Below are 47329 nucleotides of genomic sequence, written 5' to 3' on the forward strand. Positions count from 1 at the left end.
GTTACAAAAGACAAAAATGTTCCCGACATCTTCTTTACTGACCAGCAGAGATTTCAGCAGATACTTAAAAACCTGCTGTCTAATGCCTTTAAGTTTACTGAGAAAGGGACAGTGGAAGTCACAATCAAGCGGGCGGAAGAAGAGCTTGTTGCACAGTGGATCAATACACAAGGCGCTAGCTCATGGCTTGAAATTAATGTGACTGACACAGGAATCGGCATTTCTCCTGAAAAGCAAAAGATTATATTTGAAGCGTTCCAGCAGGGTGATGGAGCAACAATGCGGAAATACGGCGGCACGGGCCTCGGACTTTCGATTTGCCGCGAGTTTGCCAAGCTGCTTGGCGGCTGGATTGTCGTTGAAAGTGAAGAGGGCAAAGGAAGCAAATTTACTCTGTTCATTCCGAGCCTTCCTGAAGGCATGAAGGGAGCTGAGGATATCTCTATAGCCTCCAGCCAGGTTGCGGCTGCGGAAGCCCAGGAATTAGCTCCTTCTGTTGAAAAGGAGGAAATTGTGGAGCTTTCTTCTGGAGATATTCCAGATGAACCTGAAGGTGATCAGCTATTCAAAAATAAAACCGTTTTAATTGTCGATGATGATAATCGCAATATTTTTGCCCTTTCCAATGCCTTAAAACAGGAAGGTATGCAGGTCATAGCGGCAGAAAATGGACTGGAATGTTTGGAAGTGCTGCAAAACGGACATAGTATTGATGCTATATTAATGGATATTATGATGCCTGAAATGGACGGATATGAAACCATGCGCAGAATTCGCTTGAACAGCATGTATGATAATCTGCCAATTATTGCATTAACAGCGAAAGCAATGAAGGGCGACAAAGAAAAATGTCTTCAGGCTGGTGCTTCAGATTATATCAGCAAGCCGCTTAAATTGGATCAGCTGCTTTCAGTGATGAGGGTATGGCTAACTAATTAATTGCCAGGAAAGCAAGGAAGGAAATACTATGAAAGATACGATAACTGCCGAAGAACGGGAAGACTTTGAAATTGATTTGCTGCTCCAGGCCATTTACCGCGTAACTGGTTTTGATTTCAGCCAGTATATGCGCTCATCAATAAAAAGAAGAATTGAAAACAGACTGAGCCTGGATCGCATCCGGACAATCAGCAATATGATTGAAAAGGTGCTATACGAAAAAGGATTTGTTGAAAATCTTCTGAACGATTTCTCTATCAATGTGACCGAGATGTTCAGGGACCCAGGATTTTTTCTTGCTTTCCGGACAAAAGTCATTCCGCTTCTTAGGAAACTTCCGGAAATTCGGATCTGGCATGCCGGATGTTCTACTGGTGAAGAAGCATTCTCCATGGCTATATTGCTAAAAGAAGAAGGACTATATGAAAAGGCCAAGATATATGCGACTGATATGAATGAAAATGTTTTAGAGCAGGCTCGAAAGGGAATTCTCCCTCTTAACCGAATGCAGTCATATACGAAGAATTATCTTCAGGCAGGCGGGAAAAGGCATTTTCCGAATATTACTCTGCTGACTATCAGTACGCCTATTTAGATCCCTCCCTGCTTCGGAACATTGTGTTCTTTCAGCATAATTTAGTAACGGATGGATCCTTTAATGAATTTCATGTGATTATGTGCAGGAATGTTATGATTTACTTTAATAGTGACCTTCAAGGCAAGGTTAGCGATTTGTTTTATCATAGCCTATGCCGGGAAGGGTTCATGGCGATGGGCAACAAGGAAACAATACGCACACTGAGTTTCTCTGAGGAATTTGATGATTTGGATCTGAATGAGAAAATTTACCAGAAAAAATAAAAAGCAGGGAAGCCCAGCGGCTTTCCTGCTTTTTTATGTATTAATGCTTTATTGAGCCTGTATGAACACAACGCACATGTCATCTGGCTGATCGCGCTGTAGTTCACTTGGCAAAAGAAAATCAATAGGGGATGATGTGCGGCAGTCCAGCCACCCTTTCGAGACGGCACTTCGTATTTTATCCAATCCATTTACATCATCTTTCTCTAAGGCCTCCATTACGCCATCTGTGAATAAAAGGATTTGAATCCGGTCCTCAAAAGAGATAGTGTTTTTTTTCACATCCATTTCCGGGAAAAATCCGACCGGGCAGCACCCTGTTGAAAGAGCAAATACCTTATCTCCGTCTAGAAGTGCGTATCCTGGCGGGTGCCCTGCATTCACATATTCTACAGTTTTATTTTCTGTATCAATGATCATGGAGATGGCGGTGAAATAATAATGAACAGGACTTTCCGGTTTATTTAAAAGATTCATCCAGCGGTTCAGTTCGGTAATGACGCGAACGGGATCTGTATAGGTTCTCAGTGCGTCTCTTAGAACAGAAGAGATATACATACAGACAAGCGAAGCTGATATTCCATGCCCCATCATATCAAGCATGATAATTGCAGAGCGGTGTTCATCAATGCGATGCCAATAATACATATCTCCTGCTAATTTATTTGCAGGCAAATAGGAGGCTTTGATCAGCAGTTTTTCAGTTTCTACCGGCTCGCTCAGCAAGCTGCTTTGCACCTGCATGGAAAGGTCCAGCTCGTTGCGGATCTTCTCATCCTGCTTCCGGTGCCAGTCTTTTTCATATTTAAGCCGGAGTCCCACCCGTATCCTCGCTAAGAGGTCTACCTTATTAATCGGCTTCATTATATAATCAATTCCCCCGACATCAAGCGCTTCCGCCACTTTATTCGAGTCTTCAAGAGCAGTCACGAATATGACTGGAATATCCTTCAAATGAGGGATTTCCTGAAGGCGCCGGCATGCTTCAATCCCATCTATTTCAGGCATCATAATATCCAGCAGAATGATATCAACGGATGTTTCCTTAGGTGAAGGGGTATCAGCATCTAAGTAATTAAACATTTCCCTTGCTGAAGTCAGAGAAACAAAGTCATTATATCCAGCCCGTTTTAATATTTTTTCAATAACGAAAAGGTTAACCTTGTTATCATCTACGATTAAGATCGACATTCTCAATATCTCCTTTAGGTTACCTATATATTCTGTATCTATTTATTTATAATCAGATGATTGTTTTGCTGGATTTTTTTCAAGCTAAATTTTGCTGATTATATTTTATATTGTAAGGAATCTGCAAAAAAACAAAAAACCCCTAATAGATAATACCCCGATATTTTTGACCTTAAACATCTTATTTAATAGAAAATTAAAAAGCTGCATATTTTTTTCAGTCTTCTTTTAAATCGCACTAATACAATCTTGAGTCGATGGATCGTGTACCGTTATAAATTTTGTATCTTATGCAATAGGGATAAAGCTCTTTAGAAAAGGCTCTTTCCTTAAAGATTGTTGTTTTTTTAATTTGTTATGTGAGGCGTTCCCATTGTCAAGTCTGGTTGATTGGAGCGTAAGGTGCGAGACTCCTGCGGGATTAGCAGAACAGGTGAGACCCCGCAGGCGCAGCCGAGGAGGCTCACCGCCTGCCCCGCGGAAAGTGAGCATCCTGGAGCGGAAATCAACCACCTTGTTTTATAGCAACAAAGTTTACGAAAATAGCCTTAAAATAATCTATTTTATAAAAAATGAAGTAGGGTTTTTGCTTTTATTATCTCATTTTATTGAAATGATTTTTACACGATTTACACATAATAGTGTAAAATTACACTACGGATGAATTGTGATTAAAAAAGAGGTGAAAACATGAGAAAGTTAATAAATAGCATTCTGATAATCAGTTTTTATTGTTTTCCATTTGTCTATTTCGCAATGTACCAAGACTTTGCTAATTGGTCTATGCTTGGCTATTTAATCATGATTATAGTGACTTCGATTCTTGCCTTTTTCTGCAGAATTTTTAGCATCACAACTACTTTTATTATAGGCAATATAGGATCTGCGATCATTTCATTTTATTTCGTACACAAAATGGGAGTTTCGTTAGGGGATAGGTGGGATGGTTATTTTAAACCAGTTTCATCATATCAATTATTGCTATTGGTTAGTGCTTTAAATTTGATTCCTCAATTCCACATCATGAAGTTAGCAAATAGATGTAAAAAAAAGCAGGGTAAATTTATATGAAAATTACCCTGCTCTTACTATTTGGCTCTTTTCTTAAAGATTGTTGTTTCTAATGAGTTCTGTGAAGCAATCCCATTGTTAATGGGTTTGATTGGTGCATAAGATGCGTGCGGAACAGGTGAGACACCCGCAGGCGCAGCCGAGGAAGCTCACCGCCCGCCCCGCGGAAAGCGAGCATCCTGGAGCGGAAATCAACCACCTAGTTCTCCATAACGACAAAGTTTACGAAAACAGCCTTCTATTTTCACTGCCGCAACTCCTTTTCTGCGGTTCCGTGTTTTGTTAGCAGGGTTAATGGGAATGGAAGGTAATAAGTTCGAGTGATCGTGAACGTTCCTACAAAAGCACAGGGGAGGAACATATGTCTTCTGCAACTAATCATCTGAGGCGCAATCTTTGGTCGGTGATGAGGCGGTTTTTCATCAGCTCCTGCACTGGCATCACTTTTATGACAAGTCCACTCTTGCTGTGGGACTGGTTTCTGATGGCCTGTTTCACGCGTTAAGCTGGTTTGCCACGATTGCTTCATTGTTCATGGTGGCTGACCTTCGCAGGCGAGAGGCTTGGCTGCGGACAAGGTGGTGGGGAGGTGTGCTGCTCGGAGCAGGTTTGTTTCAATTTTATGATGGCACTGTCCAGCATAAACTCATGGGATTGCACCAGATTCGTTATGTGTCAAACTTGTTCTTTTATGACGTGGTCTGGAATATCTTCGCGGTCGCTATTATTGTGATTGGAGCAGTAATCACCAGCAGAAAAGAAAAAGCCTCAAGTCAAGAGGAGAATATCTCGTGAATCATCACATGGAACACGCGAGTGGAAGTTCCCTAGGAATCATCTTTCCAGTGTTTCTCATCGTTCTCTTCTCGTTTTTGTATGTGGGTGCGGCCTATGTCCCGAATCGCCACAAACGGTTGCGTCAATGGCCGCTGCGCCGCTGTATCTTTTGGATTCTTGGTGTTTTTTGTACCATTTTTGCTGTCAGTGGTCCTCTGGCAGAACGGGCACATACTGATTTTAACTGCCATATGACTGCCCATCTCCTGCTTGGGATGCTTGCGCCTCTGCTCATTGCTCTGTCAGCTCCTATGACTCTTCTGCTGCGCACAGTCAAGATTTCTTTTGCCCGAAGGCTTACACGGCTTATGAAGATTAAAATCGTACACCTGTTTTTTCATCCCGTTGTGGCTGCTGTCCTGAATATTGGCGGCCTCTGGCTGCTTTACATGACAAATTTATACTATGTAATGCACGAGAATATGATATGGTATGTTGTCATACATATGCACATCTTCATCGCCGGGTATCTTTTCACCGTTTCCATGATTTATATGGATTTGGTCAGCTGCCGATACCCATTTGCTTATCGCGCGATAGTATTGGTGCTGGCGTCCGGTGGACACGGGATTTTATCAAAGTACATCTATGCATATCCACCCGCTGGTGTAGGGGAAGCCCAGGCAAAAACAGGGGGGATGCTCATGTACTATGGCGGGGATGCAATTGATCTCATCATGATTTTTATTTTTTGCCTGCAATGGTTTAGAGGCGCACGCCCTAAAGCATTTGCATCAGTAAGGCAGGGAGACTCCTTTATATAATAAAAAAAGCAGCCCTCCGAAAAAAATGGAGGGCTGCTTTTTACACCTGTGCGCATATAGAAATTTTATTCTTTATCGTAATACGGAAGCTGCAGATTTTCTGCAGCTTCCTAGTGTATGGTTTAGTATTAATCCTTTAGTTTGCCAATACCTTCTTGGATTTCGCCTTTTAACTTATCTTTCTTGCCTTCGCCCTGCATTCTTTTATCATCGCTGGCATTGCCCATTTGGTCCTTGGCTTCACCTTTTACTTTATTTACAGTACCTTTGACTTTATCAGATAAACCACTCATCTTTATCTTCCTCCTTCATTGGTTTACTTGTTATTTACCCGCAGAGGAGTCTGTTAAACAAAATTATGATGCCATTTCTTTCTTGGAATGTTCTTCAATAAAGCGAAGCGTATTTTTGATAATGTGTTCCTTATCATAATCAAGGGAGGCCACATGGTAAGACTGCCTAAGAGCGATGAGTTCTTTTTCAGGCGAAGCGGCCTGATCATAAAGATAAAATGAACATTCTGCCGGAACCACATGGTCTTCAACCGAATAAAACAAGAGCAGGGGACAGGTTGTTTTTTTAACGTTTTCACTAGTCAGATCCATAAGCGACAGCAGCTGTTTAATTGAGTGGAGCGGCACTTCTGGATAGGTGATTTCTTTTGCCGATGGATCCTTGATATCTGGTGAGCCATCCGGGACGAAAAGGGGGGACTGGACTTTTCGGTATTGCTCATATTGCGGCACCTTTAAAGCAGCGTTAACTGTAATGACGCCATCACAGCTTGTCTTCGAAGCCAAATCAATGGCCAGAGCCCCGCCCATGGACTGCCCCAGGATATAAACCCTCCTGCAGGTTTGCTGAAGAACGCAGTAGGCGTCTTCCAGGTTTTGAATCCAATCCTGATAAGAACAGGCTTTCAGGTCGCTCGCAGCAGATCCGTGCCCTTTTAAACGGGGTGCATAAACGGTATATCCCTTCTCGGCAAACTGGCTCCCTAAATATTCAACACTCTGAGGAGTCCCGTTAAAACCGTGGCAAATTAAAATTCCTGTAGAATTGCCGGGATGGAAAAAGGATTCAGCACCAGGAATAACAGGGGAAAATGACATTGCGAAAAAACTCCTTTCTAATATAAAAAACTTTCCTTGCCCGGCTGCAAAGAAAGTTTTTTAAACAAATCTTATCAGCCAAAGCAAATATGCTTTGCTGGTAGGAGCACCTTTCATGAGGCTGCTGTGAAGTCATTGAGCCAGATCTCTCGTTCACTCGTGATAATGGTATATGAAGTTTATAATTTACTATTCTTATTAATTTACTTGGTTTTATAATAACACGATATGATTTTTTTCGTCAACCGTTCCCTCTTTTATCTGTAAAATCTTGTTCTGAATTCTTTTTGAATACATAACCTAGAATGACGAAACGGAAATTTTTTATTGGGAATTTTAAAAAAATATTGACTTATCCCATAAGTCCACATAATATTGTAGTTACAAATTAAAAAACAATTGAATAATATGCTATTACTTATCCAGAGAGGTGGAGGGACTGGCCCTGCGAAACCTCGGCAACGGGTTTGCTTCTTATTGCAAATACCGTGCTAATTCCTGCAAATCGGTACAATCGGTTTGAAAGATAAGAAGTAGATCGGCTTATACATATAAACCCTTCTTCTTATCTGTCATGGATAAAAGAAGGGTTTTTTCGTTTCCGGAAGATTGATGAAAGGGGCGGCTTATATGTATATAACTGATTAAACTTATGAGAATACTAGGTTAAAAGCGCCATAGGAGGAATTAGAATTGATTGAAATCAGAAATGTTTCAAAGGTTTATCAGGGAAAAACCCCTATTCATGCACTAAATAATATTTCTCTGACAATAGATAAGGGGAATATATTTGGAATCATAGGATTTTCAGGAGCAGGAAAAAGCACGTTAATAAGATGTCTTAATCGGTTAGAGGAACCGACAGAAGGAACAATCAGCATTGATGGATTGGACTTGATGTCATTGAATGAAAATGAACTTAGGAAAACACGCAGGGAAATTGGGATGATTTTTCAGCATTTTAATCTGCTTTCTGCTAAAACCGTTTTTGACAATATTGCAATGCCCCTATATCTCCAGGGGGAAAAGAAGCGGGATGTTCAAAAAAAGGTGATGAATCTCATTGAATTTGTAGGACTCAGCGGAAAGGAAAATGTTTATCCGGGCCATCTGTCTGGCGGACAAAAACAGCGTGTCGGAATCGCCAGGGCCCTTGTGACAGATCCCCAAATCCTGCTTTGTGATGAAGCAACATCCGCATTGGATCCAGAAACAACAAGAAATGTTCTTGAACTGTTAAGAAAGGTAAATAAAGCTTACAGTATTACCATTGTCCTGATTACACATGAAATGAGTGTGATTCGTGATTTATGCGATAAGGTGGCGGTGATTGACGACGGGGAAATCGTTGAAGAAGGGACAGTTTATGATGTGTTTACTAATCCTCAGAAAAGAATTACCCGTAATTTCGTTAATACCGTTCTGCAAAATGAAATACCGCCTCATTTATCAAAAAAAATAAGAAGCGGGACCTATTACCGTCTTGTTTTTCTGGGAGAAAAAGCGGCACGCCCTTTACTATCGGAAGTTTCCAAGCAGTTTGATATTCATCTGAACATCCTGTATGGATCTATTACAGAGCTGCAGGAAAAACCATACGGAAATCTTTTTATTGCGATTGACGGGGAAATTGAGGAAAGAAATAAGGCCGTTCAATTTATCTTGAATAGCGGAATCGACATAAAGGAGGCCGAAGCGCATGGAGCTTAATTGGGAATTTTTCTGGCCCCAGTTTTTCCAGGCTTGTGAAGAGACGTTTCTCACTGTGTTTGGATCATTCATTTTTGGAACAATCATAGGACTGCCATTAGGCATCATTCTTGTGATCACGAGACCCGGACATATCATGGAAAATAAGGCTGTTTTTCTAGCCCTGAATACCATTGTGAATATAGTCCGTTCTGTACCCTTTATTATTCTTCTGGTTGCTATTATTCCATTTACAAGGCTTGTGACGGGGACATCAATAGGTGTAGCTGCAGCGATTGTACCTTTGTCCATTTTTGTAGGCCCGTATCTTGCAAGGCTGATTGAAAATTCCATGCTCGAGGTGGATAAAGGAGTCCTGGAAACAGCTCACGCAATGGGAGCCACAAAAATGCAGATTATCACTAAATTCATTATTCCAGAAGCAGTGCCATCATTGATACTTTCGTTTACTACAGCAACGATCGGGCTGATCGGTTCGACAGCAGCGGCGGGCGCAGTAGGTGCAGGGGGTCTTGGGAACCTGGCTATTACTTATGGCTATCAGCGCTTTATCACGGTCGTTATTGTCATTACAGTCGTATTGCTTATTGTTAGCGTTCAGCTTATTCAAAGCTTTGGAAATACATGGTCAAGATATGTGAGGAGGAAAAGAGGATGAAAAGATTAAGTATTATTTTCGCGGCAGTGGCAAGTTTGATATTGGTTTTAGGAGCATGCTCATCAAATTCAGCTTCCAAGGATGGAGGCACACGCACAATAAAAATAGGGATAAATGGTGACGACAATGATCTTTGGAGTCTTGTCCAAAAACAGGTAAAAGACGATGGAATCAACCTGAAGATTGTATCTTTTTCAGATTATGTCCAGCCTAATACAGCCTTAAATGATGGCAGCATTGATTTAAATTCTTTCCAGACCATCACTTATATGAATCAATTTAAAAAAGATCATAACCTCGATATTTCGGCAATCGGCTCCACAGTGATAGCGCCAATGGGGATTTATTCTAAAAAATATAAAAAGATAGAAGACATACCGGACGGAGCAACCATCACAATACCCGATGATGTAACCAATGCCGGGCGGGCTCTCAAGCTTTTGGCATCAGCTAAGCTTATTACACTGGTGGATAATTTTGATCCGAGAGGCAGTGTGGACCAAATCAAAGACAATCCGAAGCACTTGAATATCAAACCGATTGCAGCCGGACAAACGGCAAGATCGCTTGAAGATGTGGGAGCGGCTGTCATTAACAATGGATTTGCCGTGCAAGCCGGCCTGAAGCCTTCCAAAGACCCTCTTTATAAGGAAGATCCGAATGACAAAGCGGCCCAGCCTTATATCAACGTAATTGCTGCTGCAACAAAAAATAAAAAGGATAAAGATTTCCTTAAAATCGTAAAAGCATATCAGTCGAAAGCAGTTCACGATTACATCATCAAACGCGATAAAGGTGCCACGGTGCCAGTAGTAACCTCGATAGATAAAATTAAAAACTTATAGGATGAAATCTTTTTTGCTGGCCAGCTCAAATATAAAGTTAAGAGAGAGGAGAGGTTTATATGACAGTAGTAGTTGAAACACAAAGAGATTTGATTGTGAGAAGCATTGAGGATGGCAGGGATAGATATATAGAAGCAAGCCATAACATCCACGAAAATCCTGAAATAGGAAACCAGGAATATTTTGCGTCTGATACATTAACTAATATCCTGGAGGAAGCTGGCTTTGAAGTGACAAGAAATGTCGCCGGGCATGAAACGGGCTTTATAGCAAGAAAATCCTCAGGAAAACCGGGCCCCTCCATTGCGTTTTTAGCAGAATATGATGCTTTGCCGGGACTTGGGCATGCCTGCGGCCACAATATTATTGGAACGACGAGTATTGCTGCTGGAATTGCTTTATCAAAAGTGGTTGAGGAAACCGGCGGAGAAGCAGTGGTTTTCGGTACCCCTGCAGAAGAAGGAGGCCCTAATGGAAGTGCAAAGGGGAGCTTCGTTAAACATGGCTTGCTTGAGGGCATAGACGCTGCGCTCATGATACACCCGAGCGGTAAAACAGGGCTGACAAGCCCATCTTTGGCAGTTGACCCTTTAGATTTTTTCTTTTACGGAAAAGCGGCACATGCTGCGGGATCACCGGAAGAAGGAATCAATGCCTTAGATGCAGTAATTGGTTTATTCAATGGAATCAATGCCCTTCGGCAGCAATTGCCTTCAGATGTAAGAATACACGGAATCATTACCCATGGAGGCGATGCACCTAATATTATTCCTGACTTTGCCTCTGCCCGTTTCTTTATTCGTGCCAGCACATGGAAACGTGCAGAGGAAGTGTCAGCTAAGGTCAGGAATGTTGCTCAAGGTGCCGCACTTGCTGCAGGAGCTACCGTAAAGATTGAGCGATTCCAAAATGAAGTGCATGATATTGTTATCAATACATCTTTGGATGAGGTTCTTCGGGAAGAACTGGAGAACCTAGGAGAAACTGTTGATAAGAGAAGCGGAGGAATTGGATCCACAGATGCAGGCAATGTAAGCCATGTGGTGCCGACAGCGCATCCTTATATAAAAATCGGCCATGACGAGCTGATTGCACACACAAATGAATTCCGCGAGGCAGCCGGCTCCAGGCAGGGAGAACACGCATTATTAACAGGAGCCAAAGCCCTTGCATTGACAGGCTACCGACTCCTGACAGACAAAGAATTGCTGCAAAAAGTTAAAACAGAATTCCGCCATGCGGAAAAATAAATAATACACAAAGATCATAAGACCCTGACTAGCGGTTTTATGATTTTTTTTAGGGGTCTGACCCCATTTTGTCGAAAAATATATGATTCAAATGTAGTTCTCCGCATTTATACTGTGTATAAACAGTGGTTAGGAGTGGTAATATATGGTCCCGCAGCGTGTAACACTTATAACAATAGGAGCAATCGATTTGGCGGAACTCCGCGCTTTTTATCAAAAGCTGGGCTGGAGCGAACCGGAAATGAGTTCAGATCAATATGCAGTGTTTAAAACAGCCGGTGTGCTGTTGTCTCTCTTTCCTTTGAAAGAACTGGAAACTGATTCAGGAGTGCAAATCCATAAAACAAAGGATACCTATCAAGCAGTTACTTTGGCTATTAACGTAAATACACCGGAAGAAGTTGATGCCGTTATTGACCATATCCGAAAAATAGGAGGGAAAATTCTCCGAGAACCAAGTGCTGCATTCTGGGGAGGGCGGACCGCGTATTTTGCAGATATTGAAAATAACATGTGGGAGGTAGCGTGGAATCCGGATTCTGTATTTGACGAAAAAGGAGCTATGCTTGCTTTTTAGTAATGACTCTTTATATCTTGCCTGTTGCCAAATTGTCGGTTAACGCCATTCATTACGGAATTCATGCAGTTATGGAAAGGATTCGACGCAAGCGCCATGGCGCCGCGTCACCCTGCATGACGCCTCCTCAGCCAAGCATAGCTGACGGAAGACGGGCCACAAACGCTGACCTAAGTATATAGCTTTAATGCATATATCACCTGAAGACCAGCAATATGGAACAAGCAAAATGCCCCTCACGGAATGTGAGGGGCATTTGACTAATATAGTACTATGCTTTCCTTCTTTTTTTCTTTTTGCCGAAGCTTGTGATGAATTCGTATACGACAGGGACGATGACAAGAGTTAACAGCGTGGAACTGATCAAGCCGCCAATTACGGTGACGCCCAGTCCTCTTGAAATTAATCCTCCGCCCTCAGTGCCGATTGCAAGCGGAATGAGTGCTCCCACTGTTGCGATGGCTGTCATAAGGATTGGACGTATCCTGGTTGCTCCAGCTTCTAGAAGGGCATCGCGTTTGCTGAGTCCTTCTTCTTCTTTCTTAATCACTCTGTCTATAAGGACAATGGCATTGGTCACGACGATTCCAATCAGCATCAGTGCGCCAATCAATGCAGATACACTGATCGTTTCACCTGCCAGGAATAATCCGGCCAATCCGCCGATAATAGTAAATGGCAGAGAGAAAAGGATGGCAATAGGTGCAAGCCCTCCGTGGAAGGTTATGACAAGAATCAAGTAAACAATCGCGATGGCAGCTAGCATGGCAAGTCCAAGCTGGCTGAATGAATCGCCTATTTGTTCGGAAACTCCGCCCAGGGAAACGCTCGCTCCTGCAGGCAAGTCCAGTTTATCTATCTTATCCTGAACCTCTTTGGTGACCTTGGAAACATCTTTGCCTTTAATTTTGGCGGTAACGTCAGCATACCTTTTTCCGTCGCGGCGGGTTACGGTATCCGGTGATTTTCCTTCTTTGATTTTGACAACCTCTTTTAGCGGAACTTCCATTCCAAGAGGGGATGTAATGGTTTTGCTAGCTAGGTCATTTTTATCCTGGAACTGTTTATTTTGTTTTTCAATATAGATATTTACATCTTTTCCGTCTTTTTTGATGGTTGTTAAAGTTTCTTTTTCACCTGTTGCAGAAAGTGCCATCGCGACCTGTGAAGCAGTCAAGCCAAGATCACTCAGTTTGCTTTGGTCAGCAACAAGCGTGTATTGCTGATAAGACGCAGAAAGAGTAGTGTCGGTATCTTTTAGGCTGCTGTTATCATTCAGCAGCTTGGTCACTTTTTTGACAATGGGCTCTATTTGGTTCAGATCTTTTCCGTAAACATGAAGTGTCAGCTCATTATTGGAGCCTGTGCCGCTGAAGTCCTGCGATTTCCATGTTCCGGCAGTGCTGAATCCGGTAAGATGTTTTAAGGATTTGTCTTTCTCAGCTTCAAAATCCTGTGTGTTATTTTTATAAGAGACGTACAGCATCGCTGAATTTCCGGAACCGGGCATCATCGGATTTTCCCCTCCGATTGTGTACTGCACAGAGGTTACCTGTTTTTTATCCATGAAGAACTTCTCAGCTTTGGCGGCTGCTTTTTCAACATCTGATTTCTTTTCTCCCGGAGCAGGTTTATACGTGACAATCATGGTTTTCTCTTCATCCGATGGAATGAAGCTGACGCCAATCTTTGGAACAAGCAATAAACTGCCTGCCAGCAATAAAATGGCGATGATAAATGTAATAAGTTTATGGTTCAAAGACCAGTTCAGTACTTTTCGGTAAGAATTCGATAATTTGCTTGGCTTGCTTTCGTGATTTTTCCCTTTTATGCCGTTTTTAAATAAAGAATGGGCCATAGAAGGAACAATGGTAATGGCAACAAGCAGGGAAGCCAGCAATGCAAAAACAATTGTTAAGGCAAATGGCAGGAACATTTCGCCTACAGGTCCTTTAACAAGGGCAAGCGGCAAAAAGACTGCAATCGTTACAATGGTAGATGAGAAAATTGGAATGAACATTTCTTTTGTTGCTGAACGGATGAGTTCGCCGCCCTTTAATTCTTCGTCTTTCAATGTCATTCTTCTAAATATATTTTCAATAACAACAATGGAGTCGTCGACTACGCGCCCGATTGCTACGGTCATTGCTCCTAAAGTCATGATGTTCAAGGTGATGTCGAATTGTTTTAAAACAAGAACAGCAATCAGCAATGAAAGCGGAATTGAGATGACTGAAATAAGTGTAGTACGGATATTCCTTAAGAAAATCAAAATGATCAGCACTGCAAAAATTCCGCCTACAATTGCTTTGTTAAGCATGGTTTTTACTGATTGCTCAATTGGTTTGCCCTGATCAAAGGTTGTGTGGATCTTTGATCCTGGCGTATCCTTTTCGAATTTTTTCAGCTCAGCTTTTACGTCGTTTACAACATTGACAGTATTCGCATCTGGAGATTTGGTTACTTGAATCCCGATGGAATCATGTCCGTTGGTTTTGGAAATCGTTTCAGCCTGGCCGGTAATTTTGATGTCGGCGATGTCAGAAAGCTTAACCTTTGCCAGCTTCGGCTGTGGCTGGGAGGCTGCAGATGGCTGGTTTTGGCCTTGAGCCGCTTGTCCGGCCATTCCTTGCGGGGACTGCTGCATCCCTTGAGTTCCTGCAGATTTAGGTGAAACAGGAATTTCAATGTTTTTTAAGTCTTTAAGAGTGCCGATGTTGCCATCGACAGCAATGGTTTTTTCTTTATCTTTAAAATTGAATAATCCAAGAGGCACTGAAACATTGGAACCCTGGATAATCTGTTTGACGGTTTGTTCGTCAAGACCGTATTGTGCAAGCTTTTCTTTTTTGAAGACTAATGACCCTTGCTGGACCTGCTGTCCTGAGGCAGTCACTTCTGAAACTCCGTCAATCCCCTCAAGTTTAGGGACGAGGTCCTCTTCTACCTGCTTTGTCAATTCAGTCAGGCCGGTCCCAGCATTTGTTGCGCTCAAGGCAATAACAGGGAAAGCGTTGAAGTCGATGCGCGAAACTTTTGCCTCCTGTGCCCCTTCTGGCAATTCCAGTCCTGAGATAGCTTCTTTGACTTCATCCACAGCTTTGTCCATATCTTTGTCATAGTTATATTCTATTTGTATGGAAGATGCGTTCGCCATGGATGATGAGCTGACAATATCTACTCCTGAGAGATTGCTGACTCTTTTCTCAATCGGTTCAGAAATTTTATTCGCTACTTCATCCGGGGCGGCGCCAGGGTAAACAGTGGATATGCTGATTACCGGTGTTGATATGCTCGGCAGTGTTTCGAGCTTCATATTCAAACCGGAATATATCCCAGCGGCAACGACGATGATTGTCAGCAGCCAAATAGCCAGTTTGTTTTTAAGAGAAAACTTAATAATCGAATTCAATCTGATTCCTCCGTGATCAAATTTATGACCAACTAGTCACTTCTAGAATATATAGGAATTAATGTTTCAATGCAATAATAAATACCCTCGACTGTAGGCTCTATTGAGATTTGTAAATATATCATATACAATGGGAGACATAGTGACTGAATGGTCATTTCATTTGAATGGATGTTAGGTGGATGTTCTATGAAAGAAAAAAGCAGGCTTATTATGGAAGCGGCCTTAGCGTTATTTGCTGAGGGAGGGTATCATGCCACCTCGATACAAGAAATCGTGGATAAGTGCGGGATGGCAAAGGGTTCCTTTTATAATTACTTTAAATCAAAGGACGAATTGCTGCTTTTTATATTTACTCATTTCTATGAATCAATCCAGGGTGAATTATCCTCTGTAGAAAGTGACGATTCCTTGGGTGAAAGAGCAAAATTTGCAAAGCAGCTTTCTGTTCAAATAAAACGGATGCTTGAGAATACTGGATTTATTAAGATGCTGATGAAAGAACATATGCACCATATTACTGAAGAACTGGATCAGTTTTTATTAATGATCCAAAAAGGGAATTTTTTATGGCTCCAAAAAAAGATGAAAAGCCTCTATCCTCAATTGAAGGAAGAATATATTCCTGATTGTGCCATAATGATCGATGGCGTTTTTAAATCCTACATGTCTTTGAGTTTAATGGATGAGAAAGCTGAATATGACAGTGGAAGGCTCCCTGAATTTCTCTTGAATCGCCTGGATTCCATAGTGGAAGGACTGAAGGATGAAAAGGGGTCGCTTCTTAAGGATATTGCTTTTCCGAATGCCGCAGATACGGAGGATACCTTGGCACTTCTTAGGGAAGCTGTAAATGAAGCGATTGAGTTGGTTATCTCCAGTGGGGATTCCCATAGCCCCAGCAAGAAAAAAGAACTAGAAACACTCCAGGCTATAAAAAACGAATTGGAGCAAACATCTCCCAATTCAATTATTTTAGAAAGCCTTCTTTTGATGGCTGAAAAAATAAATCTGAAAGATCCATCTCTCCTTACGCTGAAGAAGCGGCTTAAAGGGTACCTTTTTTAACCAGGCAGCATTAAGCTGTCTTTTTTTAGTTTGCCAGACATGCTGCTGAATATACAAAACCCTATTATTTAGGTCATTTGAATGCTTGGAATGGTTTGGGGTTTTTTTACAAAAAAAGTTTATAATAATAATAAAGCATTAGAGCAAGGTATTTTCTGAACAATAAATAATGTTTTAAATTCAAGGATTTTGGAAAGCGTTAGACATATACATTTTGAAAAGCAGAAAGTAGGCGGGACGATGAAGTGGAAAAAAGGATTGCTGGTTTATAATCAAAATGCCGGCGGCGGAAAGCTTGAAAAGAATTTGGGAGAATGCCTGCCGGTCCTTTCGTGCAATATTGAGGAGTTTCTGGTTATTCAAACCAAAGAGGCCGGTGATGCAGAAAGGATATGCAGGGAATTCGGGGAAGATATGGATGTAGTATTTGTCCTTGGAGGAGATGGGACGGTTCACGAATGTGTCAATGGTTTGTCTGTACTTAATAAGCGGCCTGCCTTAGGCATTTTACCTGGCGGTACCTGCAATGACTTTTCGAGGACGCTTAATTTGCCGCAAAAAATCGGAAAAGCAGCTGAAGAAATGATGGCGGGCAGGATAAAGGAAGTGGATGTCGGTAAAGCCGGAGATAGGTATTTCTTGAATTTTTGGGGAATCGGACTTATTACGGATACTTCGAGCAACATTGATGAACATGAGAAAAACCTTTTTGGGAAAATCGGCTATTTTTTAAGTGCCATTCGGACGCTTGGAGATAATGAACCATTTTCCTTCACAATGGAGTATGACGGAAAAACGATAGAGGATGAAGCAATCATGATTCTCGTCCTCAACGGAAAGTACATTGGGACAAACCTGCTTCCATTTCCCCTGATCGATAGCCAGGATGGAGTAATGGATATCGTCATTCTTAAGAAATCAAACATAGCAGTATTCAAAGAACTTCTAGCAATGAAAAGGCTGGCAGCGGAAAGCGCAGAACCTGACTCGGGTGTATGGTATCTTCAGGCAAGTGATATTAAAATTCAAACCTCTCAGGAAATGGAAGCAGACACAGATGGAGAGATTTATCTGAAAACACCTGCCAATATTCAAGTCCTGCAAAACCACCTCCCTATGCTGTGCGGACCAGAAGCTTAACCTGCGGATGTCTTCAGTGGCGGCGGTTACAATAAAATTAACATAAAGTTTACAGCATTCGTTTGTTCATTTTGTCCAGTTTTACGTTAAAATAAGAGATAACATTATTTTCAAGTTTACGGGGGAACATAAATGATCTATCAAATGCAATTTGTGAAAGGCCTGCTTCATCCGGCTTCAAGCAGGTATCAATTAAAAGAGGCGGAAGCCGTGACCCGGTTTGGCCCTTCCTTGTTCATGCTGTATGCTGTCAGCTTGCTGGTTTATGGAGTTGGAGCATATTTTGGATTAGGGGCAGAATCAATCTCCAAAGAGCTGACTAAGATGACACCAGGGGAGTATGAAGCAGCGAAAATGCTGTTTTTATATGGAAAGCTGGCAGCGGGAATCGTGTTTCCCTCTCTATTTTTCTTTGGTGCATCCTTGGTTTACTGGATGCTGCTGGATATTGCATACATAAAAATTGTGCTGGTCCAAATGATCGTATTCATTTTATATCTGCTGGAAAAGCTGCTGCTTGTACCGATTTCCATTTTCCTGAACGTAAATCAGGATGCAAACCCTTTTTCATTCGGGGTAATAAGCCAGCACTTTACTTCTAATGAGTATTTGATTCACTTTTTTGGAAGTATTACGCTGTTCCAGCTTACTATGATTGCGCTAACCTGTTACTATTTAAAATTTTTGTCAGAGAAAAGCAGATTAATAGTTTGGCTGTCGGTTGCATTGGTTTTTATCATCACTTGGACAGCAGGAGCATTCCTCGCTTATCTTGATGTTAGTGTGATTCTGTAAGGGGCTGTGGAGATTATGAAAACTAAGTACAAAGCTATCATTCTATTGGCGGCATTATTATTTATTTGTATCAATGTGTATTTAATTGTAAAAGAAAACAGCAAAGTGGAAAGAACGCTCTTTGTCAGCAAATGGTCGTCTGTCAAAAAAGAGAACCTGACAAAATCATTTCACACTTCTGGCGTAATAAAACCAAATAATGAGTATCCGGTTTACTTTAACGGCGGGAACGGCAAGGAATTTCAGAAGTTCCTTGTTGAAGAAGGCGATGACGTAAGTGCAGGTACCGCACTTTTTCAATATACTTCTCCAGAAGCAGACAGGATCAAAAAAAATCTTGAAGCAGAAAAATCCCAGGCTGCAGGCGACAAGGATGGAATTGATGCATACATCAGCAAGCTTGAGAGCTATAAGGAAACCATTACAGCAGATATGCCTGTTACAGATGAAAATGCAGATATAAATAAAAACCTCAATCTTGCATCTGATGCCTCTAATCAGGCAATCCTAAGCGCGATTGAACAGGAAATTTATAAACAAGAATTAGAAAAGACTAAGCTTGAATCACAAATGAAAAGATTTGACGAACAGCTCGCCTTCATGGATGAACAAAGCAATACCGCAGCCGCAGCAAGCCAGGCAGATGGAATTGTGGAAAAAATCAATAAAAATTTGAAAAATCCTATTCTTACAATTGCATCCAAGACACCTTCGGTAGAAGGTGTGCTATCAGAAAAAGAATTTAGAATGGCCAAAACGGGGATGATGATAACCATCAAATCACCGGAATTAAAAAGACCGCTTAAGGGAACGGTCGTGAAAATTAATGCCTACCCTGTTAAGGAGCCTTCCGTCAATTCCAAAAATTCCTACCGTTTTAAAGGGAGCATAAAAGAAACCCAAAGGGAGCTTCCTATTGGTTCCAATGTTTCTCTAACCGTCACAGCAAAAAATGCAAAAAGAGTATCAGCTATCGAAGAGGAAGCTGTGCATGTAAAAAAGCAGCCTCATGTTTATAAAATAAACCCAAAAGGGTATATAAATAACCAATATGTTGAATTAGGCCTTCGTTCTCAAGGGAAGCAGGAAATAAAAAGCGGTTTGACTGCTGGCGAATTTGCTGTAGTGTCACCATGTAAAACGCCTCAGGATCATAGTTTGTTTATTACTCCTATATTAGTCAGCGAAAATGGAGCCCCAACTTATAAAAAAATTGCCAAGCACTTAACAATCCGCTATCTATTGACTGGTTTATTGGAAAAATAGATCTTTAATATTGGTGTTTTGGGCATTTCCTCTTGCTGCATTTTAAGCATGAGGAGATTTTTTTATTGAGGGCAGCGATCAGATGATTTTTTGCTGCGGCAGGAAATCCTGTCTGTTATCCAGCATTTTCTGCGGGTAGTTATAATCAAAAAGGATTTACAGATTTGCTTTTATAGGATAATATTTTATTATAATTCAATTTCCGCTTAATCTTGTTATTGAGAACGGGGGAACCAACTTTGCGGTGTATTCCGCTTGGGGTGAATTCTGACTTCAGAAAGGGCTAATGTGTGTTTCCGGGCCCTAACCCGACAGCTAACCTCGTCAGCGTCTTAAAGGGAACAGTATGTGAATTTCGTTCGCATGAAAAGACACCCTACGTGTCTTTTTTTTGAACCAAAACATCTATTTGTTTCCCTTACCGAGACAAATTTCTTTTCCACAATAGAATTTTACAGAAGGTGAGGATGTAGATGAAACGAATTGGTTTAGCTTGGCAAATATTTATAGGTCTGGTGATTGGAATTATTGTAGGGGCCATTTTTTATGGAAACTCTGACATAGCTAAATATTTGCAGCCTATTGGAGACATTTTTCTCCGTTTAATTAAAATGATTGTTGTACCGATTGTTATTTCAAGTATTATCATTGCTGTTGCAGGTGTTGGGGACATCAAACAGCTTGGGAAAATTGGCGGTAAAACGATTTTGTATTTTGAAATTATTACGACTGTCGCTATCTTATTAGGATTATTGTCGGCAAATATCTTCAAGCCGGGTGCCGGTGTAGATATGGGACACTTAAGTAAAACAGACATTAGCTCATATGTTGACACAGCAAAAACTACTGAACAGCATTCGTTTGCTGATACAATCGTTAATATAGTTCCTGCGAACCCAATCTCGGCAATCGCCAATGGCGATATGCTGGCCATTATCTTTTTTGCCTTGATGTTTGGTTTTGCGATTTCGGCCATAGGCGAAAAAGGGAAACCGGTGATTCACTTCTTCCAGGGAACGGCAGATGCCATGTTTTATATGACAAACCAGATTATGAAAGTGGCGCCAGTTGGCGTATTTGCGCTTATCGGTGTAACAGTTTCCAAGTTTGGGCTTTCTTCACTTATACCATTAGGCAAGCTCATCATTACGGTTTATGGAACAATGTTTTTCTTTATAATAGTTGTGCTGGGGCTTGTTGCAAAAATAGCGGGATTCAGTATTTTCAAATTAATTAAATCATTGAAAGAAGAGCTAATATTAGCATTTTCTACCGCGAGTTCTGAATCAGTGCTTCCTAAGCTTATGGAAAAAACGGAGAAGCTCGGCTGTCCGAAGCATATTTCATCATTCGTTATTCCGACTGGCTACTCATTCAATCTGGACGGTTCTACACTTTACCAATCGCTTGCCGCCATTTTCATTGCCCAGATGTATGGGATTGATTTGAGCATCACCAAGCAGATTTCATTGGTTCTTGTCTTAATGGTTACTTCAAAAGGAATCGCTGGTGTTCCTGGAGTTTCATTCGTTGTTCTCCTGGCCACACTTGGTTCTGTAGGAATTCCAGTTGAAGGACTTGCGTTTATTGCAGGTATTGACCGCATCCTGGATATGGGCCGTACCGTTGTAAACGTAGTAGGAAATTCCTTGGCTGCGATTGTTATTTCGAAATGGGAAGGCAAATTCGATCCTAATAGAAATGTCCATGCGGCAGAGAAGGTTAACGGATAAATGTAAAAAAGCTCGTATCTCTTAATGCGGTTCATCTTAGGATGGCCTGCATTAAGAGATGCGGGCTTTTTTTGGTGTGCCAGGCATGGCAACTATCTAGGTGGTGAAAGTCCACTGTGGGGGTACACATCGACCAACCACTAAGGAAGCGCAAGGTACTTATCGTGAGGTAAGGGCTGGAGGAAGCGTGGAATAAAATCTTGACTCGACGAACAGAAACCTGATACTAAGGCTCTATAAAGGGACGAGACTCCCAAACAAGTTAAAGTCCAAAAGATGTGCGTAACTTTGTAGGGTAAATCAGGCGAGCAAAAGAGGAAAGATAGTTGTCTTACCCTGGGAGGTCTTGCGGATGTACAGAAGTACAGTCGAAAAAGGTTAGCCGCAAGAAGTCAGCAGAAGCCATAGTAGTGAAATAATTTCATGAAGGGCTGAACAATTTATAGTGTTTCAACACCACGAATGCGTGAGTGACGAAAACTCCGAATGTGTTAATGGTAAAAGTATGAGCGTATCTCAAAGGATAACCAAAAGGGAGCTATCACTTACTACGTGAGAGGGAAGGAGAAACGAGTGTGGAACTTTTAGAACAGATTCTAAGAAATCAAAATATGAATGAAGCCTACTTACGTGTTTATAAAAATAAAGGTACAAGTGGGATCGATGGAGTGACAGTCGACGAACTAAAGCAATATCTGAAAGAGAATAAGGATGAACTGCGTCAGCGCATCAGAACAAGAAAATACCAACCACAAGCTGCCTTAAGAGTGGAAATCCCAAAAGAAAACGGAAAGGTGCGCAAATTGGGAATACCAACAGTAGTGGACAGAGTCATTCAACAAGCCATTCATCAAGTCTCAGTCCGATATTTGAAGAACAGTTCAGCGAATTCAGTTACGGTTTCAGACCAAAAAGAAGTTGTGAAATGGCGATTATTAAAAGCCTGGAATTTTTGAATGATAGTCATGATTGGGTAGTCGACATTGACCTTGAAAGATTCTTCGATACCGTCCATCACGATAAACTCATGCGAATTATATCCAACACAATAAAAGACGGAGATGTCATCTCGTTAATCAGAAAATACTTAGTCAGTGGAGTCATGGTGAATGGAAAATATGAAGACACACCTGTCGGTACTCCGCAAGGAGGAAACCTCAGTCCACTATTGAGTAATATTATGTTAAATGAACTTGATAAGGAACTAGAGATAAGAGGACTAAGGTTCGTGAGGTACGCAGATGATGCCCTTATCTTTGTGAAAAGTGAAAAAGCAGCGAACCGAGTAATGAACTCAATCGTGAGATTTATAGAAGAGAAATTAGGTCTTATAGTCAACGTAGAGAAGAGTAGAATCTCACGTCCAAAAGAATTAAAATTCTTAGGATTTGGGTATTATTACGACATTAAAAACAAGAGATATCAAGTGGAACCTCATCCAAGTTCGGTACAGAAGTTTCAAAGGAAGCTTCGACGACTGACAAAACGGAGCTGGAGTGTTCCACTAGACTACCGAATATTGAAACTGAAACAAGTGATACTTGGATGGGTAAACTACTTCAGAGTGGCAAACATGAAAAAGGTGACTGAACGAATAGACCAAAAGCTTCGCTCTAGAATTAGGGTCATCATCTGGAAGCAATGGAAAGTAACGAAGAAACAAATCAAATCGCTTATTCAACTAGGGATTCCGGAGGAAGAAGCGAAAGGATTAACATACTGTCGAAAAGGTTACCGATTCATAGGATTATCAAAAGTCGTCCAAAGAGCAATCTCAAACAAAAGACTAAAGCAGAGGGGAGTCCCCTCTGCTTTAGAACATTATCTAAAAGTACACACTGTGATATAAATTGAAACGCCGTATACGCGAACCGTACGTACGGTGTTGTGAGAGGGGTGAAAATAAATGACTTATTTTCCCTCTACTCGATTTATGGCTGCCACGTTCAATCTGGTACCAGCGCCATATTTTTATGTGCTGTATGGGCCCATGAAACTGAGTCTGAACGCATAAGCAGGATGCGGAAATCTATCTTTGTGATGGGTGCCCGGCTGCTTGGCTTTTACTGATAGTAAAACTGAGACAGAAATTGGCGGAAGCGCATGCCCTCTTCATGCTGATACTTGGCAATGAAATAGCTGCGTGCAACTGGAAGGGAAAGTTCTTCTGTTAATACTTCCGAAAACCTGCCTTCAAGTAATTCCCTTCTGACGATAGAGGACGGCAAAAAGGAAATTCCGAGTCCTTCTTCAATGAATCGTTTCGTCACTTCAATCTGTGTCACTACCATTGTTTGGACATAAGAGTATTTCTTCTTGATTTGTTTCAGCAGATCTCCCCAATATTCTGGGTGGTTATGAGTTAAAATCTTATGCTGCCGCAACAATTCCTCCATATCGACCGGCGGGCTGCTTTCGCTATACCAGCCATCATGCGGGGCAATCATGATGACAGGATCCGCGTAAAGCGGTGAACAGGTTAACTCTGTGTGTACAATCAGCATTCTCGAGAGCCCGCAATCAGCTTGTCCTTCTAATACCGCAGCGGGGATATCCTTAGACTCCATAACCTGAATTTCCAAAGATATGTCAGGGTTTAGGACCATGTATTTTTTCAGGATTGAGGGCATGATGGAAGAAGCAATTAATGGTGATATGGCAAGAGTCAGCTTGCGGGAACGGCCTTGTTTGAAATCTTCCATATCCTCAATGCCTTCTTGATGTATGGCGAGGAGCTTTTTTGCGTACGGCAGGAAGCGTCTTCCTTCTGCTGTCAGCTGGACCCTTCTCCCGATCCTCTCAAAGAGCTCGCTTCCTATGTACTCTTCCATCAGTTTGATGTGGACCGTAACGGAAGGCTGGGAAATAAATAACTCTTCAGCAGTCTTTCGGAAATTTTCATATTTTGCCGCAACTGTGAAGGTCTGAAGCCATTTTAAGTCCATAAGGAACCTCCTGATTAAAAAAAGTAATCAACTTTAGCGTAAAAATTCAATATTTTCTATTAATTATACGGCTTATTATATAAGTAGAAAAGGAGGAGTTAAAATGAGTAAAGGGTTGAAGGGAATCATTGCTGCTGAAACATCTATAAGCATGATTGACGGGGAAAGGGGTCTGCTGATTTATCGTGGATTTGATGCTAAAGAATTGGCTCTGACAAGGTCATTTGAGGAAGCGGCCTACCTGATATGGCACGGGGAATTGCCTGATGGAAACCAGCTTGATGCGCTGAAGGTAATGCTTAAGGAAAAAAGAATGCTGCAGCCTGAAACAATAGCAATGCTTCAGGCCTTACCTGCGGATATGGAATTAATGGCGGCCATCCGCACAGTTATTTCGTCTATGGGAACCCGGAAATTTAATGAAAAACCAGTTATAGAGCAGGCGATTGAACTAATGGCTGTCATTCCTTCTGTCATTGCCTGGCGATATAGGGAAAATAAAGGGTTATTGCAGATTGAACCTGATGAATCGCTCAATCATGTGGAGAACTTTCTCTATATGCTAACAGGTGAAAGGAGGCTGGGGGCCAAAAGGGATGCTCTGGAGGCCTATATGATTTTGACGATGGAGCACGGAATGAATGCATCGTCATTTGCGGCAAGGGTGATAGCATCAACAGAATCCGATTTAGCATCAGCAGTTACAGGCGCAGCGGGTGCCATGAAAGGACCTTTGCACGGGGGAGCGCCGAGCGGGGTCATTGAATTATTAAATGAAATAGAGTCAGGAGGGATAGAAAGAATACTCCGTCTCAAGCTTAATAACGGAGAGAAACTGATGGGTTTCGGACATAGGGTTTATAAAACAGCTGATCCAAGGGCAATTGCTTTACGTGAAATTGCCCAAAGAGTAAGCGGAAATAATTCTTGGCTTGAATTGGCTGTAGAAGTGGAAGACTGTGCGGTTAGATTACTCAAGGAATATAAGCCTGGAAGAAACCTTTATGCGAATGTAGAATTTTATGCGGCTGCCGTTATGAAAGCAATAGGTATGGAAGATGAATTGTTTACTCCAGCGTTTACAGCGGCGAGAATAACAGGGTGGACTGCTCATGTGATGGAGCAATGGTCAGATAATGCTATTTACCGGCCGGATGCGAGATATATAGGAGTAATTAAGGAAAAAGGGATGAGAGCTGCGGCAGAGAAAAAAGGATAAATTATTATAGTGATATTGAACATGAGTAAAGAGTGTTTAGCGCATTGCATACGCCAGGGGGGTATGATAAGATTTTTGTAGAGGGAGGCTGTGCAATGAGTGAAAAAAACCCTAATGAACAAAGCGTGATGCCGATAGACGGGGCAGCAGATTGCTGCTCAGGAGAATCTTCCCGAAAGAGCCATCATTCTGACGCTGTTAAAAAAAACCTGATAACTCGCTTGAACAGAGTGGAGGGTCAAATAAGGGGCATTAAAGGACTAATAGAAAAAGATACCTATTGTGATGATGTGATCACCCAAATCGCTGCCACTCAATCTGCTCTGAATGGTGTAGGAAAGCTTTTGCTCGAAGGCCATATGAAGAGCTGTGTGGTTGAAAGGATTCAAGAAGGCGACATGGAGGTCCTTGATGAAGTGCTTGTGACTATCCAGCGGTTAATGAAGAAATAAGAAACCAATAGTCAGTGAGGACAAGGAATGGCTCTGTTTTAGAGGGGATTATAGAGACTGGACTTTCCCCTAAGTGGCCAGTGCTGATTACACTTATGAATTTTTTGAAAGCTTTCTGTCAGAGAAGGCTTTTTATTTTTAGCTCTGCTAAAAAGCTAATATAGAGTCTGACGTGAAGACGGGCAGGGGACTGTTTGGCGAAAGCGAACTGGCAAGATGCCTTGAACAATAGAATGCTGCTTTTCTCTTTCTGTGTTGATGGCTAACTGAGCCACATCTTCACTGAGTAATGGAGATTTAGGATTCGCCAGGAAAATTCCTATTCAAATTATACAAAGGGGAATTGTTTTTGGTAAAATAATCAATAATGGACTTTTTGGGCATTCTATTGAAAACAGGAAGGACAAATGCCAGTTCGGAGGGATAGTATGAAAAATGAAAGAAAAGACATTCTTTATATGCATGTGCAGGCTTCCGAACGATTTGTGATTTCCTATGGAATGAGCTTTCAGGAATTTGTTTATTCCCTGCAGCATCCTCTTTCCAATCTTCTGCTGCTGAAGCATCAGTTTGAAGATGGAGAATTCAATAGAAACACGCTTTTGGATTATGTTCCAAGTGACAGTGTGATGAATCTGCTTAAAGAGGATGTCAGCGAGTATGGAGATTTTTGCTGGGTAGACTTTGAAGAAGAAGCAGCTCTTGATGATATAGAAGATAAGGAACTTGCGGAGCTTCTGTTTTTGGGACACACCAAAAGCCACTTAAGGCAGCCTTTTTTCAGAAAGCTGAATAACCATTTTGCATATCTTTCCCATGATGATGGATGGTTTAATAAAACGTACTACAGATCGCTTGATACATATTATAAAATGCTTGGAAACTTGCTTTCCATTAAGCTTGAGTCCCTTCGTGTTGAGAGGACATGGCTAGGTATCCGAAAAAAAAGCGAATATCCCCAGGTGCCGCTGGAGGTTTTCGAAAGCCTGGAGCCTCTTATGGGAGAGGGAATCGCCATTTCGCTGATTGGCGTGCAGCAGTCAAGGAACCGCATTGAAATCCCTATCTGGACTGTGGGCGATTATTTAAATATGGATGATATGATCGAAGCCTATAATGAGGCGAAAAACGATAGCGCCCATGCACTTGTTGTGTTTAACCGCAAGACCAAAGAATGGTCCGTAGTCCTGAAAAAACAATGATTTTTTATCAGACGAAATAATGGTCTGTAATACCTGCTGGCAGAATTGGCGGCATTCGAAAAAATGTAAACAGGGCTGACTGCCCATGAAGCCCGGTCCTTATGTGACCGGGTTTTTTTGAGGTCATCCTCCGGCATGATGGTGAATGGCTGGCCAATGGAGGCAAGCATGTTTACGGAATTAATTTTAAAGGTAAACAGGTGTAGGCCGTGCCCCTTATTTCATAAAATAGTGGCAGGTCTTTATGCTGTTAAAAAATGGTGAAATTAGAAAAAAGGAATAATATAAATTTTATTTCTTTGCTTCAGAAAATGATACAATAGAAAAGTCAAATTTCCTCGCATGCATGACAGCTGCCCCTAATTTTGCTATATAGCAAGCGCTAGGCATTAGCAAATGCTTACGAAGGAATATATTGCCTGAAAATTAATTTTTGTCTTGAATAATGGAGGTTACTGGAATGAAAACAAAACTGGGTCTGCTTTATGGCGGAAAGTCTGCTGAACATAATGTTTCCCTGCAAACTGCGTATGCTGTCCTTAAAGCACTGGATTTAGAAAAGTTTGATATACATCCTATCTATATAACTGAAGAGGGACAATGGGTAAACGGCCCGCAGCTGACTGCCCCTGTAGAATCTGTGAAAGAATTGGCTTATGCTTCTGAACAAACTTTTTCGCCATTGGCGTTAAGTGCGGCGGCTGAGGCTGGAGAAAATCGGGAAGGCTATGATGTTATATTTCCGCTTCTTCATGGACCGAACGGAGAGGATGGAACTGTCCAGGGAATGCTTGAGCTGTTAAACATTCCTTATGTCGGTAATGGAGTTCTTGCCTCATCTGCTGGAATGGATAAAGTCATCATGAAAAATATCTTTGCTCAGGCTGGCCTCCCTCAAGTGAAGTACACCTGGTTTGTGCGCACTCAATGGGAAAAGGACACAGAAGGTGCATATCAGAAGGTTGAAGAGGAACTTGGTTATCCTTGCTTTGTTAAACCTGCCAATCTTGGATCCAGTGTCGGCATCAGCAAATGCACATCCAAGGAAGAATTGAAAGCTGCCTTTATTGAAGCCTTCCAATTTGACCGTAAAATCATCGTGGAAGAAGGAGTTACAGCCAGGGAAGTGGAAATTGGTGTATTAGGCAACGATGAGCCAAAATGCTCTGTTGCCGGAGAAATTATTCCTAAAAAAGCCTTCTACGATTATAAAGCCAAGTATGAAGATGGTGAAACAGCCATGGTTATTCCAGCGGACATTTCAGCAGAGGAATACAGCAGTCTCAAGGAAATGGCCATTGATGCATTCAAATCACTTGATTGCTCCGGCCTTGTCCGTGCCGATTTCTTTTTGACTAAAGAAGGGGAATTTTATATTAATGAAGTGAATACAATGCCTGGTTTTACACCATTCAGCATGTTTCCGCTTTTATGGAAGCATACAGGCGTTGACTATCCTCAATTGATAGAAAACCTGGTTGAACTGGCCCAGCAGCGCCATGTTGAAAAACAAAAAATAAAATATACTTTCTGACTTTGGATAATGAGATACTTCCGTCAGCGGGAATCTTTCTGCCCAATAATGCGGGATATGAAGAGTAAGCAAAAAAAAGCAGAAGCTGCGGTTATCCAACTGCTGGCTTCTGCTTGCTTTGTTTTCTGACAGCATCACAGGGTTAAAATTTTAAGGAGGCGCAAGAATGATTAGACGAAGCTTGAAACGTGTTCATGAAATGGCAGGAGGCCTGAATGTACTGGAAAATTTCCAGGATGCCGAGATTTGCGGCGTTTCAATTGATTCAAGGAATATTGAAAAAAATAATTTGTTTATTCCTCTGAACGGCGAGAATGTTAATGGCCACCAGTATGTTGAAGGAGCTATAAAAAATGGGGCAGCAGCTTCATTGTGGGAAAAGGGTGTACCGAATCCGCCTGTTGGGCTTCCTCTGATTATCGTTGAAGATGCTTTGGCTGCCCTGCAGCAGCTGGCAAAAGAGTACCGCAGCGAGCTTTCGCTTAAGGTGGTGGGTGTGACGGGCAGCAACGGCAAGACCACAACAAAGGATATGACTGCAAGCCTGCTTCAGACCCGATACAAAGTTCATAAAACAAGCGGCAATTTTAATAACCATATTGGTCTGCCGTTAACGATTTTATCCATGGGTGAAGATACAGAAGCAGCTGTGCTTGAAATGGGCATGAGCGCAAGGGGAGAAATCAAACTGCTTTCCGAAATAGCACGCCCGGATGTTGCTGTTATTACCAATATCGGCGAGTCTCACTTATTGGATCTGGGATCGAGAGAAGAAATCGCGAATGCCAAGCTTGAAATCCTTTCAGGCCTGTCAGAAGACGGGGTATTAATTTACCATGGAGATGAACCTTTACTAAGAGACCGGATTAAAGCTGAATTCCCGGGAGTTCGAGTTATTTCGTTCGGCCGTTCTGAGAATAATGACATGTTCCCTATTACGATTACTCAGGAAAAGGACAGCACATCATTCACTTTAAATAGTAATCCGGGTAAAGTCATGACCATCCCTGTGCTTGGAAACCATAATGTTCTGAATGCTATGGCATCGATGCTTGCAGCAAAAGAGGCTGGAGTTTCTGAAGCATCCATGCAATCAGGAATGGACGAAATTCGTTTAACAAACATGAGGATGGAAATGGTCGAAGGAGCTAGGGGAGAAAAAATTATCAATGATGCGTATAATGCCAGCCCGACATCAATGAAAGCTGCCATAGAGCTAATGGAAGGGATGTCTGGATTTAGGAAAAAAATCCTTGTGCTTGGTGACATGCTGGAATTAGGAGAGCAGGAAGGCGATTATCACCAGAAAATTGGTGAACAGATTTCAGCCGAGAAAATTGATCAAGTTTATACATTCGGTCCATTGGCCAAAAAAATCAGCGACGGGGCTTTGACTGTTTTTTCAAAAGAAAATGTTTTTGCCTTTCAGGATAAAACCGAGCTGATTGAGGAGCTTAAAAAGCACACGGATACTAACGACCTTATTTTGGTTAAGGCTTCAAGGGGAATGAAGCTGGAACAAGTGGTATCAGCCCTTCAATAAAAAGATAAGGTTAGAACCATCATGATAAGCAGCAAAACAACATCAGAGTAAAGATGAATCTGCCCCTGGCGATGTAAAACCGTCAGGGGTTTTTTCGCTGCAATAAATTAGGTAAACTGATTTTTAAAACGATGTTATTTTGGGCGGTTTTCCGGGCAATACTTAAGTAGGAACATTTTTATGGCGGGGGTTCGGAATAAGCAGCAAAAATCTTCCGGCTTGGCATGTTTTATTCACCGGTTGCTTCATGTCTAGTATAAATCTGCTGAATTTTCCTTTTTTCCGGGATTTCAGAGTAAATAATCGCTGATGTATGGAATAGAGTATAGTAGAAAGAAACCTGTAATGTAAATTTAATGCAATGTGAAGATATCCTTTATTGCATTAGGGCGCTTAAGGTGGTAACATACAGTATGTGATTGCGTGTCATTGAATCGATGATAACTGTATGTGTATAATTATCTTTGCAAAAGACACAAATCAATGAAAGAGAGTTTACTGTTCCTTTTGAAAGAATTTCCGTTAAGTTTCTTCATTGTTTGTGAAGAATTCTGTACTTTTAGATAAAATAGGCCGCGCGTCTTGAAACCATATAAAAGCTGCCAGTGTGGCGGCTTTAGTTGCTAATAGGAAAGTCCGGCGTGACTGAGAAGTACTTCTTGGCCAGGCTGCCTCACAAGCCGATTGCCCTTACCGGCAGGGAGTCATTCTAGGATGATGAACCGCCCGTATCCGCAGCGACAACTCTTGTGATTCTTTTCCACTTCCGCACCCCTCAACGCATAAGGGCCTGTTTTTTGTAAGAGCCTGGTTTCTTCCGGGTTTCCATGCAGCTTCGCAAGCTATGACTTCTGCTGAAAGAAGAAAGGTGCAGCAGCCCTCACCTAATAACCGGCTACCTGCCGCGTATTGCTACTTTGACATTTCCGTTTTTTTGAATTTGATTTTGGTTACATGTACTATTAAAAGGGCGATATTTATATTTGGAGCCAGCGTTTTATGATTTTTCCTGCGCTTGTTATGTTCAATATGCTTTTCTTTTTAATAAATCATCATTGAGTTCATTATTTTTTAATTGTAGTCATTCTTTTAGGTGGTAATGAGAAAACTTTTCTTAAGGGTAAATTAATTATGCACTTATAATGCAGATCGCATTGGTGCTGTTATTCAACTGTCATGGGCAAGAAAATGATTTGCTTATGATAAATTACATGAAAAAAAAGGAGTACGACAATTTTGACTTTGTTTAGTGAATTAGGTTTAGACAGAACATCTATGAAATCAATTGAAAAAATGGGATTTGAAGAAGCGAGCCCGATCCAGGCGCAGACTATTCCTTTGGCTCTTGAAGGAAAAGATCTAATTGGCCAGGCACAGACTGGTACAGGAAAAACAGCTGCATTCGGTATTCCTCTAATTGAAAAAATAGATATTAAAGATGATCATGTACAGGGAATCGTAATAGCGCCGACACGTGAACTGGCAATCCAGGTATCTGAAGAGCTTTATAAGCTTGGATACGGCAAGCGTGCACGTGTTATGGCTGTTTACGGAGGACAGGACATCGACCGTCAAATCCGTGCCCTAAAGAAGTACCCGCATATCATCGTTGGGACACCGGGACGCCTGCTTGACCACATCAAACGCAAAAACATCCGCCTTGGCGATGTTCATACAGTGGTACTTGATGAAGCGGACGAAATGCTGAACATGGGATTCATCGAAGATATCGAATCAATCCTTTCGAATGTTCCTGAAGAAAGACAAACACTTCTTTTCTCTGCTACAATGCCTGAACCAATCCGTAAAATTGCGGAAAGATTTATGAATGAGCCGACGGTTGTCCGTGTTAAAGCAAAAGAAATGACGGTTTCTAAAATTGAACAATTCTACGTGGAATTAAGAGAAAGCGAAAAATTCGACACTCTTGCACGTTTGCTTGATATCCAGACACCTGATCTTGCAATCGTATTCGGACGCACTAAGCGCCGTGTGGATGAACTTGCTTCTGCTTTGACAATCCGCGGTTACATGGCTGAAGGAATACATGGTGACTTGAGCCAGGCGAAACGACTTTCTGTTTTGAAAAAGTTCAAAGAAGGAAACATTGATGTGCTTGTGGCAACTGATGTAGCAGCCCGCGGACTTGATATTTCAGGCGTTACACATGTGTATAACTTCGATATTCCTCAAGATCCTGAAAGCTATGTCCACCGTATTGGACGTACAGGAAGAGCCGGAAAACACGGAGTTGCCATCACTTTTGTAACACCAAGAGAAAGAGGACAGCTTCATGCTGTTGAACATACAACAAAGAAACGCATGGAGAAATTAAAAACTCCTACGATAACAGAAGCACTAGAAGGACAGCAAAAAGCAGTTACTGAAAAAATCGTCAATGCAGTTGAAAATGAAGATTTATCCCTGTACCTGACTCACGCTGAAGAATTGCTTCAGAAGCATAGTGCAGTAGATTTGGTTGCTGCTGTGCTTAAGTCCATGACAAAAGAACCGGACAGCACTCCAGTTAAACTTACTGAAGAAGCGCCAATGCCGATGAAACGCGACCGCAACCGTTTCGGCAACAGCAACAACAGACAGCGCAACGGAAGAGGAACATCTGGCAAAAAAGAATACAGCAACAAGAGAACAAACAACCGCAAGCCAAGCGGCAGCTCTACTGGGAACCGCAGCACAGGGCAAAAAAGGGAACAATTTAATAAATAAGCTCCGTTAGCTTATTTATTTCAGGCAGCCAGCCTGAATGGTTCAGCTTGAGCTGGTGGAAGCATCACTTATGAACAAACTAAGGATCACTCATAAAGGACGACTCAGCAGGGATGTATATGGATTGATAATCTGTATGCATCTTATGAGCCTGTCTTGCTGGGGATCCTTTTTTTTATTTGGCTGTTTTCGTAACTTTGCTGCTATGAAAAAAGGTGGCTGATTTCTCTCAGGGTGTTCGCTTGCCGCGGGGCGGGCGGTGAGCCTGCAGGGTCTCACCTGTTCCGCTCATCTAAGCAGGAGTCTCGCACCTTACGCTCCAATCAACCTGACTTAACAATGGGATCGCCTTCAGAACATATTAAAAAAATAACAATCTTTAAGAAAAGAGAGGCAGTAATGCCATGCAAATGGGAGCTCTTATAATGCGGGATTGAAAAGCTTGCGACAGGATTGTATGAACTTGGTTTTTTTATCAATCAAGGTACTTACGCTTTTTTCAAAAAAAGAGCTGCCAAAAGAAAACCGCCCGCAAGCCCGCCTAAATGCCCAATGCCATTTACTTCAGGCTGAAGGAATGAAGCAATGACGGATACGATTATTAATATGTAAAATATGGAAGGGTGCCGCATGGGGATAATATCTCTTTTTGCAACGGCTGTATAAAGGTAAAATCCCAAAATGCCAAAAATGGCTCCGCTCGCACCGGCGTGTGTATAGGTGAGCGGCATGCATAAAAAAGTGGCTATGTTGGACATTATTCCTGATAACAGGAATAATAGCGTGAACTTTAAGCTGCCGAGAGTGCGCTCTGCCCTTGGTCCGAGGACGGCGAGGGAAAAACCGTTGAAAAGCAAATGGCTCAAAGAGGTGTGAAGGAATATCGGGGTCAGCAGTCTCCACAGCTGTCCATTGCCGATGAAAAGATTGACGCCGGCTAGCTTTTGAAAAATAAGCAAGCCAGGCGTTGCTGGTATCAGAATAACAATATAACATATTCCTGTCAGAGTGATTATGCCTGTGACAGCAGGGCTCATTCCGGAAGATTGCAGATTAAGAGCTGTTTTTTTATACAATTCAATCATTCCTTTAAAATAAATGTTTGTTTGAAATTTATATGCCAGGCACGTCCTGGTTAGAAGGGAACGTAGAACAGAATGATAAAAGGAATTGGAATGGATATCATTGAAATATCAAGGATTGCAAAGCTTCTTGAAGCGCATCCGAAGTTTCCGGAGCGGATTTTGGCGGGCGGCGAATTAAAAAGGTTTTCTGAATTAAAGAATAAAAGGAAAATGGAGTTTCTTGCAGGCCGGTTTTCTGCAAAAGAAGCATTTGCAAAGGCATATGGTACTGGCATCGGAAAGGAACTCTCATTTTTAGATATGGAAATTTCATATGATTCAATGGGAAAGCCCATCTTCATATCTCCTATTTCCAAGGGCGTACATCTTTCAATTACACATAGCTCTGAATATGCAGCGGCTCAGGTTGTTATTGAAGAATCAGAATAGGGAATACCGGTGAAAAAGCATAGGGTAATAAATGGCCAGGCCCCCTCATATACTTTTATTGCTATAGGGAGACAAGGCCCGGTATAAGGTACATTGCAGGAAAAGCGCTCTCGAAAAATGTGAATGCCTTCCGAAAAAAAGACATTCAAAACTGTGAAGACCCAATCATCCTGCCGAGAAAAACGTTGCCTCAATGTCTGGATCCTGCCTTTTCCTCTCCCTTTTTAAGTTCAATAAAAAAAGGGGTTGAAAAGATGAAGAAAGTGCTTGTGCTTTTCACTGGGCTATTGCTCGTGTTTGCTCTTTCTGGCTGCGGTCAAAAATCGCAGGAAGATGTAGTAAGTGCCTTGAACGAGAAGCTTACTGACATGAAGGGGTATAAAGCGAATGCAAAAATGACGCTTGAAATGGGAACAGAGCCACAGGTTTACAATGTTGTTATCTGGCATAAAGATCCTTCTTTTTACAGGGTGAATTTGAAGAACAACCAAAAGGAACAGAGCCAGATGATTCTGCGCAACAATGAAGGAGTGTATGTCCTGACTCCTGCATTGAACAAAAGCTTTAAATTTCAGAGCGAGTGGCCGGAAAACAGCAGCCAGGCATATCTTTACGAATCATTGGTGAAGGATATTATAGAGGACAAAAATGCTTCCTTCAAAACGGTAGATAATCATTATGTTTTTGAGACGAAAACGCGTTATCAGAATAACAAAATGCTACCGTATCAGGAAATTACCCTAAATAAAAAAGACCTGTCCCCGGTACAGGTAAAGGTCATGGATCCGGACCATAAGACACTGGTCACTGTGAAGTTTTCGAATGTAAAGTTTGGAACCACCTTTGACAAAGACGCTTTTGACATGAAGAAAAATATGACAAGCGCTCAATTAGAGGTTCCTGTAATGGGCAATGTCGGGGATGACAGTTTTTCTGTCAAATATCCAGCGGACCTAGCTGGATCAAGTTTAATAGAAGAAAAGAAAATTGAGGCAGAAAATGGAAAAAGGGTTGTTTTAACATACGAAGGCAATAAGAACTTTACGCTGGTACAGGAGAAAGCAGAAGTGATGGAAACGACAATTGTTCCGACTGATATGAATGGGGAGCCTGTTGATCTGGGCTATACAGTTGGGGCAATGTCTGCACACTCACTTGCCTGGACACATGATGGAGTGGATTATACGCTTGTTTCTGATGATCTCTCAAAACAAGAAATGGTCACAATCGCAGAATCTGTTGGCGGAAATTCTGTTAAGTAATTTAAAAGCCTATACGTGCGGACGATCTAGCCGGAATTCTACCGTCTGGAAATAGCATAAAATAATTTCTCCCGGCCCTTGTGCAGCGGAAAGGTATTTTTCTGTTTCCTGCTTACCAAGAGCCGGTTTTTGTTTAGATTTGATGCTGCCTCACTCACTCATTTCTGCATGCCCAATCGCCTCAAATTGGAGGACCCTTCTTTAAATCCCCGGTAATATTGCTATAATAAAGGAATCCTGAATAAATGGCATAAACAATGGGTGGATGATAGGGGTATTTCTGTCAGACACTAACAACGATTCATATGAAAATAAAATACGGGATGCAATATAAAGAAGGAAGGTTTGCAGGTTTGGAGACGCTAAAATTCCATAGAGATACGTGGGCAGAGATTAATTTGGATCATATCTATGACAATGTTGCTTCGATGAAAAAAAGGCTGCCGGAAAATGTGAAAATTTTCGCAGTTGTCAAGGCCAATGGCTATGGACATGGAGATGTGCAAACGGCAAAAACAGCTTTGGAAGCCGGTGCTGATTTTCTGGCAGTAGCTTTTATTGATGAAGCTCTGTCTTTAAGACAAAAGGGAATTTCCTCACCCATCCTTGTGCTTGGGGCGGCAAGACCTGAAAGTGCCGGTATTGCGGCTGAGAACCATATAACATTAACGGTGTTCCAGGAATCCTGGATCAGAGAAGCCGGCCAGTATATTCCTTGCGGCCAGACCCTGAAACTCCATTTAAAATGTGACAGCGGAATGGGGCGCATTGGCATTAAAACCAAGGGAGAATTGGAAAAAGTCGAAGAGAGCCTGGAGAAGGATCCAAGGTTTTATCTGGAGGGAATTTATACCCATTTCGCCACGGCTGATGAAATCAGCAAGTCATATTACCAGAAGCAGCTGAATACATTTAATGAGATGCTGTCTTGGCTGAAAAAGAAGCCTGAACTTATTCATGCCTCAAATAGCGCAGCATCTCTTCGCTTCTCTGATTCTGTCTATAATGCAGTGAGGATGGGTATATCCATGTACGGGTTAAGTCCTTCCCCGGAAATGAAGGAGCTATTGCCGTTCCCGCTGAAGCCTGCTCTCTCTCTTAAAACAAAAGTTGTGCATGTGAAAAAATTGCAAAAGGGAGAAAGTGTCAGCTATGGAGCGACTTATACAGCGAAAGAAGATGGTGAATGGATCGCTACGCTTCCTATCGGGTATGCAGATGGCTGGATCCGCAGACTGCAGGGCCAGGAAGTGAATGTATCAGGAGAAATGGCGCCAATTGTAGGGAGAATCTGCATGGATCAATGCATGGTGAAGCTGTCCCGGCAAGTTCCGCTGGGCACTGAGGTCATATTGATTGGAGAAAGTGAAGGGCTATGCATATCTGCTGATGACATTGCAAAACGTCTCGAAACGATTAATTATGAAGTTACATGTATGCTGGGAGCGCGCATTCCGAGGGTTTATGTAAGAAATGGAAAGGAAGCGGAGGTTTCCAATCCTCTGTGGAGCTGACATTTAGCGAGTGTGAGGTTTCCTTTAACACAGAAACAAGTTGTTTCACTTCTTGTATGATTTGATTTTTATATTATGAAATTGTTTTATAATGAATAGAACACATCCCTTTTTGCTGATAATAGTACAGAGTTTGGAATATACTCTTTGCAGAAGGCCGTTTTAATGGTAATATGAAAAAGGATATATATATTAAAGGTGTGTAGTGATGGTGGAGGTGTATGTTTGTGTCTGAATCCAGCGCAACAAGAGAAATTTTAATCCGATTACCTCAAAATTTTTTATCCGAATTAGATGGGTATGTTAGTGAAGAAAATGTGAATCGCAGCGAATTTATTTATCGTGCGACAAAAATGTATCTTCGCGAACGAAAAAAGAGAGAATTTCGCGAATCAATGAAACGTGGCTATATTGAAATGGCAGCCATTAATTTGACGATTGCTTCTGAAGCATTCCTGGCAGAATATGAGGCTGGACATTGCGTTGAACGATTAGCTAGCGGAGGCTGAGCCATTGATTGTTGTTAAGCGTGGTGACGTATACTTCGCAGACCTGTCTCCGGTCGTGGGCTCTGAACAAGGCGGAACACGCCCGGTATTGATTCTACAGAATGATATCGGTAATCGCTTTAGTCCCACTGTAATCGTGGCAGCAATTACAGCGCAGATCCAAAAGGCCAAACTGCCTACACATGTTGAAATCAATGCAAAGAAATATGGCTTTGAACGTGATTCTGTTATTCTTTTAGAACAAATCCGAACCATTGATAAGCAGCGCCTGACAGATAAAATTACGCATCTTGATGAACCGATGATGCAGAAAGTCAATGATGCACTGCAGATCAGCCTGGGTCTGGTTGATTTTTAAAAGAAATTCTGGAAAAGTCTGGATATGAACAAAATAATCCTTTAGGCCTTTATTATATTTTTATCATGGTCCGTTAGTGCGGGCGAACAAACGGTTCCAGAATACTGGAGCCGTTTTTGCAATTTTGATGGTCCCTGCCAATGGGGCACAAGATTGTCTGCAGATGAGGTTTTTCCTGGTATCCAAAGGACAGGCCTTCTTGCATTATGGTGTTCCTATACCGTCCTTTTCCTATTTTTTCTCTTGTTCTGCATTTTTTGCAGGGAATACACTATCATTTGACGAATGAAAGGACAACGCTATATAGTGAAAATGTAGGAAAGAAGATTATTTGAAGAATAAAGAGGTTATTTTCTAAGAAATGACCCTGTAAATAAAAGAAGGATTCAAAGATTTGCAGTCATTCACAACTTTGCCTAAGAATCATTGTCGTCTTAGCATAGCAGGGGGCATGCCGGAGTTATATCAGTTTTTGGCGATTGTGATAGAATGGGAGGAAAATATGAATCAGCTGGTTTACGATTTTATTACGAAAAATCACGATCATATCCTGTCTGAATGGATGGAAATGATGAAGCGGAATGCAGACGGCAGGCTGCTGAAAATTGTTTCTGATAACATGTTCGGCCAAACAAGCAGTGAATTTATAGATGTGATTATTACCAATACAGAAAATAACAACGAAGAATTTTCAGCAAAGCTGAATGACTTTGCTGAAAAGGTGGTCCGCCTTGGCTGGCCGTTGACATTCGTGAATGATGGATTGCATAAATTCAGCAGAATCGTGCTTACTGGCCTTCTTAATCAGGGGAAAGTGGCCCCTGACGAAATATCATCTATCATTAAGGAGCTCGACGAGTGGTCTGCCCCTTTAAATAATGAGATAGTCGATATGTATACCCAAACATGGGAAAGAACGGTTTCCCTCCAGAGAATGGCGCTTCAGGAGCTTTCTGCACCGCTGATTCCCGTACTGGAAGGAATCACTGTCATGCCGCTGATCGGCACCATAGATACGGAAAGAGCGAAACAGATTATGGAGAACCTGCTTGTTGGGGCAGTAAAGCATCGTTCCGAAGTTGTCTTGATTGATATCACAGGAGTCCCTGTGGTGGATACCATGGTAGCACATCATATCATTCAGGCTGCCGAAGCTGTCCGGCTGGTAGGAGCTAAGTGCATGCTCTGCGGAATCCGGCCTGAAATTGCCCAGACCATTGTCAACCTGGGCATTAACCTAAATGAAGTGGTAACTAAAAACACCCTGAAAAAAGGGATTGAAGCAGCACTGGAACTTACAAGCCGCAAGATTGTGGATGTGGAGGAAGAATCATGAGGATTCCAATATTAAAATTGTATGATTGCCTTTTGGTCTCTATTCAATGGGAGCTGGATGACGCGACTGCGCTGCAATTCCAGGAGGATTTGCTTCATAAAATCCATGAAACAAGCGCGAATGGCGTTGTTATAGATATTACCTCCATTGATTTCATTGATTCTTTTATTGCCAAGGTTTTAGGCGATGTATTTAGCATGTCTAAGCTGATGGGAGCAAAAGTTGTAATTACCGGGATCCAGCCGGCTGTTGCGATTACTTTAATTGAACTAGGCATTACTCTAGATGATGTCCTTACAGCTCTAGATTTAGAGAAAGGCCTGGAGAAATTACAACAGGAACTGGGGGATTAAATGTATGGAGTTCCAATCCTGCGTGAAAATTATCAATGAATGGGACATCGTAGCGGCTCGCCAGCTTGGGCGAAATGTTGCCAAAGAGCTGGGATTTGGTACGGTTGACCAGGCTAGAATCACTACAGCAATAAGTGAACTCGCCAGGAACATATATTTATATGCCGGACAAGGCAGTGTCTGTATAGAAAAGATTTTTGACAGCGGGAAATCAGGCCTCAAAATCATCGCAGCTGATGAAGGTCCTGGCATACAGGACATTCGAAAGGTGATGGAGGATGGCTTTACGACCTCCGGGGGACTTGGAGCAGGCCTTCCGGGTGTTAAACGCCTGATGGATGAGTTTGACATCGATTCCGTTCCCGGAAAGGGCACGGAAATCCGTGCAACCAAATGGCTCCGTTAAGGGGGGGGAACTATGAACTTTAGAGAGAACATGGAAGAAAAGTACCGTGAAGCTCTCTCTACCTATTTGCAAGACCAAACGGAACAAGCGTTGTATCAAGGACAGAAGATCAGCAGAAAAACAATTGAATCTAAGATATCCCCAGAAGAAATCATCAGTCTGCACAAAAGCATTCTTCTGGAAATTTGTCCTGATACACCCGAAAAGGTCCTTAACTCAATGGATTTCTTGCTTGAGGTTATGATGGGATATGGAATTGCATACAGAGAGCATCAGAGTTTGCGGCATCAGCAGCAGGAACTGAAATCAGAAATTGAAATTGCGGCCAATGTCCAGCATACATTGCTTGAAACGAGCATACCGGTTGTTGACGGACTCGAAATTGGCGCAATCAGCGTTCCTGCGAGGCAGATGAGCGGTGATTACTATCATTTTGTCCAAGATGAAAATGAGTGCATTGGTGTTGCGATTGCCGATGTAATCGGAAAAGGCATACCTGCTGCACTTTGCATGTCCATGATCAAATATGCAATGGATAGCCTTCCTGAGCACCGACATGCTCCGAGCAGTGTGCTGGAGAGCTTGAACCGGGTAGTGGAGCACAACGTAGATCCCAGTATGTTTATCACGATGTTTTATGGGCTATACAATCCCAGGAAGCATGTATTTTCTTATGCTGCAGCAGGGCACGAACCGGGATTTTATTATAATGCAGAAACGAAAGAATTCTCGGATCTCACAGCAAAAGGACTCCTTTTGGGCGTGGAGAAGAAAACAAGCTACCGCCAGTATGAGAAAAATGTGGAGCCTGGCGATTTGATTGTGCTCCTGTCAGATGGCGTAACGGAGTGCCGCACAAGCGAGGGGTTCATTGAAAGAGAAACCCTTGTTGAATATATACAAAAAAATATACATTTAAAAGCACAGGATATAGTAAATAATATATACAGGCAGCTGGAACGAATGCAGAATTTCCAGCTGCGTGACGATTTCACTTTAATTGTAATGAAAAGAGAGGTTTAGCTCTCCTGAAACAGGGTATTTATATATTGCGATAGCATGTAATTAAGGATTGAAGAGGTGGGTTAAATTAGATGAATATAAATATTGACGTTCAAGACAGCAATTCGCAGGTTGAAGTGCAAGTTAAAGGCGAAATTGATGCTTATACTGCTCCAAAGCTTAGAGAATCCTTATTTCCTCTTTCTGAGCAGAATCAAATATCATTGGTAATAGATCTTAGCGAAGTATCCTATATGGATAGTACAGGGCTTGGGGTGTTTGTAGGATTATTTAAAAGCGTAAAAGCCCACGACGGAAAATTCAGGCTTATTGGCTTATCTGAACGTTTGCGCCGTCTTTTCGACATAACAGGCCTTGCAGACATTATTGATATAAAAAGTAGTGCAGAGGGTGGGTTAGAATGAGTCAGACATACGAATACATCGAAATGAAGATACCTGCAAAACCGGATTTCATTGGAGTCATTCGTTTGACGCTTTCTGGAATTGCCAGCCGGATGGGATTCTCCTATGACGAAATTGAAGATTTGAAAATAGCCACCAGTGAGGCATGTACCAACGCTGTGCAGCATGCATATAAGGAAATGGATAAAGGTGAAGTAATTATTGGGTTTGGCCTTTATGAAGACCGTCTTGAAGTGATGGTTTCCGATAATGGAAAAAGCTGCAATTTCGATGAAGTGCGCCAAGGCATCGGACCGTACGAAAAAGGAAATAACGTAGAATTCTTGAGAGAAGGAGGCCTTGGTCTTTATCTCATTGAAACCCTGATGGACGAGGTGAAAATTCACCAGCATGAAGGGGTTACAGTCTTTATGACTAAGTTTCTAGAAGGAGAGCAGGTGGAGATGGATGCAAAAACACTCTCAACCTAATCCGGCGGTAAAAGAAAAAGTAAACGAATGGATCAGAGCTTATCAGCTTACCCAGGATGATGAGGCCCAGAATCAGCTGGTGCTGCATTATCAAGGCCTGGTTGAAACCATTGCACGAAAGTATTCCAAGGGAAAGTCTTTTCAGGAAGATATTTCTCAGGTAGGGATGATTGGGCTGCTTGGTGCAATCAGGAGGTATGATGAGTCATTTGGCAAAAGCTTTGAGGCTTTTGCGGTTCCTACAATTATTGGTGAAATTAAAAGATTTCTACGGGATAAAACCTGGAGTGTCCATGTTCCGAGAAGAATTAAAGAGCTTGGTCCGAAGATAAGGGTTACTGTTGAAGAACTGACTACAGAGCTTCATCGTTCCCCGAAAATCGAAGAAATTGCCCGTCATCTGGATGTCCCTGAAGAAGAGATACTGGAAGCGATGGAAATGGGTAAGAGCTATCAGGCATTGTCTGTGGATCATTCGATTGAGGCAGACTCTGACGGCGGAACTGTTACCCTGCTTGATATCTTTGGAAATGTTGATGAAGGATTTGAAAAAGTCAATCAGCGCATGGTGCTTGAAAAGGTGCTGCATGTACTTAGTGAAAGAGAAAAGAAAATCATCCAGTACACCTATTTGGAGAATTTAAGCCAAAAAGAAGCTGGAGAAAAGCTTGGAATTTCTCAAATGCATGTTTCCCGTCTGCAGAGAAGAGCAATTAAGAAACTGCAGGAAGCTATAAATGCGGAAAGCAACACGGAGTTTGTCCAATGATTAAAGAAGTGCTGCGCGAAACGGAAATCGAAGTGCTCGCCTCTCAGTCTTCTAAGGATGATATGCCATATTGCGGAGATGATTATTTTATCTGTCAAACAAAGGAGTACTTCCTTTGTGTTCTGGCTGATGGCTTAGGCAGCGGCAAGTTTGCATATGAGTCTTCCCATGCAGTTATTGAAGAAGTAAAGAAGAATCACAGCAAAGGGGTAGAAACCCTAATGGCGAATTGCAACAGTTCCCTGGTAAACAAAAGGGGAGCTGTCGTTTCCATTCTGAAGATTTATTATGATACGAAAGAATTTGTTTATAGCTCTGTTGGCAATATACGCTTCTTTCTATATAATCCTCAGTCGGACAAACTTGTTTATCCCCTTCCTGTTACAGGCTATTTATCAGGAAGAAAACAAAAGTATCATACACAAAGATATAAATATGAGCCAAATGCCAAGTTTCTTCTTCATTCTGATGGATTGCAGCTTCAAGGAGCTAAAAACATTTTGAAGAGGCATTACTCTCTTGAACAAAACGCACATCATATTCTGCAGAACAATACAATGGAATCTGATGATACAACATTTATCCTGGGAAGCTTACTTTCATGATTTTAGTGAAGAGTAAGCTTTTTGTTTTTTTATTTGGCTGTTTTCGTAAACTTTGCTGCTATGGAACAGGGGGGTGATTTCCGCTCCAGGATGCTCGCTTTCCGCTGGGCGGGCGGTGGGCCTCCTGCGGGGGTCTCACCCTCCCGCTCATCTAAGCAGGAGTTCCGCACCTTACGCTCCAATCAACCTCATTTAATAGGAGATCGCATTACAGAACTCATTAAAAAACAACCATCTTTAAGAAAAAAGCCTTTTATTTTTGCTCTGTTAAAGCTTGATATGGATTGTGACACAATGGGGATTGGAACGTAAATCAGCACGGGAGAGCAGCGAGGCTTCCTGCTGAAAAACCATATTGATTGATGCCATACATATTAGCAACATAGATTTACATTTGATATGCTGTAAGGGAAACTTCCGTATGCAGGGCAAAACTTGCCCGTTCATGCGGATAAATAAGAAAAGAGAAACGATGCTTGGAGGAAATGCTCTTGATAAGTGAAGTTACTGCCCAAAAAGCTTTGATCGCACAAATTGCGAAAGAATTAACCTTGAAAGCACATCAGGTCCAAAATGTTATTGCGATGCTTCAAGACGGAAATACAGTGCCTTTTATTGCACGATATAGAAAAGAAATGACAGGTTCTCTTGATGAGGTGCAAATCCGTTCAATTATGGAACGTTCTAATTATCTGGAGGCGCTTGGCCAGCGAAAGGGTGAGGTAATCCGGATAATTGAGGAACAGGGAAAGTTAACAGATGAGTTAAAAAAGCGAATTGAGGCTTCTGAAAAGCTTCAGGAAGTAGAAGATTTATACCGTCCATATAAGCAGAAAAGAAGGACAAAAGCCACTGCAGCAAAGGAAAACGGGCTAGAGCCGCTTGCTGTCTGGATGATGGAATTCCCGCAGGGCGAGGATGTTCACGAAAAAGCAGCACAATTCCTTACGGATGAAAACGGCCTGACTGAACCTGAAGAAGCGATCGCGGGGGCTAAAGACATTATTGCAGAGCAGATATCGGATGATGCCTCTCTAAGGAAGTGGATTAGAGAAGAGACCTTTAAAAAAGGCAGATTGATTTCGGCTGTTAAAAACAATGGCGTGGATGAGAAAAAAGTTTTTGAAATGTACTATGAGTATGAAGAACCTGTACAAAAAATTGTGCCTCATCGAATATTGGCGTTGAACAGGGGAGAAAAGGAAGAGGTCTTGAAGATATCCTTTCACCCTGATGGAGAGGCCATCCTTCGTTATATGGAAAAAAGAATTATTAGATCCAATCATTCTACAGCGGCCGGTTTTGTCAGAGAAGCTTTAGAAGACAGCTTCAAACGGCTGATATTTCCTTCAATTGAAAGGGAAATTAGAAAAGAACTGACGGAAAAAGCAGAAAACCAAGCCATTCATATCTTCTCGGAAAATCTCCGGAACCTGCTATTGCAGCCTCCCCTTAAAGGAAAGACAGTTCTTGCTGTAGATCCTGCTTACCGGACGGGCTGCAAAATGGCGGTTATCAACGAGACAGGTAAAGTAATGGATATCAGCGTGATTTATCCCCATCCCCCAGCAGCTAAAAAAGAAGCAGCAAAGGAAAAGATTAAAGAACTGCTAAAAGCATTCAGCATAGAAATAGTAGCCATCGGAAATGGCACTGCATCAAGAGAAACAGAGCAGTTAATCGCGGAAATATTAAAGGAATCGGGAAATGGCATTGCGTATATCATTGTAAATGAAGCCGGAGCAAGCGTTTATTCCGCTTCTGACATAGCGCGCGAGGAGTTTCCAGACCTGCAGGTAGAAGAAAGAAGTGCTGTTTCCATCGGCAGAAGACTGCAGGATCCTTTAGCGGAGCTTGTAAAAATCGATCCTAAATCGGTGGGGGTCGGACAGTATCAGCATGATGTTTCACAGAAAAAACTTTCTGACTCGCTGTCATTTGTAGTAGAAACAGCGGTTAACCAGGTAGGCGTCAATGTTAATACAGCATCTCCCTCCCTTTTGCAATATGTAGCAGGGCTCTCCAAAGCAGTCGCGCAAAACATTGTAAAGAAACGCGACGAAGAAGGGCGCTTTACAAGCCGTAAAGAGCTTAAGAATATTCCGAGGCTCGGAGCCAAGACATATGAGCAGTGCATCGGATTTTTAAGAATAATAAATGGAGATGAACCGCTTGATCAAACATCCATTCATCCGGAAAATTACCAGGCTGTGAATCAATTGCTTCATAAGGTTGGTTATAGTTCTGTTGATCTGGGGAATGAGGACCTCAACAAAGTGCTTGTCACTCTTAATGTTAAAGAGGTATCAGAGGAACTTGGAATCGGGGAAATTACCTTAAAGGACATTATAGATGCACTAATGAAACCGGGAAGAGATCCTCGGGATGATTTGCCAAAGCCGCTGCTCAAGCAGGATGTGCTTAAGATGGAAGATTTGCAAACCGGCATGGAGCTTCAAGGAACAGTGCGCAATGTAGTAGATTTTGGCGCGTTCGTAGACATTGGCGTTAAGCAGGATGGACTCGTGCATATTTCCAAGTTAAGCAGCCGTTTCGTCAAGCATCCATTAGACGTGGTATCAGTAGGAGATGTAGTCACTGTATGGGTGGATCAGGTTGATGCACAAAAACAAAGAGTTGCTCTGACAATGCTCAATCCCGATAAGAGTTAATAGAAAAACAGGTCTGCCTTCCTTCCGCTGTATTTGGGAGGGAGGTTTTTTTATTGCACTCAGGAACGATAGCTTTCTTTATTTGTGTAAAAAAACCAGCATTGATTCAGAATCTTAATTTGCTGATAATCTTTTTCATAAAATGCTCTTCGTATTTGGTTTTGAAACCATTTAGGCATGAGTACACCCCTTTATTTGAAATAATTCATCAGGCTTCAGGAAAAGAAGCCCTTACAAGAGTGTATGTTATAATGGGTTGTCACGATACAAGAAGAAAGGAAGAGTGCGTTGGATAATCGTGAGCTTCAATTGCTCGTGGAGGAAATTTCCGAAAAGGACTTTAATAAACCTTTCTCGCATAAGGCCATTTTTAATCACCGCCTTAAAACTACTGGCGGCAGATACTTGCTGTTATCACATAATATAGAGATTAATAAAAAGTATTTTGAAGAAAGAGGCATGGAGGAATTAATCGGGATTATCAAGCATGAATTATGCCACTACCATCTTCATCTCGAGAAAAAAGGATATAAGCACCGCGACCGGGATTTTAGGGATTTATTAAATGAAGTAGGTGCGCCCAGATTCTGCAAACCTTTAGAAGAAGCAGCAAAAAAGGCAGCGAAGCCTAAAAAGATTTTAAAATATGAATGCCTGGAATGCAGGCAGATTTATTTACGCAGAAGAAGGGTGGATACAGCCAGATATGTGTGCGGCAAATGTAAAGGGAGACTGGTTTTTTTAGAATGAAAACAGTGAGGCAAGCGTAAGAAAAGCCTGCTGATAAAAGTGAATATAAAAAAATTAAAAATAGTGTTGACTTCGTGAGTAATCGTCTATATAATCTAAAGAGTCGACAAAACAACAACACGTTGATGCGGCATTTAAAACCTTATTATTCCGCAGTAGCTCAGTGGTAGAGCATTCGGCTGTTAACCGAACGGTCGTAGGTTCGAGTCCTACCTGCGGAGCCATTTTTTTGGGGAAGTACTCAAGAGGCTGAAGAGGCGCCCCTGCTAAGGGTGTAGGTCGCGTAAGCGGCGCGAGGGTTCAAATCCCTCCTTCTCCGCCAGCCGGACTTATTTACATAAAAGGCCCATTGGTCAAGCGGTTAAGACACCGCCCTTTCACGGCGGTAACACGGGTTCGAATCCCGTATGGGTCATTAAGACGAAAGTCTTCTTATATTATCATTCATGGTCCCGTGGTGTAGCGGTTAACATGCCTGCCTGTCACGCAGGAGATCGCGGGTTCGATTCCCGTCGGGACCGCCATTTTTCTTT

Annotated in this window: 44 protein-coding genes, 4 tRNA genes, 1 pseudogene and 3 riboswitches (1 of these 52 cut by a window edge); of the genes and pseudogenes, 42 read left to right on the plus strand and 7 right to left on the minus strand. The window is 41.9% G+C overall.

Annotated elements, in window-relative coordinates; all coding sequences use genetic code 11:
• Window positions 1-939 carry the end of a response regulator gene (locus ACN6MY_RS03165; protein ID WP_419882711.1) on the plus strand. It extends 1866 nt beyond the left edge of the window, so the window shows 939 of its 2805 coding nt (coding positions 1867-2805); the start codon falls outside the window, past its left edge; the stop codon is at window positions 937-939.
• A gap of 28 nt (window positions 940-967) precedes the next feature.
• Window positions 968-1800: pseudogene (locus ACN6MY_RS03170) on the plus strand (CheR family methyltransferase).
• 48 nt (window positions 1801-1848) lie between these two features.
• Here ACN6MY_RS03170 and ACN6MY_RS03175 read toward each other — a convergent pair.
• Window positions 1849-2991 (minus strand): PP2C family protein-serine/threonine phosphatase, encoded by a 1143-nt coding sequence (locus ACN6MY_RS03175; protein WP_419882712.1) that lies wholly within the window; start codon window positions 2989-2991, stop codon window positions 1849-1851.
• A gap of 1467 nt (window positions 2992-4458) precedes the next feature.
• On the opposite strand from ACN6MY_RS03175, the gene ACN6MY_RS03180 reads away from it, so the two are divergent.
• Both ACN6MY_RS03180 and ACN6MY_RS03185 read left to right on the plus strand, forming a co-directional pair.
• Window positions 4459-4857, plus strand: a complete 399-nt coding sequence (locus tag ACN6MY_RS03180; RefSeq protein WP_419882713.1) for a DUF2243 domain-containing protein — start codon at window positions 4459-4461, stop codon at window positions 4855-4857.
• Between the two features lie 8 nt (window positions 4858-4865).
• Entirely contained in the window at window positions 4866-5663 is a 798-nt protein-coding gene (locus ACN6MY_RS03185) for a cytochrome c oxidase assembly protein (RefSeq protein WP_419884059.1), read from the plus strand.
• Between the two features lie 128 nt (window positions 5664-5791).
• Here ACN6MY_RS03185 and ACN6MY_RS03190 read toward each other — a convergent pair whose 3' ends face one another.
• Window positions 5792-5956 carry a CsbD family protein gene (locus ACN6MY_RS03190; RefSeq protein WP_090991186.1) on the minus strand — a complete coding sequence of 55 codons (165 nt, stop codon included), beginning with the start codon at window positions 5954-5956 and terminating at the stop codon, window positions 5792-5794.
• Window positions 5957-6019: 63 nt separating this feature from the next.
• Window positions 6020-6775: an alpha/beta hydrolase gene (locus tag ACN6MY_RS03195; protein WP_419882714.1), complete on the minus strand. Its 756-nt coding sequence runs from the start codon at window positions 6773-6775 to the stop codon at window positions 6020-6022.
• A 68-nt stretch (window positions 6776-6843) separates the two neighbouring features.
• Window positions 6844-6944: riboswitch (SAM riboswitch) on the minus strand.
• 246 nt (window positions 6945-7190) lie between these two features.
• Window positions 7191-7308: riboswitch (SAM riboswitch) on the plus strand.
• 160 nt (window positions 7309-7468) lie between these two features.
• On the opposite strand from ACN6MY_RS03195, the gene ACN6MY_RS03200 reads away from it, so the two are divergent.
• The 5 genes from ACN6MY_RS03200 (at window position 7469) to ACN6MY_RS03220 (ending at window position 11815) form a co-directional block, all read left to right on the plus strand.
• A complete protein-coding gene (locus ACN6MY_RS03200; RefSeq protein WP_419882715.1) occupies window positions 7469-8485 on the plus strand; it encodes a methionine ABC transporter ATP-binding protein in 1017 nt (338 codons plus the stop codon).
• On the plus strand, window positions 8475-9143 hold the full coding sequence (locus tag ACN6MY_RS03205) for a methionine ABC transporter permease (RefSeq protein ID WP_090991220.1): 669 nt from the start codon (window positions 8475-8477) through the stop codon (window positions 9141-9143). The genes ACN6MY_RS03200 and ACN6MY_RS03205 overlap by 11 nt, the downstream gene beginning before the upstream one ends.
• The gene (locus ACN6MY_RS03210) at window positions 9140-9988 is read left to right on the plus strand and encodes a MetQ/NlpA family ABC transporter substrate-binding protein (protein ID WP_419882716.1); all 849 of its coding nucleotides are present in this window, start codon (window positions 9140-9142) and stop codon (window positions 9986-9988) included. Before ACN6MY_RS03205 ends, ACN6MY_RS03210 begins: the two co-directional genes overlap by 4 nt.
• 59 nt (window positions 9989-10047) lie before the next feature.
• Window positions 10048-11238 (plus strand): M20 family metallopeptidase, encoded by a 1191-nt coding sequence (locus ACN6MY_RS03215; RefSeq protein WP_419882717.1) that lies wholly within the window; start codon window positions 10048-10050, stop codon window positions 11236-11238.
• A gap of 145 nt (window positions 11239-11383) precedes the next feature.
• Entirely contained in the window at window positions 11384-11815 is a 432-nt protein-coding gene (locus tag ACN6MY_RS03220; RefSeq protein ID WP_419882718.1) for a VOC family protein, read from the plus strand.
• A 271-nt stretch (window positions 11816-12086) separates the two neighbouring features.
• Here the strand turns inward: ACN6MY_RS03220 and ACN6MY_RS03225 are convergent, their stop codons facing one another.
• Window positions 12087-15227, minus strand: coding sequence for an efflux RND transporter permease subunit (locus tag ACN6MY_RS03225; protein WP_419882719.1), 3141 nt, complete (start codon window positions 15225-15227; stop codon window positions 12087-12089).
• 189 nt (window positions 15228-15416) lie between these two features.
• Between ACN6MY_RS03225 and ACN6MY_RS03230 the strand changes: the two genes are divergently transcribed.
• The 7 genes from ACN6MY_RS03230 to ACN6MY_RS03260 all read left to right on the plus strand — a co-directional run bounded on the left by ACN6MY_RS03230 (window position 15417) and on the right by ACN6MY_RS03260 (window position 23078).
• Entirely contained in the window at window positions 15417-16295 is an 879-nt protein-coding gene (locus tag ACN6MY_RS03230; protein ID WP_419882720.1) for a TetR/AcrR family transcriptional regulator, read from the plus strand.
• 240 nt (window positions 16296-16535) lie between these two features.
• Window positions 16536-17435 carry a YegS/Rv2252/BmrU family lipid kinase gene (locus ACN6MY_RS03235; protein WP_419882721.1) on the plus strand — a complete coding sequence of 300 codons (900 nt, stop codon included), beginning with the start codon at window positions 16536-16538 and terminating at the stop codon, window positions 17433-17435.
• Window positions 17436-17567: 132 nt separating this feature from the next.
• The gene (locus tag ACN6MY_RS03240; protein ID WP_419882722.1) at window positions 17568-18230 is read left to right on the plus strand and encodes a hypothetical protein; all 663 of its coding nucleotides are present in this window, start codon (window positions 17568-17570) and stop codon (window positions 18228-18230) included.
• 15 nt (window positions 18231-18245) lie between these two features.
• On the plus strand, window positions 18246-19496 hold the full coding sequence (locus ACN6MY_RS03245; protein ID WP_419882723.1) for an efflux RND transporter periplasmic adaptor subunit: 1251 nt from the start codon (window positions 18246-18248) through the stop codon (window positions 19494-19496).
• Between the two features lie 193 nt (window positions 19497-19689).
• A riboswitch (cyclic di-AMP (ydaO/yuaA leader) is annotated at window positions 19690-19841 on the plus strand.
• Window positions 19842-19969: 128 nt separating this feature from the next.
• Window positions 19970-21229 (plus strand): cation:dicarboxylate symporter family transporter, encoded by a 1260-nt coding sequence (locus ACN6MY_RS03250; RefSeq protein WP_419882724.1) that lies wholly within the window; start codon window positions 19970-19972, stop codon window positions 21227-21229.
• A gap of 575 nt (window positions 21230-21804) precedes the next feature.
• Window positions 21805-22185 carry a hypothetical protein gene (locus ACN6MY_RS03255; RefSeq protein ID WP_419882725.1) on the plus strand — a complete coding sequence of 127 codons (381 nt, stop codon included), beginning with the start codon at window positions 21805-21807 and terminating at the stop codon, window positions 22183-22185.
• A complete protein-coding gene (locus tag ACN6MY_RS03260; RefSeq protein WP_419884060.1) occupies window positions 22095-23078 on the plus strand; it encodes a reverse transcriptase domain-containing protein in 984 nt (327 codons plus the stop codon). Before ACN6MY_RS03255 ends, ACN6MY_RS03260 begins: the two co-directional genes overlap by 91 nt.
• Before the next feature lie 214 nt (window positions 23079-23292).
• On the opposite strand, the gene ACN6MY_RS03265 is transcribed toward ACN6MY_RS03260, so the two are convergent.
• Complete coding sequence (locus ACN6MY_RS03265) at window positions 23293-24174, minus strand: LysR family transcriptional regulator (protein ID WP_419882726.1); 882 nt, start codon at window positions 24172-24174, stop codon at window positions 23293-23295.
• 103 nt (window positions 24175-24277) lie between these two features.
• Here ACN6MY_RS03265 and ACN6MY_RS03270 point away from each other — a divergent pair, with 103 nt between their 5' ends.
• The 6 genes from ACN6MY_RS03270 to ACN6MY_RS03295 all read left to right on the plus strand — a co-directional run bounded on the left by ACN6MY_RS03270 (window position 24278) and on the right by ACN6MY_RS03295 (window position 32851).
• On the plus strand, window positions 24278-25393 hold the full coding sequence (locus tag ACN6MY_RS03270; RefSeq protein WP_419882727.1) for a citrate/2-methylcitrate synthase: 1116 nt from the start codon (window positions 24278-24280) through the stop codon (window positions 25391-25393).
• Between the two features lie 95 nt (window positions 25394-25488).
• Entirely contained in the window at window positions 25489-25845 is a 357-nt protein-coding gene (locus tag ACN6MY_RS03275) for a metal-sensitive transcriptional regulator (protein ID WP_419882728.1), read from the plus strand.
• A 428-nt stretch (window positions 25846-26273) separates the two neighbouring features.
• Window positions 26274-27047, plus strand: coding sequence for a hypothetical protein (locus tag ACN6MY_RS03280; RefSeq protein WP_419882729.1), 774 nt, complete (start codon window positions 26274-26276; stop codon window positions 27045-27047).
• A 460-nt stretch (window positions 27048-27507) separates the two neighbouring features.
• Entirely contained in the window at window positions 27508-28581 is a 1074-nt protein-coding gene (locus tag ACN6MY_RS03285; protein ID WP_419882730.1) for a D-alanine--D-alanine ligase, read from the plus strand.
• Window positions 28582-28747: 166 nt separating this feature from the next.
• Complete coding sequence (locus tag ACN6MY_RS03290; RefSeq protein WP_419882731.1) at window positions 28748-30124, plus strand: UDP-N-acetylmuramoyl-tripeptide--D-alanyl-D-alanine ligase; 1377 nt, start codon at window positions 28748-28750, stop codon at window positions 30122-30124.
• Between the two features lie 1236 nt (window positions 30125-31360).
• Window positions 31361-32851: a DEAD/DEAH box helicase gene (locus tag ACN6MY_RS03295; protein WP_419882732.1), complete on the plus strand. Its 1491-nt coding sequence runs from the start codon at window positions 31361-31363 to the stop codon at window positions 32849-32851.
• Between the two features lie 488 nt (window positions 32852-33339).
• On the opposite strand, the gene ACN6MY_RS03300 is transcribed toward ACN6MY_RS03295, so the two are convergent.
• Entirely contained in the window at window positions 33340-33927 is a 588-nt protein-coding gene (locus ACN6MY_RS03300; RefSeq protein WP_419882733.1) for a rhomboid family intramembrane serine protease, read from the minus strand.
• Between the two features lie 81 nt (window positions 33928-34008).
• Here ACN6MY_RS03300 and acpS point away from each other — a divergent pair, with 81 nt between their 5' ends.
• From acpS to ACN6MY_RS03375, 15 genes are all read left to right on the plus strand, one after another.
• Window positions 34009-34365: a holo-ACP synthase gene (gene acpS / locus ACN6MY_RS03305; protein WP_419882734.1), complete on the plus strand. Its 357-nt coding sequence runs from the start codon at window positions 34009-34011 to the stop codon at window positions 34363-34365.
• Between the two features lie 254 nt (window positions 34366-34619).
• The gene (locus ACN6MY_RS03310; protein ID WP_419882735.1) at window positions 34620-35627 is read left to right on the plus strand and encodes a LolA family protein; all 1008 of its coding nucleotides are present in this window, start codon (window positions 34620-34622) and stop codon (window positions 35625-35627) included.
• Window positions 35628-35980: 353 nt separating this feature from the next.
• A complete protein-coding gene (gene alr / locus ACN6MY_RS03315; RefSeq protein WP_419882736.1) occupies window positions 35981-37141 on the plus strand; it encodes an alanine racemase in 1161 nt (386 codons plus the stop codon).
• Between the two features lie 227 nt (window positions 37142-37368).
• Window positions 37369-37650, plus strand: coding sequence for a CopG family ribbon-helix-helix protein (locus ACN6MY_RS03320; protein WP_071352009.1), 282 nt, complete (start codon window positions 37369-37371; stop codon window positions 37648-37650).
• Window positions 37651-37657: 7 nt separating this feature from the next.
• Complete coding sequence (locus tag ACN6MY_RS03325; RefSeq protein WP_071352039.1) at window positions 37658-38008, plus strand: type II toxin-antitoxin system PemK/MazF family toxin; 351 nt, start codon at window positions 37658-37660, stop codon at window positions 38006-38008.
• A gap of 502 nt (window positions 38009-38510) precedes the next feature.
• A complete protein-coding gene (locus tag ACN6MY_RS03330; protein ID WP_419882737.1) occupies window positions 38511-39344 on the plus strand; it encodes an RsbT co-antagonist protein RsbRA in 834 nt (277 codons plus the stop codon).
• Entirely contained in the window at window positions 39341-39697 is a 357-nt protein-coding gene (locus ACN6MY_RS03335; RefSeq protein ID WP_071352007.1) for an STAS domain-containing protein, read from the plus strand. Before ACN6MY_RS03330 ends, ACN6MY_RS03335 begins: the two co-directional genes overlap by 4 nt.
• Window positions 39698-39701: 4 nt before the next feature.
• Window positions 39702-40103, plus strand: coding sequence for an anti-sigma regulatory factor (locus tag ACN6MY_RS03340; RefSeq protein WP_071352006.1), 402 nt, complete (start codon window positions 39702-39704; stop codon window positions 40101-40103).
• Between the two features lie 12 nt (window positions 40104-40115).
• A complete protein-coding gene (locus ACN6MY_RS03345; protein ID WP_090991208.1) occupies window positions 40116-41126 on the plus strand; it encodes a PP2C family protein-serine/threonine phosphatase in 1011 nt (336 codons plus the stop codon).
• A gap of 71 nt (window positions 41127-41197) precedes the next feature.
• Window positions 41198-41530 carry an anti-sigma factor antagonist gene (locus tag ACN6MY_RS03350; protein WP_419882738.1) on the plus strand — a complete coding sequence of 111 codons (333 nt, stop codon included), beginning with the start codon at window positions 41198-41200 and terminating at the stop codon, window positions 41528-41530.
• A complete protein-coding gene (rsbW, locus tag ACN6MY_RS03355) occupies window positions 41527-42000 on the plus strand; it encodes an anti-sigma B factor RsbW (RefSeq protein WP_071352003.1) in 474 nt (157 codons plus the stop codon). The genes ACN6MY_RS03350 and rsbW overlap by 4 nt, the downstream gene beginning before the upstream one ends.
• Entirely contained in the window at window positions 41978-42769 is a 792-nt protein-coding gene (sigB, locus tag ACN6MY_RS03360) for an RNA polymerase sigma factor SigB (protein WP_419882739.1), read from the plus strand. Before rsbW ends, sigB begins: the two co-directional genes overlap by 23 nt.
• Entirely contained in the window at window positions 42766-43374 is a 609-nt protein-coding gene (locus ACN6MY_RS03365; protein ID WP_419882740.1) for a SpoIIE family protein phosphatase, read from the plus strand. Before sigB ends, ACN6MY_RS03365 begins: the two co-directional genes overlap by 4 nt.
• A 21-nt stretch (window positions 43375-43395) precedes the next feature.
• A complete protein-coding gene (locus ACN6MY_RS03370) occupies window positions 43396-43686 on the plus strand; it encodes a hypothetical protein (RefSeq protein WP_419882741.1) in 291 nt (96 codons plus the stop codon).
• 179 nt (window positions 43687-43865) lie between these two features.
• Window positions 43866-46046, plus strand: coding sequence for a Tex family protein (locus ACN6MY_RS03375; RefSeq protein ID WP_419882742.1), 2181 nt, complete (start codon window positions 43866-43868; stop codon window positions 46044-46046).
• Window positions 46047-46105: 59 nt separating this feature from the next.
• On the opposite strand, the gene cmpA is transcribed toward ACN6MY_RS03375, so the two are convergent.
• Window positions 46106-46225, minus strand: a complete 120-nt coding sequence (cmpA, locus tag ACN6MY_RS03380; RefSeq protein WP_419882743.1) for a cortex morphogenetic protein CmpA — start codon at window positions 46223-46225, stop codon at window positions 46106-46108.
• Window positions 46226-46334: 109 nt separating this feature from the next.
• Here cmpA and ACN6MY_RS03385 point away from each other — a divergent pair, with 109 nt between their 5' ends.
• The 5 genes from ACN6MY_RS03385 to ACN6MY_RS03405 all read left to right on the plus strand — a co-directional run bounded on the left by ACN6MY_RS03385 (window position 46335) and on the right by ACN6MY_RS03405 (window position 47320).
• Window positions 46335-46796, plus strand: coding sequence for a SprT family protein (locus ACN6MY_RS03385; RefSeq protein ID WP_419882744.1), 462 nt, complete (start codon window positions 46335-46337; stop codon window positions 46794-46796).
• 149 nt (window positions 46797-46945) lie between these two features.
• Window positions 46946-47020, plus strand: a tRNA-Asn gene (locus ACN6MY_RS03390).
• Window positions 47021-47027: 7 nt separating this feature from the next.
• Window positions 47028-47118 (plus strand) — tRNA-Ser (locus ACN6MY_RS03395).
• A 21-nt stretch (window positions 47119-47139) separates the two neighbouring features.
• A tRNA-Glu gene (locus ACN6MY_RS03400) sits at window positions 47140-47211 on the plus strand.
• Window positions 47212-47244: 33 nt separating this feature from the next.
• Window positions 47245-47320 (plus strand) — tRNA-Asp (locus ACN6MY_RS03405).
• Window positions 47321-47329 lie beyond the last annotated feature (9 nt).

This window comes from Peribacillus sp. B-H-3, assembly GCF_048572925.1.
Classification (GTDB): Bacteria; Bacillota; Bacilli; order Bacillales; family DSM-1321; genus Peribacillus.

What these genes read in the sequence shown, in the direction of transcription:
- ACN6MY_RS03245 (WP_419882723.1), top strand. Translation starts at nt 18,246, where the DNA reads ATGAAAACTAAGTACAAAGCTATCATTCTATTGGCGGCATTATTATTT.
- ACN6MY_RS03310 (WP_419882735.1), top strand. Translation starts at nt 34,620, where the DNA reads ATGAAGAAAGTGCTTGTGCTTTTCACTGGGCTATTGCTCGTGTTTGCT.
- cmpA (WP_419882743.1), bottom strand. Translation starts at nt 46,225, where the DNA reads ATGCCTAAATGGTTTCAAAACCAAATACGAAGAGCATTTTATGAAAAA.
- ACN6MY_RS03350 (WP_419882738.1), top strand. Translation starts at nt 41,198, where the DNA reads ATGAATATAAATATTGACGTTCAAGACAGCAATTCGCAGGTTGAAGTG.
- rsbW (WP_071352003.1), top strand. Translation starts at nt 41,527, where the DNA reads ATGAGTCAGACATACGAATACATCGAAATGAAGATACCTGCAAAACCG.
- ACN6MY_RS03215 (WP_419882717.1), top strand. Translation starts at nt 10,048, where the DNA reads ATGACAGTAGTAGTTGAAACACAAAGAGATTTGATTGTGAGAAGCATT.
- ACN6MY_RS03265 (WP_419882726.1), bottom strand. Translation starts at nt 24,174, where the DNA reads ATGGACTTAAAATGGCTTCAGACCTTCACAGTTGCGGCAAAATATGAA.
- ACN6MY_RS03270 (WP_419882727.1), top strand. Translation starts at nt 24,278, where the DNA reads ATGAGTAAAGGGTTGAAGGGAATCATTGCTGCTGAAACATCTATAAGC.
- ACN6MY_RS03185 (WP_419884059.1), top strand. Translation starts at nt 4,866, where the DNA reads ATGGAACACGCGAGTGGAAGTTCCCTAGGAATCATCTTTCCAGTGTTT.
- ACN6MY_RS03205 (WP_090991220.1), top strand. Translation starts at nt 8,475, where the DNA reads ATGGAGCTTAATTGGGAATTTTTCTGGCCCCAGTTTTTCCAGGCTTGT.
- ACN6MY_RS03250 (WP_419882724.1), top strand. Translation starts at nt 19,970, where the DNA reads ATGAAACGAATTGGTTTAGCTTGGCAAATATTTATAGGTCTGGTGATT.
- ACN6MY_RS03285 (WP_419882730.1), top strand. Translation starts at nt 27,508, where the DNA reads ATGAAAACAAAACTGGGTCTGCTTTATGGCGGAAAGTCTGCTGAACAT.
- ACN6MY_RS03335 (WP_071352007.1), top strand. Translation starts at nt 39,341, where the DNA reads ATGAGGATTCCAATATTAAAATTGTATGATTGCCTTTTGGTCTCTATT.
- ACN6MY_RS03240 (WP_419882722.1), top strand. Translation starts at nt 17,568, where the DNA reads ATGATCTATCAAATGCAATTTGTGAAAGGCCTGCTTCATCCGGCTTCA.
- ACN6MY_RS03220 (WP_419882718.1), top strand. Translation starts at nt 11,384, where the DNA reads ATGGTCCCGCAGCGTGTAACACTTATAACAATAGGAGCAATCGATTTG.
- ACN6MY_RS03345 (WP_090991208.1), top strand. Translation starts at nt 40,116, where the DNA reads ATGAACTTTAGAGAGAACATGGAAGAAAAGTACCGTGAAGCTCTCTCT.
- acpS (WP_419882734.1), top strand. Translation starts at nt 34,009, where the DNA reads ATGATAAAAGGAATTGGAATGGATATCATTGAAATATCAAGGATTGCA.
- ACN6MY_RS03280 (WP_419882729.1), top strand. Translation starts at nt 26,274, where the DNA reads ATGAAAAATGAAAGAAAAGACATTCTTTATATGCATGTGCAGGCTTCC.
- ACN6MY_RS03275 (WP_419882728.1), top strand. Translation starts at nt 25,489, where the DNA reads ATGAGTGAAAAAAACCCTAATGAACAAAGCGTGATGCCGATAGACGGG.
- ACN6MY_RS03330 (WP_419882737.1), top strand. Translation starts at nt 38,511, where the DNA reads ATGAATCAGCTGGTTTACGATTTTATTACGAAAAATCACGATCATATC.
- ACN6MY_RS03340 (WP_071352006.1), top strand. Translation starts at nt 39,702, where the DNA reads ATGGAGTTCCAATCCTGCGTGAAAATTATCAATGAATGGGACATCGTA.
- ACN6MY_RS03195 (WP_419882714.1), bottom strand. Translation starts at nt 6,775, where the DNA reads ATGTCATTTTCCCCTGTTATTCCTGGTGCTGAATCCTTTTTCCATCCC.
- ACN6MY_RS03235 (WP_419882721.1), top strand. Translation starts at nt 16,536, where the DNA reads ATGAAGTGGAAAAAAGGATTGCTGGTTTATAATCAAAATGCCGGCGGC.
- ACN6MY_RS03230 (WP_419882720.1), top strand. Translation starts at nt 15,417, where the DNA reads ATGAAAGAAAAAAGCAGGCTTATTATGGAAGCGGCCTTAGCGTTATTT.
- sigB (WP_419882739.1), top strand. Translation starts at nt 41,978, where the DNA reads ATGCAAAAACACTCTCAACCTAATCCGGCGGTAAAAGAAAAAGTAAAC.
- ACN6MY_RS03190 (WP_090991186.1), bottom strand. Translation starts at nt 5,956, where the DNA reads ATGAGTGGTTTATCTGATAAAGTCAAAGGTACTGTAAATAAAGTAAAA.
- ACN6MY_RS03290 (WP_419882731.1), top strand. Translation starts at nt 28,748, where the DNA reads ATGATTAGACGAAGCTTGAAACGTGTTCATGAAATGGCAGGAGGCCTG.
- ACN6MY_RS03210 (WP_419882716.1), top strand. Translation starts at nt 9,140, where the DNA reads ATGAAAAGATTAAGTATTATTTTCGCGGCAGTGGCAAGTTTGATATTG.
- ACN6MY_RS03175 (WP_419882712.1), bottom strand. Translation starts at nt 2,991, where the DNA reads ATGTCGATCTTAATCGTAGATGATAACAAGGTTAACCTTTTCGTTATT.
- ACN6MY_RS03365 (WP_419882740.1), top strand. Translation starts at nt 42,766, where the DNA reads ATGATTAAAGAAGTGCTGCGCGAAACGGAAATCGAAGTGCTCGCCTCT.